The organism is Tunturiibacter gelidiferens (genome assembly GCF_014201335.1).
Classification (GTDB): domain Bacteria; phylum Acidobacteriota; class Terriglobia; order Terriglobales; family Acidobacteriaceae; genus Edaphobacter; species Edaphobacter lichenicola_E.
The window spans coordinates 1-57671 of record NZ_JACHEB010000016.1 but is presented as its reverse complement, the minus strand read 5'-3'; the positions used below and the strand labels follow the sequence as shown (position 1 = coordinate 57671).

The window sequence follows — 57671 nt, the reverse complement described above, 5'->3', positions numbered from 1 at the left end:
CAAATGGGAGAAGAGACGCGCAAGGGAAACCTGCAGAGGGCTGCGGAGTTGCAGTATGGCGAGATTCCAAAGCGTGAGGCGGAGCTGCGTGAGTTGACGGCGGAGCAGGATGCCGCAGTTCGCGAGGATGAGGCTGAGGCGAAGGCGGGAGTTGCGACGCGGCCTTCGCGGATGCTGAAGGAGGAGGTCGATGAGGAGGACATCGCCGCAGTGGTATCGAAGTGGACGGGGATTCCCGTCTCGAAGATGCTCGAGGGCGAGATGCAAAAGCTGGTGCAGATGGAGGACCGCCTGCGCGAGCGCGTGGTTGGGCAGGACGAGGCGCTGAATGCAGTGGCGAATGCGATCCGGCGTTCGCGTGCGGGCTTGAGCGATCCGAAACGGCCGATTGGCTCGTTTATTTTTCTTGGGCCTACGGGCGTGGGTAAGACGGAGACGGCGAGGGCGCTGGCTGAGTTCCTGTTCGATGACGAGGCTGCGATGGTGCGGATCGACATGAGCGAGTACATGGAGAAGCATGCGGTGGCGCGGCTGATTGGAGCGCCTCCGGGATATGTCGGGTATGACGAAGGCGGTCAGTTGACGGAAGCGGTGCGACGCAGGCCGTACGCGGTGATTCTGTTCGACGAGATCGAGAAGGCGCATCCGGATGTGTTTAATGTGTTGCTGCAGGTACTCGACGATGGGCGGCTGACGGACTCGAAGGGAAGGACGGTTGATTTCAAGAATACTGTTCTGATCATGACGTCGAACGTTGGTGCGTCGCAGTTGTCGACGGCCTGGGCGCAGGGCGAGGCTGGATTCGAAGACGCGAAGGGACGCGTGATGGACGAGTTGCGCAACCACTTCAAGCCGGAGTTTCTGAACCGCGTAGACGATATTGTGATCTTCCATCCGTTGGGCGATGAGCAACTGACCCACATCGTCGATCTGCGGCTGAAGGATCTGCAGAAGCTGCTGGCTGACCGGAAGATTACGCTGGAGCTGACTGAGGACGCGCGGAAGGCGATCTTCAAGGCCGGATACGACCGGGCTTATGGAGCGCGGCCTTTGAAGAGAGCGATACAACGGCTGGTGCAGGACAAGCTGGCAGTGAAGATTCTCGATGGCAGCGTGCTCCATGGCGATCACGTGCTCGTGACGGCTGGGAAGAGCGGACTCGAGTTCGTGGTGCAGGGGCGCGAGGCTTTGGTGTCCTAACGGCGTTGTAAAGAGAATGACGGGCCCACTTTAGTCTAGTGGGCCCGTTCTTTTATTTAAGGCCGATCAAACCTGTTTGATAGAGTGAGAGCGTGAGGTCCCCGACAGTTAATAACTTCAGCGCCGCTACCCACGGCAAGCGGCTTCTCCTTTTTGTTGTGTGTAGTCTGCTGCTGGCCAATGTTGTTCAGTGGGGTCTGTGTCGAGCGCTTCATCTGGGAAATCCTGGGGGCCTCAAGATGGAGGTCGCCGACTTTCTGCACATGCGGCAGTGGACTGATTCGTGGCTCCCGATGATGAAGTCGCTGGACTACTTTGACGCGAATCCCACGAAACCTATCTACGCTGCTCCTCTGTATGACACGCTGATCTACTCGTTGGCGAGTGAGCTTCCTCTGCTTGCGCTTCGCAGGCTTGGAGTCGGTGATGCGGCGATGCTTCGCCTGCTGGCGTTATTTTCCTGGCTGTCGGTTGTGGGTATTCCGGCGGTGTCGCTTGCGATGGGGCGCAGGCTGTTGCGAAGGCGGGGTGCGGAGTTGACGTGGTCGGCGATTATTGCGGTGATACTGGCTTGCCTGGCGTGTTATCCGCTGCTGAAGGGATATTCGCTGGGGAACGCGCAGACGATGCTTTCTTTTGGCTTTGCGTTGATGCTTTACCTCTGGACGTCGGGGCGCGAACGCGAGGCTGGAGTGGTGGCGGCGCTGCTGGCGTTTGTGAAGCCTCAATATGTGCTGCTGCTGGTTTGGATGGTGGTGCGGCGGCGATGGGGTGCGATGTGGGCGTTTTTGGTTTGCTCGACTGTTTTGCTGGCGATGTCGGTTGCGGTCTTTGGTTGGCATAACAATCTGGACTATGTCGGTGTGCTGGCGAGTCTGAGCCATAAGGCGCAGTCGCACTATGCGAATCAGTCGATGTTCGGGACGTTGAATCGAATGATCTTCAACGGCGAAAATCTGGGATACACGCCGCATCTTTACACACCCTATGTTGGGTGGGTTTATCGGACTACGGTCATCACGTCGCTGGTACTGATTGGGGGTGTACTGCTGTTTCCGTGGGGACGGCTTCGTGGATCTACGGGAGATCTCGCTGCGATGGGGCTGGCGTCGGTCGCGGCTTCGCCGATGGCGTGGGAGCATCACTACGGGATAGTGCTGGGGATCTTTGCGTGGTTCTGGTTTGCTTATGGGTGCTGGGAGAGCAAGAGGCCCTGGCTGTGGGGGGTGTCTTTTTTTCTTTGCGTCAATTTTCTGTCGGCGACGAATCTGTTGGCGGATAAGCGCGGATGGAATGTGTTGCAGTCTTATATGTACTTCGGGGCGCTTCTCTTGATTGCACTACTGATGCGGTTGGCTCGGCGTGTCGGATCCGATAGCGTGGTCGTCGCGTAACGGCGTTACGGTTCGGCGCCGAGCTGCGACATTACTCTTACTTAGTTGTGAATTGCACGTTGGCTGCGTCGCCTCCCATGGCTGGGCCTAGCGGAGTGATCTCGGCGTGCGCGGCCGCGAAGGTTTGATCTGTCCAGTTCCAGCCGCTATGCAGGAGGACGAAGATGTGGTCGCCGGGCTCGGTGGCGAGTTGTTCGTAGGGCACGATTGGAAAGCCGGTGAAGTTGCGCATGTGGAGCGCAGTGAGAGACTCGGTGTCTCGTCGACTCCAGAGCAGCTCCTGGTTACTGGAGTAGACGAGGGCCATGCGGGAACGCACGACAGGGTCGGGCTCATAGTAGCTGGCCACTTCGAAGGTGCCCATCTCCTGAAGGTAGAGCAGGCGGGTGGGGCTGGAGAGAATGGCCGCTTTGATCTGCGGAGTTAGTATGAGCGAGGTCATGAAGGCGTTTGTCTTTGCCTGCTCTGCGTGAATGCGGATTGCTCCGGTGGCTATGATGGCGACGGCGAGCGCGGAGAGTGTTAGAGCCGCCATATTTTTGCTGCGGAGCAATGGCAGTGCGGCGAATGAGAGGAGAACGCTGAGCGCGAGGATGGTGCCGAGGACATAGCGAACTTCGATCGAGTGGGTTACGAAACGGGCCAGCAGAAAACCGAAGAAAGGCAGCGCCGCGAGGACGATGAGGAAGGCAAGCTCGGCGTTCGGGAGTTGGAGATCTTTGCCGCGTAGCTGGCGAACGCTGCCGATGATGAGCAGAGCTGCGAAGACGACGAGGCCGATGGCCGCGAAGTGCTGGATGCTGAGACTCGCCTGGGTGTAGTTCATGAAGAGCGAGCGATAGGCCTGGGTGATGGCGTGGTAGCTAACTCTTCCGGCGTTGTAGTAGTTCTTGCGGAACTCCGCGGCGGATCGCTCGAAGGGGAGTGTGAAGGCGATGCAGGCCATGCCGATCAGGATGGCGGCTGCGACGGGAAGATCGAGACGGCGGCGCTCGATGGTACGGAAGAGTTCGGCAGCGCAGAGCGGAAGGAGCAAGAGGACGCCGAAGTAGTGCGTATTAAGCGTGAGCGCTACTGCGATGGCGAGAACGATGAGAGCGCCGGTGCGCTGCGATTGGCGGCGGGTTGCGGTCTGCCAGCTCAGCATGGCGAGGCCGTAGAAGCCGAGGAGCAAACCGTACGGGCGGCCTTCGGCGGAGTAAAAGAGAGTGGCGGTTATTGCTGGAAATGCCAGTGCGAAGAGGGCGGCATGTTCGTTGGCAACTCGGCGCACAAAGAAGAACAGGCAGAGCTGCATGAGGAGATAGCCAAGGAGCGAGGGCAGTCTAAGTGCGAACGCGTTTGCGCCGAAGGCTTTGATAGAGAGGTAGGCCAGGGTGTGGTAGACGAGGGGATCGAGCGAGATGGGATAGTGCCGCTGAATGTTAAGGAGCTGAGCGTAGGTGGGTGCGCTGTCAGTTTGGAGAACGAAGATCTCGTCCTGTGACATGAGTTTGTGGTGCGACCAGAGGAGAGCGATGGCTGCAGTGAGGATCAGAAAGGCGATGGCCGTCCACGGTAGGCTGAAATTGTCTGCGGTGCGTTCAACACTGGAGTCTTGAGACGGATTCATATCTGAGTAATGATACGAAGTTGCTGGCCGGGCCGGAGTCTATAAGTGACTGGCGCTGGCTGAAGGACTGCGGGGGTGGTGGAGGGCAGGGTCGGGGTGAAGAATATTTCGAGACGTGGGATGCGGATGAAGAGAAGGAGGCCCATGACGAGAGCTGTTGAGGCGAAGGAGGCCATCAGCAGAGGCTCGCGGTAGAGCTTTTCGGGGTTCTGTACAGCGCTGTCGTGTTTAAAGGCCAGTTTGAGATAGATGGCCATCGTGAAGGCGACGAGAGGAAAGCCGAGGATGAGCTCGATGCGGTAACGGATGATGAAGGCACCGAGAAAGAGCATCGCGGTGGAGGCGTAGAAGACGACCGATACCAGTAGGGATTCAGGCGTGTAGCGCTTGAAGGAGGCGCGATAGGCGCCGGCAACGGTGCGGTCGCCGATCTCGGAGAGTTCGCTGAAACGCTTGAGGCCCATGAAGTAGCAGCCGAGCATCCAGTAGGCGATCAGCAGCGATATGGGCGGGATGAGGACGCTGGTGACGGCGTACCAGCCGAGTAGCATGCGGAGAGGATTGTTGATGGACTCGGTGAGGACGTCGAGGTAGGGGACGTCTTTGGTGCGGATGGGCGGGAAGTTGTAAACGCAACCCATGATCCAGAGAACGAGCGCGGCAAGGGCGAACATGCGCGAGATGGTGAGGCCGATTGCGATTCCTGCGACCATCATCAGGAGCCATTGCACGTAGGCTGCGGGGATGTTGACGAGGCCGCGTGCGGCGGGGCGATTGCGCTTGGTTGGGTGGAGGCGATCGAAGGGTGCGTCGAGGACTTCGTTGATGACGTAGTTGCTGCAGGCGATGAGCGTGACTGAGAGACACGCCAGCACCAGAGTTACAAAGAGATGGGGAGTGAGGAGCGCTGGGGAGACACTGAGGGGTACGATGACGCCAGGGAGAACGAAAAGATTCTTGATGGAATGATCGAGTCTCGCGATGGCGAGGTGGGCTCGAAGGCGCTCGGACAGGGAGACGTTGCGCAGGGGAGTCTCGGTCATGTTGAGGGTAAGGGCTCCTTCGCAGCTTGCCTGTTGGGTACGGGCACAGTGTAGCAAATGGAGATGAGGGAAGAAGGCGACTTATGAGCTATGGCAGCGAGCAGATTGTTTACGATAAGCTTTAGTTTGGCGCGGGTTGCGCGTCTGGAGCAGGCAGACGCATGACGCGGAGAGCAGTGATTATCGGTGCGGGGCCTGCGGGGCTGACTGCGGGGCTGGAGCTGCTGAGAAGGTCGGATGTGAAGCCCATCATTTTGGAAGCGAGCGAAGAGATCGGGGGGATCTCGCGCACGATAAAATACAAGGGCAACCGGATGGACATTGGGGGTCATCGTTTTTTTTCTAAAAGCGACCGTGTGATGCAGTGGTGGGTCGACCTGATGCCGCCTGAGGTGGAGGGTAGTGAGAGCGGGACTTCGGCTGCTGCACTGCCGGAGATCAGTTATCAGGGAAAGAAGCGCGTGGTTGTGGTGCCGGCGCACCTGAAGGAGGAGCCGGTGTTGCGCGGGGCAGGGCCGATTCTGCATCACGTTGACGATGAGGATGCTGAAGACGAGACGGCGGATGCGGAAGAGGCAGTAGTGGCGGCGGTAGTGACACACGAACCGGTGGATAGCGATCTTGTGATGCTGATTCGTCCGCGCAAGAGCAGGATCTATTATCTGCGGAGGTTTTTTGATTATCCGATTACGCTGACGGCGACGACGCTGAAGAATCTTGGATTGGTGAGGACGTTTCGCGTTGGCATCAGTTACATGAAATCGCAGGTGAGCCAGATTGCGCCGGAGAAGAGTCTTGAAGATTTTTTGATCAACCGGTTTGGGCGGCAGCTTTATCTGACGTTCTTCAAGAGTTACACGGAGAAGGTTTGGGGGACGCCTTGTGATGAGATTTCGGCGGAGTGGGGTGCGCAGCGGATCAAAGGGCTGAGCCTTACGACTGCGGTGAAACACTTTTTGAAGAAGGCGTTCCGCGGTAAGACGAAGGCTGAGGATCTTGCCCAGAAGGGCACCGATACGAGCCTGATCGAACGATTTATGTATCCGAAGTTCGGGCCGGGACAGCTTTGGGAGCATGTTGCGGATCTTATTCGTGAGGGCGGCGGCGAGATTCACATGGGGTGGAAGGTGGATCGGATAATTACGAAGCGTGGCGATCCGAATACCCGCGCAGCGCGACAAATTGTCGCGATTGAAGCCGCAAATATTGCCGGTGAAAGACGGCGATTCGAAGGGGATTATTTCTTTTCAACCATGCCGATGAAAGAGCTTATATCTGCGATGGATCCGGGAGAGGTAGAGGTTCCCGAAAATGTTCGTGAGGTAAGTGCAGGGCTGCAGTATCGCGACTTTATTACGGTGGGGCTGCTCGTGGATCGGCTGAAGGTGAAGGAACCGGATGGCGGGCTGCTGAAAGATACGTGGATCTATGTGCAGGAGCCGGATGTGGTACTGGGTCGGTTACAAATATTTAATAACTGGAGCCCGTATCTAGTGGCTGATCCTACGAAGGTGTGGATCGGCCTGGAGTATTTCTGCTATGACACGGACGAGTTGTGGAGGATGCCGGATGAGGAGCTGAAGAAGTTCGCGATTGCGGAGGTCGCGAAGATCGGGATTCTGAATGCGGAAGATGTTTCGGACGGGCATGTGGTGCGGGTGCCGAAGACCTATCCGGCTTACTTTGGCACGTATGACCGGTTCGACGAGCTGCGGGAGTTTACCGATGGATTTGAGAATCTGTTACTTGTGGGAAGAAACGGTATGCATAAGTACAACAACCAGGACCACAGTATGTTGACCGCGATGACGGCCGTGGATGGTATCGTGGCGGGACATGTAGATAAGGCTGCTCTGTGGGGTATCAACACCGAGCAGGAGTATCACGAGGAGAAATAGATTGGGCAAGATTCTGGTTGGGGGAACGTTGCTGCTGGTGATCTTCGTAGGGGTGTTCCGGCAGAGGATCTTTCTGCGGGATCCGCTGGGCAAGATGCAGCGGAACGGCGTAGCGGTGGATGGGGCGCGGCTGTTCATCAATTTTTCGAACGATGTGCTGGTGGAGGAGCCGGGGACGGAGCGGCGATATTTGGTGCAGGGGTGGAGTGGGGTGCCGGGTGTGCCGCAGATTCTTGGCTGCGTGCAGGGGGTGGCATGTTGGACTGATGCAGACCATGCTGCGGTCTTTCCGTTGGATGGACGTGGGGCCGGAAAGCGGGCAGTGATGAGCGCAAAGGAAGTCACGTTTGTTGATGAAACTGGAGCGGATGTGCGGGTGGAGTTGAGGTAGGCCTGACGGAACCGGGGGATAGCGCGTAACCTTTATCGGAATAGAGACTCTAACGATGCGGAAGGATCTGCGTTGCAACGCTGCGCGCGTGGGTGCGGGATTGGAGCTCGAATGCCTGAGAAACCAGTAGACAAAGGGGATTCTGTCGAGGATATCAAGCCGGCAGCTGGGAGCGGGCCGGAGATCGTCGAGGTGATTCCGGAGGTTTTGCCGGCACCAGTCGCCGCGGTGACCAGGACTGCGGCGGATGAGCCTGTTGCAGCTGCTGTTTCTGCGACGAGTCCGGAGGCGGCTGCTTTGCCTGTTTCGGAGAGCCCGATTGCTGCAGCTCCTGTTGAGATCGACGAGCCTGTGGTGGCGACGATCCGGTTGGAGAAGAAGCATCCGCTGGCGATTCGATGGATGCACTGGGTGAATTTTCCGGTGTTGTTAACGATGATCTGGAGTGGGTTACTGATTTATTGGAATGATTCGGATAATGCGTATCAGCACCCGCATGCGGTGTATCGGGTTGGGGTGGGATCGCTGACTGTGGTACGGCTGTTTCCGCCGTGGTTCTGGAAACTGATCAACGCGCCGTATCGCGTGACCGAGGGGCTGGGGTATCACTTCTTCTTCATGTGGATCTTTGCGATCAATGGGGTTTTGTATGTGTCGTATCTGCTGATCTCGGGGGAGTGGCGGGTGCTGGTGCCGGAGCGTAGATCGTTTTTGGATGCGATTCAAGTGACGCTGGTGGACTTGCATCTTCGCAAGGGGCTGCCGCCGCAGAAGAAGTACAACGGGGCGCAGAAGATCGCTTATACGTCGGTGGTGTTGATGGGGCTGGGGTCGTTGGTAACGGGGCTTTCGATCTATAAACCAACGCAGGTGCACTGGATTACGTCGCTGCTGGGCGGCTATGAGATGGCGCGGTGGGAGCACTTCTGGTTAACGATGGGGTTCTGCGCGTTCTTTCTGGTGCATGTCGGGCAGGTGATTCTGGCGGGGTGGAATAACTTTCGCTCGATGGTGAGTGGATATGAGATTGTTCCGGCGGCCAAGGCTTCGCTGGAAGAAGAAAGGAGGGCGGGATGAGCGACGGACGCGAGGAACGGGAGGAGCAGGAGCAACGGCGGAAGTGGGAGAAAGAGAAAAAAGACCGGGACGATGATCTCGATCGCGACTGGGAGCGCAATGGAGAACGGGAGCGAAGAGATTCACGCGCAGTCGAGGTAGAGGCGTTGAATCCTGCGGTGCGGGCTCAGTCTGGGCAGAGGACGCGACGGAGTTTTCTGGTTGCGGCGACGGCGGTCGCGGGAGGGTATGGGTTTTATCGATGGCTTGATCGTAGTCCGATGGATATGCGGCTTCAGGAGCCGTTGCGACATATGCTGCGGGTCAATGCGAAGGTTTCGCGAGCGATCTTCGATGAGCGGGGTCTGGCGCCGACCTATTCGGTTGCGAAGTCGATGGAGCTTCGGACGAATGGGAACTACGGGTTGAAGATGGACTTGGTGCCGGAGAGCTATCGGTTGCAGATGGTAGGGGTGGAAAATGCTCGGGGGCTTCCGCAATATGTCGACGATGTGACGGCGTGGGACTACGAGTATGTGGCCAAGAAGGAGACTGGACCGGTGGAGCACGATACGAAGGTTCGTCCGAAGAGCGAGACTAACGCGGTGGACGGCGCAGGAAAGGTCGACGCGAATGGGGACGGAGGTGCAGGACTGGGGCCGATGATGAAGGGAGGACCAGCGAGCACGATGGTGGGTAGTCGCGCTAAGGGCGAGGATCAGAAGGCTCCTTCGGAGCTTTTGGCTGCGATGGAAAAGATGAAGAGGCGGCCGCGAGGGCAGGAGGAGGCGGGGATGTCCCGCAATACTCTGATACCGGGGACTCCGGGGCTTCTGCTGAAGATGGACGAGGTGACGAGTCTGCCGCATCACGAGCTAGTGACGGAGTTCAAATGCATTGAGGGATGGAGCCAGGTGGTGCATTGGGGTGGGTATCGGCTGGCGGATTTGATCGCGAAGTTTCCGCCGGCGAGGAAGGCTGACGGGTCGCTGCCGAAGTATGTGTACATGGAGACGCCGGATGGGGACTACTACTGCGGGTTCAGCTTGCAGGCTTGTATGCATCCGCAGAGTTTATTGGCGACTGAGATGGGAGGGCGTCCGCTTGCGCAGTGGCATGGCGCCCCGATGCGGCTCCATATGCCGATCAAGTACGGTTACAAACAGATCAAGCGCATTGGGCTGATTGCGTATGCGGATAGGCTGCCTGATGACTACTGGACCAAGCTGGGGTACGACTGGTACGCAGGGCTTTAGGCCTATGTCCTGCCGGACGGGCCCACTACGCTTGGTCACCCCGCAAACTAAGACCTGTTTGCGGGGACCCCGATTCGGGCGGTCACTTCGTGACTTGTATACCTTATTTTGTTTGATCGACCGTAGAACCTTATCCGCCCTCCGCGCAGGAGACTGGTCCATCAGGACACCATCAACTGGCGATGGTGCCCTGATGAAAGAGGAGTTGCCAGCGGTTGTCGCGGAAGGTCCACAGGGAGGAGCGGTGGGAGACAGCGACTGAGGTGGTGGCGCGATAGGTGGCGAGGACGACGTTCTCTGCGGGTTGCGCGATGTAGAAGTGGTGGATGGTGGCGTGGCGGGGACCGCTGGATAGCAGAACGTCGATGGTTTGCTGGCGGTTGAAGACGCGGCCTGAGGTGCAGAACTCTCTGTACTCGTCGGCGAAGAGGGGGATAAGGGCGGTACGGTCAGCTTCACGGTCCGGGTGGAGAAGACGCTCTTCGAGCGCGTAGAGATGGTCTTGAAGTTCGGTCTTTTTCATGGAACTCGGGCTCCAACTGTTTATACGAACGGCAGAGTAGAGGTGTTTCATTGTTACAGATTTTTGTGGTTCGGGTTGAATTAGTTGGGTTTGCGCGCCAAGACGACGCGTGGGATCTGTTGGAGGTCGTTGACGAAGGAAACATCTTTCCAGCCGGCAAGCAGGTTGGTTAGGGGGTGGCGTTGGCCGTGGCCCATCTCGAGGGCAAGAAGGCCGTTTGGTTTGAGGGCTCGAAGTGCCTGGGGGATGAGACGGCGGTAGATGTCGAGGCCGGTTTCGCCCGCGAACAGTGCGGTAGAAGGTTCGTGCTCGCGAACCTGTGGGTGAAGAGTGGAGCGATCGGATTCGGGAATGTACGGTGGGTTGCTGACGATGGCGTCGAAGGTCTCTGTCGGGTGGTCGATGGCGGCGAGCAGGTCGGATTCGAGGAAGTCGATGCGATTGGCTACGTTGTGTTGGCGGGCGTTGCTTGTGGCGACGGCGAGGGCTTTGATGGAGAGGTCGAGGGCGGTGATGTGGGCGAGAGGAAGATGGACAGCAAGTGCGATGGCGATGGCTCCAGAGCCGGTGCCGATGTCGGCTAGCTTTAGAGGTTGGTTGGCGGGGAGAAGGGAGAGGAGGGCTTCGACGAGATGCTCGGTTTCGGGGCGGGGGATGAGGACGGCGGGTGAGACGTGCAGGCGAAGGCCGTAGAACTCCTGCTCGCCGGTGATGTATTGGATGGGTTCGAGCTTGAGGCGGCGGCTGACTGCGATTTGATAGAGAGCCTGTTGATCGGGGGAGATACCGCGGTCGGGATATGCGATGAGCGTGACGCGGGGAATCTGCAAGGTGTGGAGAAGGAGGAGTTCGGCGTCGCGGTGGGCGTGTTCGCTGAGGTGTGGGTTGGCGGCCAGCTCGGCAGCGGCATTGGTGATGGCTTGGCGGAGGGTCACGGCGGCGGCTACCTGGGCTGCGGCTGGGTGGAGTCTGAGGTTGTGGGGAGAATGGTCGAGCTGGCGGTGAAGCGATGATAGTTGCTGTACTTCGCGGTGAAGCGGAAGGCGCTTGTCTTTGGGGTTTCTGTGGTGAAGGCGGCGACCGTGGAAGGCAGCCAGAAGGATTTGCCGTTGAGGTTGACGGGGGCGAAGTCGACCGCGGCTGTGCCGAGGACCGATTGATCTCGACCGATGGGATTCGGGACGGTGCGCTCGATAGGGGAGACCTGCATCGTGGCAGAGTCGACGACGAATCTTCCGGTTGTGCCGGGCTGGATGGTGGAGCAGGCAGGTTGTTTTGCAGCGGCTTCGCGCGCGGTGAAGGTGAAGGCCTCGGTGCCTGGAGACACAGGTGCAGACGTATCGGGACGATAGTCGAAGCACTCGCGGCGTTCAGCAGAGAGGAACTTGGCCAGTGCGCCGCTGAAGCCGCCGCTGAACGAGATGGGCATGTTCAACTTCTTAGTGCTGGATGGCTCGCCGTTGATCGCTTTGACCTCGCGGGACTCTTCGAGGGTTTCGCCGGATCGTGTGACACGAAAGAGGGCGTCGATGGTGGTTTCGTGCTTGAGCTTTCCGTCGCGGAGTTCTTGTGAGGTGATGTGCTCGTCGCAGAGGAAGCTTGGGACTGTGGCTTTGTATTGTTCGGTATTGTCTTCGACGCGAGAGAGAAGCTGGTCGAGCGCGGGTGTGGGCTGCTGGCCCAGCGCCACTGCGAAGCAGCCGATGAGGCAAGCGGGAGATGTGCGTGCGAAGGCTGAAGAGAGGCGCATGCGTGACTTTACGGTAGCAGAGGAGAGATGGTTCGCTAGCGGGTTTCGAGGAGGAGGACGTTGCCGTCGGGATCGATGATGGTGAGGGTTGCGCCATTTTTGACTGCGAAGATGCCCTCCTTGTGGAGGTGGCGCGCGGCCTTGCCAAGGCTGCTCGATTCAAGGGTGATACGTGCGTGGGTGCCGGCAGTGGCGGGTAGAATCTCTATCTCCTGGCCGCTCTCGCCGGGCATGTGCATGGACATGGGATCGTTGGCGATGGGCTTAAAGTTGAGCTGGTTGATGTAGAAGTCGCGGGCGGAGGTGGGGTCGGCCATGGGGAGGGAGACGGCGACGAGTTTTTCGGCGATGCGGTCCGGACCGAGGTGTTTGCCCTCGTCTTCGCGATGGAGCGAGCCGGGCAGGTACTGGGTGTACTCGATGAGCTGAGGGCCGGAGGGCTGGACGGGGCCACCCATGATGAAGCGGAGGTTGCCGGCGTTGGTTTTGAGAATGTCGGTGGGGGTGAGGCCGTGAGTAAGGTAGTCGTTGTGAATGGCTTCGAGGTCGACACCTTCGAAGCAGAGGCTCAGAAAGCCGGGACCGGTGTCCGCCGGGCCGGAGGCGTGGAGCTCGATGAACTGGCTGTCGTTGATCTTGATGAAGGATTCGTAAGGGATGTTGTCTTTGCGGAGATCGAAGGCTTGTTCGAAGCCGAGCTTCTCGTAGAAGTCGACGGAGGCGGCGAGATCTTTGACGCGAAAGGCCACATGGGCGATGCCGTTGAAGGGTGAGGTTTTGGTGTCAGGCTGCGCGTGAAGGAGGGGTGCGGGGAGGATTGAAGCGAGAGCAAGAATGACGAGGCATATCGCGGGGCGGGCAGAGCGAGAGCCGCTCCGGTGTTGCCTGATCATAGGTCGTTCCTTTTGGAGAGGCTGGCCTGTTCTTCGCTTTGAAATGTGAGGGACCAGGTCAGCCATCTCGTCGTTCGTTGCTGGCGTAAGGCAGGTCAGGCGGCTTCGGCTTCGGCTTTGAGTTTTTCTGCGGTGTAGTGCGCGATGAGTGCGTCGATCGTCGGCTGGATCTGACCCTCCATCACCATGGCGAGCTGGTGGTTGGTTAGGCCGATGCGGTGGTCGGTGAGGCGGTTCTGCGGGAAGTTGTAGGTGCGGATCTTCTCGCTGCGGTCGCCGGAGCCGATCTGCTGTTTGCGATCCTTGGCCTGGAGCTGGTGGATGCGCTCGGCTTCAACCTCGTAGAGGCGGGCGCGAAGGACGCGCATTCCCTTCTCGCGGTTTTTGATCTGCGACTTTTCGTCCTGGCAGCTAACGACGGTGTTGGTCGGGATATGCGTGATACGGACGGCCGAATAGGTAGTGTTGACGGATTGGCCGCCGGGTCCGGAGGAGCAGAAGGTGTCGATGCGCAGGTCCTTGGCTTCGATCTTGATGTCGACTTCTTCGGCCTCGGGCAGGACAGCGACTGTGATGGCCGAGGTATGAACGCGGCCCTGGGTTTCGGTCGCGGGAACGCGCTGCACCCGATGGACACCGGATTCGTATTTGAGCTGCGAGTAGACATTCTCGCCTTCGATGATGGCGGTGATGTCCTTGAGGCCGTGGCCGATGCCGGATTCGGTCTGGGAGAGGATCTCGACCTTCCACTTGTGCTGTTCGGCAAAGCGCATGTACATGCGGAAGACTTCGGCGACGAAGAGCGCAGCCTCGTCTCCGCCGGTGCCAGCGCGAAGTTCGAGGATGACGTTCTTTTCGTCGTTAGGATCCTTCGGGAGGAGGAGAACCTTGAGCTGCTCTTCTACAGGCTCGAGGCGGGGCTCGAGGGTGTCGAGCTCAGCTTGGGCCATTTCTTTTACATCGGGATCGGGATCCGTGAGCATGGCTTTGGCTTCGGCGATGCCGTCCCGGATCTTGCGGTACTCGCGGAACTTCTCGACAGTGGGCTCCATGTCGCGGTGCTGCTTCGCGATGGCCTGGAACTTCTTCTGATCATTGACCAGGGTGGGGTCGGACATCTGCCTGCCGAGGTCTTCGTAACGGGCTTCGAGTTGGTCGAGGCGGTCGAACATAGTTACTCCATTGAGTGAAAGGTGATTGGGGGATTAGTCGAGTGAAAGCCAGAGGAAGGCGCAGCTAGGCAAAGTCGTGACGGTCGGGGGACTCGGTCACGCGGGGGGTAAACACCGGATTTGCGGCTGTGTTCATGTCTATTTAGATGTTACTCCTTGTGCGGAGGGTGCAGCTAGCCTCTTTTTGGCATCTTTAGAGGACAGGGAATCAGTTGATACCAAACGGGAACCGGGCCACGTGGGCGGAGGAAGGTGATGAGGAAGATTCGGACTGAGTTACTGGAGATTGCCTTTGAGGATGACGGTCCAAAAGACGGGCCGGCGGTGGTGATTTTGCATGGGTGGCCCGACGCACCTTGCGGGTGGGATTCCATCGCATCGAGGCTCCAGGCGGAGGGTTGGCGCACGGTGATTCCCTATCTGCGAGGCTCGGGACCGACGAGATTTTTGTCCGAGGAGACGCCGCGGGTTGGTTCCGGCGTTGCGCTTGCACAGGATGCGATCGATCTGGCCGATGCGCTGGGACTTGGCCGGTTTGCCGTCGTCGGCCATGACTGGGGCGCGAGAGCGGCGTACACGTTAGCGGCACTTTTTCCGGATCGGATTTCGTCGGTTTCTGCTTTGGCGCTTGGATATCAGCCGGAAGGTAGATTCAAAGTGCCCTCCTTCGAGCAGTCCAGGAAATTCTGGTACCAGTGGTTTATGTGTGTGGACGGCGGAGCGGAAAAGGTGCGAGAAGATCCGGTCGGTTTTGCGCGGATCCAGTGGGAGACGTGGAGCCCGGAGGGTTGGTTTGATGAAGCCGAGTTCGCGAGGACCGCTGAGAGCTTTTCGAATCCGGACTGGGTTGCGATTACGTTGAATGCTTATCGCGCGCGCTGGCGGGACGGGGAGGCGCGGGACTCTCGCTATGAAGACGAACAACGAAGACTGGAAAAAGTGGAGCTTATATCAACGCCCACTTTGATGATCCAGGGGGTGGATGATCGTTGTGATCCTCCTAGCGAATCGGAGGGGCAGGAACGATACTTCGCTGGTGGCTATCATCGCTTGTTGCTGGAGGGTGTTGGCCATTTTCCTCATCGAGAGGCGCCGGGTATTGTGGCGGATGTGATTGTGAATCATCTGCGGGATAAAGGATCGCGGTGAAGGCGGCCGTGTGAGGAGTTGAAGCTATGGCGCTGTTTGCAACGCTCGCAGAGCTGGCGGAAGGGTTGGCGAAGGAGGCCGGCAAACTGAAGAAGCGTGCGGCGATCTCTGAAGCTATTTCTGCAGTTCATGTAGCTGCGCCGCAGAGCGAAGATGCTGGGCTTTTTGCGCTCTATGTCGCTGGTACTCCGTTCGCAGAGGCGGATTCGCGGAAGCTGAATGCAGGTGGAGCATTGTTGTCGAAGGCTTTGTTGGCGGTGAGTGGGGCCAGCAACGAGGCTCTGACGGCGGCATACAGGCGGCATGGAGATATGGGTGCGGCGGCCTTCGATCTGCTGATTGCGGCTGGTAGTGAAAAGACGCCGAACCTGACGTTGGCCGAGGTGTCGGAGGCGTTTGCGGGGATGGCGGTGGCGAAGACAACGGCGATTCGAGCTGGTTTGGTCGAGGGCCTGTTGCGGCGCGCGACCGCGCTTGAAGCTAAGTATCTGCTGAAGTTGATGCTTGGGGATATGAGGATTGGGGTGAAGCAGAGCCTGGTGGAGGAGGTGATCGCTGCGGCGGCTGGCGCTACGGTAGAGGCTGTGCGACGCGCGGTGATGTTGGAAGCGGATCTAAGTGGCGCAACGCAACGGGCTTTCGCCGGAACGTTGAGTGAGGCGAGGATGCGGCTGTTTCATCCACTCGGCTTCATGCTGGCTTCGCCGGTAGAGACGCCGGAAGAAGCGGTGAAACGGTTTACGGAAAAGCCGGCTAAGGTGTCAGCGGCGAAGATCAAGAAGTCGGGCAAGAGTAAGAAGGCCGAGGAGGCGCTGCGTCGAGCGATGAAGCTCGTTCCTGACCGTGAGGTTGAAGTTGCGGTTGCTGTGGAGGCTGACGGTGAGGTGGGGGAAGAGGTTGTCGCGCCGCAAAGTCTCGACATCGACGCCGAAGAGTTTGCCGATGCTGCGCCTGCAGATGTGATTGCGAGAGATCCCGCTGGGGAGCCTGACGAGTCGAGATCAAATGCCTTGGATGTGAAAGGGGTCGAGGCATTTCTAGAGGATAAGTACGACGGTATGCGAGCGCAGGTACATTGCGGAGATTCTGGGCAGCCGGGGCGGGTGGCGATCTACTCGCGCAATAAAGAGGACGTGACTGAGAGCTTTCCTGAGTTGGAGGAGGCGTTTGCGCAGATTCGACCGAAGTCAGATGAATTCGTAAGTTCGTTTATCTTTGATGGCGAAATTCTGGGTTGGGACTTTGAACAAGGGCGCGCACTGCCGTTTGCGGTGTTGGGACAGAGGATCGGGCGGAAGCGCGTTTCGAACGAATGGCGTCAGCAGGTGCCGGTTGTGTTTATGGCGTTCGACCTGATGTGCGCTGGAGGCGAATTGCTGTTGGAGCTGCCGCTGCGGGAGCGACGCAATCGGCTGGAGGCGGTGGTGGAGAGCCTGGTCGAGCGAGTGGTATCGCCGCTGGTGGTGGACGAGCGAGCACAGGATTCGCAGGCGGTGTTATTTGCTGGCGAGGTGAGCGCAGGCGTGGAGAGGCTGATGATCTCGCCTTCGCGGCTGGTGGAGTCGGCCGAGGATATCGATCGGGCCTATGCCGATGCGCGGGCGCGGGCGAACGAGGGTGTGATGTTGAAGGCGGCGGGGTCGGTCTATCAACCCGGGCGGCGTGGTCTTGCTTGGGTGAAGTTGAAGCGCGAGTTGGCGACGCTTGATGTGGTTGTGACGGGAGCGGAGTTCGGACATGGCCGACGCGCGGGTATTTTGAGCGACTATACGTTTGCGGTGCGTGATGCCAATGGTGAGTTGCTCAATGTGGGTAAGGCCTACTCGGGTTTGACCGATATTGAGATCGGTGAGATGAGCACATGGATGATGGAGCACACGCTCGAAGACCAGGGGTTCTTTCGCACGGTCGAACCGCTCATGGTGTTGGAGGTGGCGTTCAACAACATCATGCGCAGCGGGCGTCATGCGAGCGGCTTTGCATTGCGCTTTCCACGGATTTTGAAGATCAGGACGGACAAACCAGTAAGCGAAATCGATACTGTCGAACGGGTGGAAGAGGTGTATCAGTCGCAGGTGGATAAGCCGGAGGGGTAACTCGAAAGTTGCAGATGAATAGACGCGAGCTATATTTTTCAGTCCTCGCGATCGCAACGCTGCAAACCCTCGTATTTACTGGTTGATCTTGCATGATGCACCCTGCTAGAGTGCGTTCGATCTTTTCTTGTTGAGGGAAAGATGATCGAACTGGGCCACGCACCGCGCAAGAGCACCGGATTTGTGCTCATACTAGCCGGCTTCATCGCGCTTGATCTTCTGTCGTGGCCGATCTTCTTTTCCTACTATCTCTTTGTCTTTGCTGATAGAAGCAACTTTCTCAATCTCGACTACCTGTTGGATCAACACCTTCGCCTGGGAGTTGACACGTTTTATCAGTACGGGCTGATTCCGGTCTTTCTCCAGCATGTTCTGTTTGCCATATTCGGAGGTGGCTACTGGCCGCTGATTGGCTGCACTATCGCTGTGTTGATCCTGATGTCAGTGTTCTGGGCTCGTCTTGTCCGATGCATCTCCAATCGATGGCTCTCTATTCTGGCCGTCATCGCGATCAGTCCTTTTCTTTTAATAGTCAACCCGAACCTTCCGTATTCGCTCGTCCAGCTCTCGATGTTGTTTGCATTGCTCTTTCTCGTGGAGGGACGCGCAGACATTGCGCTGGCTGTAGCGGCGATTGGCACCTTCTGTGTTCCATCGCTGCCGTTGCTTCTGACTGGCCTCTTGGCGATCTACGTAGTGGCAGAGTGGTGGCTCAACAATGAGCGGTCGGTCTCGCTGCTGGCCCGGAGGCTTGCTCCTGGCGTACTGACCTATGTTTTGCTCGGGGTCGGCTTGAGTCTGTACTTCGGGGCGAGATCAGTTCTCGCGACCGCACTACCGCTCCTCGGTACGAAGTTCTACTATGGCGGGGGGAAGTTTGACTACGATGATCTGATCACCTTCTTGCATCCCCGAGGTCACAACTCGCTGTACTACCTGGGGTACTACGTTGTAACGCCGGCGACGTGGTGGATGCTCAGTACAGTCGGCCTGGTGATTCTGGCGTTTTTTGCGTTGATGGCGATGATTCGCCGCGGGAGAGTGGACCCCAAATACGGAGCCGTGATCATCTGTGCGGTTGTACAGGTCGTTTTTGCTGTCTTCGCTTACAGGGGGGATGGACAACATACGATTTACGATCCCATTACTGCAGCCGGCATGCTTCTGGGGTTGTGGGTCGTCCCCGCCCCCCGATGGCGGAGTTCTCTTCTGATTCTCTTTACCCTGATCGGATTGGGTGCTCAGGCCGCTCAGGCTCGGCAGACGTTATGGGCGTGGAGGAATACCCACCGCTCTGCGCTCACCGCGAATCTTTACGCCGAACCGGAGTACGCCTCGCAGCTGGCGCATATTTTGAAGATTGCAGAGACACAGAAGGTTCTCATGATGTCGAACGCGACGGGTGTGCACCACTATTACCCTAGCCTTCGTTCCGCCGACACCTGGTTTCTAGGTGAAACGCAGATGTTTCCTGCAGATCATGCACGGGTGTTGGCTAACATACGAGACGCTGATGTGGTGGTTGAGGACACAGCCCACGTCCCATACTTCACTGACCGAGATCCCGAGATTCAGAGCCAACTCCGCTCCATGTGCCTGACAGAGGTGACGAGGGACTTTCAAATATGGTGGCGGCATGCGCCGAGTTCGGTGGAGTGCAAGATCAACCAGCGTAAGACTGCAAGCATTCTCTCGGCTACCTCGAAAAAATAGGTCTGTCAGCGTTCTAATGCGATTGCGTGCTGACAGACCTATCCCCATAGGCGGAGAATGCAGATGTGAGCACTGGGATAGACAGACGAGAACTGTTGCAGGGTGTCGCCGCTGTGGTCGCAGGTGGGGCTTTGCAGCGGGTAGGTTTCGCTGCGGTTGTGGGGCGACCTCTTGAAGAGGTCGGTTATGGACAGGTGACGCTTAAGAGCCCGCTGCATCTCGCTCAAATGGAGAACGTACGCGCGGTGCTGATGGGGCTCAGCGACGATAGTTTGTTGATGCCTTTTCGGAAGATGGTGGGGCAGGATGCTCCCGGCGAAGATCTTGGCGGATGGTACCAATATCGGGCGGACTACAACTACAAAAGGGACGACGCGGGGCTGGCTCCAAGCGCAACATTTGGACAGTGGGTTTCAGCCCTGTCGCGGATGTATGCAATCGGTGGCGAGCAGGAGCTGCGGGAACGCGCCGTGCGGTTGAACAGTCTGTACGCGCAGACGATTGCAACGGAATACTACGCAAACAACCGCTTTCCAGCCTACTGCTTCGACAAACTCGTGTGCGGCCTCATGGATGCGCACAGGCTTGCGGGGGACAGCGATGCGCTGGTGATTCTCGAGCGTACCCGAAAGTCCGCGCTGCCAGAGTTGCCGGGGCATGCCGTGGATCGCGAGGTGGTCTGGCGGGAGGGGAAGGATGCATCCTGGACCTGGGACGAGAGCTATACGATGCCCGAAAATTTGTATCTTGTATCGGCACAAATGGGAGTGGAGGGAGCTGCCTATCGCGAGATGGCAGAACGTTATATGGATGACACGACCTATTTCGATCCGCTCGCCCGCGGGGAGAATGTATTGAGCGGAAAGCAAGCGTACAGCTATGTGAATGCGTTGTGTTCGGCGATGCAGGCATACATGGTTGGGGGAAGCGAAAAGCATCTGCAGGCAGCGAAGAACGGCTTCGATATGCTGCTTGCTCAGAGTTTTGTGACGGGAGGATGGGGGCCGGACGAGCTGCTGCAGGCGCCGGGATCGGGCAAGGTCTACGCGAGCCTTGCGCGAAGCCACAACAGCTTCGAAACACCGTGTGGCAGTTACGCTCATATGAAGTTGACACGGTACTTGCTGCGCTGCACGCGCGACGGGCGATATGGCGACAGCATGGAACGGGTGATGTACAACGCTGTCCTCGGAGCTATGCCGCTACAGCCGGATGGACATGCTTTCTACTATTCCGACTACCACTCAAGTCCTCCAACAGATGCTGCGTCAGACACGGTAAAGGGAGCGTTGGGAGTGGCAGGAAAACGAGTTTATTCGACTCATCGGTGGCCGTGTTGTTCGGGGACTCTGCCGCAGGTTGTCGCGGACTACTGGATCAACGGGTATTTTCACGAGCCGGGGGCCGTGTGGGTGAATCTTTACCTGCCTTCTGCTCTGCGGTGGAGCGAGGGCAACGCAAAGGTTGAGATGGATTTGGAGGGCACGTATCCGGAGACGCCGGAGGTACGGCTGCGGATGAAGACGTCGCACCCGGTTACGTTCGCGCTGAAACTGCGGATTCCTGCGTGGGCGGAGGGGGCTTCGCTCGAGGTGAATGGAAAGCCTGTTAAGTTGGCCGTGATGGCCGGATTTGCCACCGTGCGAAGAAAGTGGCGGGCCGGCGATATGGTGAAGCTACAACTGCCGATGAAGCCGCGGTTCGAGGCGTTGGACGAGGCGCATCCTGAGACGGTAGGGGTGTTGTTGGGGCCGAGAGTTTTGTTTGCGCTCGCTTCGGCGCCGGTGGCTGCAAGCAAAGCGCATGTGCTGGAGATACAACAGGCAGGCAGCGGCGAGTGGACGTTACAAAGTGCGAATGGGCCGGTAAAGATGGTGCCATTTACCTCGGTCGCGGACCAGCCTTATCTGACCTATATTCAATTGGCTGGCTGAATGATCAAAGACTTATCGATCACGACACGGAATGAGAGATGGCTAAAAATTTACAGCGGAGCTATCGTTCGCTGCATCTGAATTTTCATGGAATACAGACAGCTTGGTAAATCGGGTTTGAAGGTGCCGGAGCTTTGCTTCGGTGCAGGGACGTTCGGAGCAGCCAATGAGTTTTTTAAAGCCTGGTCGGAGACGACGCAGGAAGAAGCCGACCGGATCGTCGACATCTGCATGGACGCAGGGATGAACTTGTTCGATACTGCCGACATTTATTCGGACGGAGAGAGCGAGAAGGCGCTTGGAAAGGCGCTTGCGAAACACAAAAGGCGCGACGTGATGATCTCGACGAAGGCGACCTTTCGGTTCGGCAAAGGACCGAACGATGTCGGTTCGTCTCGTTATCATTTGATTCAATCTGCAGAACGCTCGTTGAAGCGACTCGGCACAGACCATATCGATATCTACCACTTGCATGCGTTTGATGCGACCTCGCCGGTAGAAGAGACACTGCGCGCTCTCGATGACCTGGTGCGTGAGGGGAAGATTCGTTACATTGCGTGTTCGAATTTTTCGGGCTGGCACCTGATGAAGTCGTTGAGCGTGAGTGAGCGATATGGTTGGTCCCGCTATATTGGCCATCAGGTGTATTACTCGCTGGTGGGCCGCGACTATGAGTGGGAGCTGATGCCACTGGCAGTCGATCAGGGTGTGGGCGCACTTGTGTGGTCGCCGCTGGGTTGGGGACGGTTGACGGGCAAGATTCGCCGCGAAACAGGCATTCCCAAGGACAGTCGATTGAACTCGAAGATAGTAACGGATGCGGGGCCGCAGGTTCCGGAGGAGTACCTGTATACCGTTATCGATGCCATCGATGAGATCGCAAAGGAAACGGGCAAGACGGTCCCACAGATAGCGCTGAACTGGCTGCTGCGTAGGCCTACGGTTTCGACTCTGATTGTTGGCGCGAGAAACGAGGAACAGTTGAAACAAAACCTCGGGGCCATCGGCTGGGAGCTTACGAAGGAGCAGGTTGCCCGGCTGGATCAAGCGAGTGAACTGCCGAAGGCTTACCCCTACTGGCACCAAGTGCAGTTCAGCGAGCGAAATCCGTTCCCGGTATAAGGGCGTAAAATTGGCGATGGTTTTGAGGCTCGCGGAGTGCTGCGAGCCTCAGCCCATTTTGCAGGTGTGAGGTTTGAGTGCGATCTCCAGTTCTCGTTTTGTTATTGGCCGTTCTTCTGCTTGGCCCCAGTGGATTTGCACAGGCTCCCAAGTCGCATCGATTCAGGGTTGAAGGCGACCACTTTGCGCTCGATGGCAAACCGTTTCAAGTCATCTCGGGAGAGATGCACTATCCGCGAATTCCGCGAGCGTATTGGCGCCAGCGATTTCGAATGGCCAAAGCAATGGGGTTGAACACAATCACCACGTACGTCTTCTGGAACGTGCATGAGCCAAAGCCGGGTGTGTACGATTTTTCCGGGAACAATGATGTCGCAGAGTTTGTGCGTGAGGCCCAGCAGGAAGGTCTCTATGTGATTCTTCGGCCGGGTCCCTATGTGTGCGCGGAGTGGGAGTTTGGCGGATATCCGTCGTGGCTGTTGAAGGATCACGCGACTTTGGTTCGCACCAGCGATCCGAAGTTCATGGTGCCTGCCGCGCGATGGATTGAGCGATTGGGCAAGGAACTGGCCCCACTACAGGTCGGCAATGGAGGACCTATCATTTTGACGCAGGTAGAGAACGAATACGGTTCGTTCGGTAATGACCATGCGTACATGGAACAGATTCACAAGGCTCTGGTTGATGCGGGATTCACTCAGTCGCAGCTGTACACCGCGGACGGACCGGATAAAGTGAGGGACGGCTCGCTGCCGGAGCTTCCTGCTGGAATTAATTTTGGTGGTGAGGAAGATGGTGCGGCGGAGCGGGCGTTTGCGAAGCTGAAGGAAGTCCGTCCCGATGGCCCGTTCATAAACAGTGAATATTGGGCTGGCTGGTTTGATCACTGGGGTGCGGATCACGCAAAGACGCATGCCGACAAGCAGGCGGATAATCTGCGATGGATGCTGGCTCATGGTTATTCTGTGAGCTTTTACATGTTCCACGGTGGCACGAGCTTCGGAGGTATGAATGGAGCCAACGGAGATGTTGCTGGTACCTATGAACCAGATGTCACGAGCTACGACTACGACGCCGCTCTTGACGAGGCCGGACGGCCAACACCGAAGTACTTCGTCTTTCGCGACATCATCGCAAAATCCACAGGCGTAACTCCGCCGACGGTGCCTGAGGTCGCGTCGGCAGTTCGAACCCCGGCAGCGAAAGTGATTGAGGCTGCTTCGTTGTGGAAGAATCTGCCTGCGCCAGTTCGATCGGAACATCCTTTGAGCATGGAGGATGTTGACCAGGCCTATGGCTACATCCTGTATCGCACCACGTTGAAGAGGGCGTCGCAGGGGGAGCTCGTTGTGGACGAACTTCACAGCTACGCGCAGGTTTATCTGGATGGAAAATTGATTGGAACGCTGGACCGGCGATTGAAGCAGGATCGTCTTACGCTACCTGCGATAGGCAGCAATGCGCGTCTGGATATTCTGGTGGAGAACACAGGCCGCATCAACTTCGGCAAAGCTATCGGCGGTGAGCGTGCCGGTATCACGAAGCAGGTGACGCTGAACGGTAAGGAGCTTACTGACTGGGAGATTTATCCGTTGCCCATGAACGACATGACCGGCTTGAAGTTCTCACGAGAGCCATGCGACGGCGCTTGTTTTTATCGCGCCAGCTTTGATCTCAATACTGTTGGCGATACTTTCCTCGACACGAGCGAGTTTGCGAAGGGCGAGCTTTGGTTGAACGGCCACGCCCTTGGCCGCATCTGGAATGTTGGTCCACAGAAGACACTTTACGCTCCGGCTCCGTGGGTGGTGAAAGGACGCAATGACGTGATTGTGTTCGATCTGCAGGGAAAGATGGGCGCGACTGTACGAGGTTTGGACAAGCCTGTTCTCGGATCACCAACCAAAGAGTCGCCCGTCGCGCAATAAGTCGCTAACAAACAAGAAAGCCTCCGGCATGTTACCGGAGGCTTCGTAAACCTTACTGCGGTGGGAACGCCGGTTAGAACTTCATGAGGAATGCCAGCGTCATGCGGTTCTCGCTGTTGCGAAGATCCGGGCTCCAGCCTGGAACGAGAGAACCTGGTGTTCCGGTGTTCCCGCCTGGAGGCGTAACGCCACCGGGTCCGGCAAAGTAGGGGACGTTTGCTGCACGATGGTTGTACTCCAGCCGATAGGTGAAGTATTGGTTCGGCATGTAGTCGGCTGTGACGGAAGTGTCCCATGCTTTGAACGGATCACCCGGGTTCTCGGTGAAGTAGGGTGTTCCAGAGGCTGCGGTTGCTCCGTTGATCGGGGGAAGAAGGACCAGGTAACGGCCTGGGTTGTTGATGCGTCCTCCGCCGAGTGTCAGGCCAAAACGATCACGATCAAACCAGAAACGGTTGTAGGCCATGAAGCCGAGAAAGCTCTGCTTCGGTCCAGTCTTCCCGTTGCCAAAGCAGCTTACGCCGCCGCCGCTCTCGCAGCCAGCGTCGCCGGTCAGAGTTGCAGCGGCCTTACTGAGGAAGGAGTCGTGCCGCTCGTAGTACTTGTACTGAACACTATCGTCGGTGTGGTAGCGAGTACGTGAGCCTATGCCCAGCGCATCCTCTCCAAAGCCGTACTGATTGCCGACGATCGACCAATTTCCATTTGGACGATAAAGGATCGATCCGCCCAGCCCGGGCCGATTGTTGAACCGCCCGTAGGATTGCCAGCCGTTGATGAACCAGGGTTCGATCTTCAGCTTGGCGGTGGGAAACCATTGCACGCGCACACCATTGAAGAACCAAGGCGTGTTTGACGACACATAGGACGGCTGATAGGCCCAGTTATCGAACTGATAAAACGAGAAGAGGCCAATGTAGGAGAGGAAGATGCCAGCATCCACGTTGAGGCCGTGTTGCACGTTGAAGTGGTAGCCAGCGTTGGCCTCACTTACATAACGATAGGCGTCGGCAAGGTCCCATTGTCCGCGCGCGGGGCTGGCATCATTGCGCGGCGTTGCCGTGGCGTAAAGACCGATCTGGCTCAAAACGCGGGCGCGCACATTGTTGTAATGGAAGTCGCCACCAATTCCAAGGTCCGTCAGGGTAACCTCGCTGGACCGAAAGACCTCGCTCGATCCGACAATGGTGTCGTCCTGCGGATGCCGGAAGTCGTAGGTGTAGCTAACATCCGAGCGAATCTCAGGGGTGAAGAACTTGGTTGCATACGGCGTGTCCTTGGTGCGTGCGTTGCCGGTGAGCCAGGTGAAGTCGGCAAAGGCGAACGGCTCTGAGTGTGGGTTGTTGGGATCTGTGACCTCCGGCTCTGCTTCTGTCATGACGGAAGAAGAGGCAGAAGCCTTGGCTGTCGTGACGTGATGAGTCTCGGGCTCAATGGCGTTTGCCTGCTTGAGCTCCATGAGCTGCTTCTGGATCTCCTCCAACTGGTCCTGTAGTTGTTGTATCTTCCGGTCTTGAGCTGTTTGATGGTCTGGAGTGACCTGGGTGTTCTCGACGGCTGTCTGTAGATTCGGTCCTGGTGCCTGAGCTTGAAGGTTTCCTCCAAAAAGCGTCAGCCCTGCCGCAAGGCCGAACGATGTCAGACAAAATCGCTGACCACGTGATATTTTTCTGTTTTTCACTGCTGCTTCTCCATTCCTTACAGCCGCAGCGGCCAATTAAGGAACCTACCGGGCCACTGGACGCTGATATTCAGAGCGTAACGAGCCGACCGTAATGAATTCGTTATTAAGTCGTAACGAATCCATAAAGGCCTGCTGAGACGGGGGAACACGAGAGTGTGCATCGGCATGGATGCGTTCCTCCCGTGAGCTGGGCGGAATCGAGGGGATGGCGCCCAGGCATTCGTAGGCAGGGGACGGATTGAGGGTAAGAGCTGGTCTATATGGCCCGGGAATCACTGCCGGGACGAGCCGGGGTTCCGGCGTGCTTCCATGGTGCAAGTGCACCGATTCCAATAACGCAAAGAGATTGCGCCCCGGGGAAGTTGAATGTCAAACGGGTGTCAAAGCAGGATGAAAACGCATCGTTGAGGCACCGCCTACATGGTTGTATTCGGAGCTGGGCCTTCGATGCCTTTACTGCAAGGCAGACGGCGGCTGATCTTCTCAATCGCTAGTGGCCGGCCGACGGGCTTGCATGTTTTGGCGGGCGCGGGATGAAGAAGAGAAACGGTAGCATGCAGGCGCAGAAGACGGCCATGTATTGGATGATGTCGAGATAGGCAAGCATGCCGGCCTGACGATGGAGCTCGTTGTAGAGATAAGCTTGCGCGGTGTGGGAGCCGGTTCCAGTCATGGGGTTGCCGCTGGTGTGGCCGCCGAACATGCCTTTGAGCTTCGCCACCTGATTCATAAAGGCCTGGTTGCCTGAGGTCAGGTTGCGGACCATGTGGGTCTCATGATTCGCCGTCCGGCGAGTGAGCATGGTTGCAACGAACGCGGTTCCGACAGATCCACCAATGTTACGCGCCAGATTCGTCAGGCCGGAGACGTCGTTATTCTCCGACTGCTTCACGCCAATGTACGCGATGGTGTTGATCGGAATGAAAAGGAAGGCGAGACCAGATGCCTGGAAGCAACGAACGAAGACCAGGTAGCCGTAGCTCACGCCGAGGTTCAGCGTATGCATCGTGAATAAGGAGAGCGTCAGCATGACGAAGCCGTAGGCAATTAGCTTACGCGGATCGACCTTGCCGACCAGAATGCCGACGACGGGCATCATGCACATCATCATCAGGCCCGCGGGCGAAAGCACTAGCCCGGCAAGTTCGGCTGTGTAGCCGAGCAGCGTCTGCACGAATTGAGGGATCAGAATGGTTGTGCCGTAGAGCGAAAAACCGAGCACGAACATCAGCAGAAAGCTGATGGAAAAGTTTCGGCGCTTGAAGAGAGTTAGATTCAGAATGGGGCGGTGGCCGTCGCGAAGCTGCTTGAGCTCCCACCAGATCATCGATACGAATGCAACGACCATTGCCACGGTAAAGAACGTGATGAGGCCTGACGAAAACCAGTCGTCCTCCTGGCCCTTGTCGAGGATGAACTCGAGCGAGCCGAAGGTGAGGCCAAGAAGGCCGAAGCCGAGAAAATCGAGTTTGATGCCGCCCTTCTGCGATTGCTCGACTTGTTTCTTCACCCAGGGCGGATCTTCGACGATGCGCGAGGTGAGGAACAGCGATATCAGACAGATGGGCACGTTGAGGAAGAAGATCCATCGCCAATCGAAATTGTCCGTGATGTAGCCCCCGAGTGTGGGACCTATCGCGGGCGCGCAGACCACGGCGAGGCCATACATGGCAAAGGCCTGGCCACGTTTCTCAGGCGGAAAGGTGTCGGCGAGAATCGCTTGTTCTGAAGGTGCGAGACCGCCGCCCCCTACTCCCTGCAGGATGCGGCAGAAGATCAGAATCGGCAGCGAGGGAGCAAAGCCGCAGAGCGCGGAGCTGATGCCGAACAGAGCGACGCAGATCATGTAGAACTTCTTGCGCCCGATGAAGGTCGTCATGTAGGCGCCGGCAGGAAGAATGATGGCGTTGGCGACCAGGTACGCTGTCAGCACCCAGGTGGCCTCATCCTGCGTGGCACCCAGGCCGCCAGCAATGTGGGGGAGAGCGACGTTGGCGATGGAGGAGTCGAGTACCTCCATAAAAGTCGCCAGGGTCACCGTCATGGCAACGATCCACGGATTGATTCGCGGCCGCCATGGTCGGTCGACCGCCGGGTGGTGCTCGGGTTTACGCGCTTCAGAGAGCTGCGCCTCGGGTAGTTCAACTACTGTGGCTGCCATGTGTGGTTTATTCGATTGTATTGATATAGGCCGGGATTCAGAGAGTTGCAGACGAAAGTTGCAGGATTCAGTGGAAACTTAATATCTCGCCGGTGGTGATAGGTTCTAGCCAGAGCTATTTTTGAGGAGCGGTTATGTACATTCCCAGGGCAAATCAGGAGACCCGCGTTCCTGTCATCCATAACCTGATGGAAGAGCAGCCGTTTGCCTCTCTCATCAGTATGGGGGCGAATGGCCTCTTCGCGTCGCACATTCCAATGGTGCTCGAACGGGATGGCACGGAGTTCGGACGCCTCAAGTGCCATCTCTCGCGAGCGAATCGGCAGTGGCGCGACTTCACACCGGACGTTGAGGCGCTTGCGATCTTCTCCGGTCCACAGCACTACATCACGCCCTCCTGGTATCCGGAAAAACAAGAAAATGGAAAGGTGGTGCCGACCTGGAACTACGCGGTTGTTCACGCGTATGGGCATCTCAGGGTGATCGAAGACAGCGATTGGCTGATGGCTCATCTCGAAAGTCTTGTGACGATTCACGAAGCCGAGTTACCGGCTCCTTGGAAGATCGAAGATGCTCCAGCGGACTATGTCGCGTCGCAGATAAAGGGCATCGTTGGCTTAGAGATGGTCATCGAGCGACTCGAAGGAAAATGGAAGGTGAGCCAGAACCGCTCGGAGCAGGACCGCGTAGGAGTTGCAAAGGGCTTGGCGGAGTTGGACACGACGGAGAGCCTGGCGATGAAAGCTCTTGTGGATCAGAGAAATTGAGCCCTACGCAATTCCAAGGGAATCGCGATAGGCTTAAATCAATGTCTCCGCACGCGCGTCGCAATCGGTCTCTCAGCATTCTGTTTTTGTTCAGCTTTACCTCGTTGGTGTTCGCCCAGACGGAGAAACCCGCGACCAACGCGGCTCCACCTGCGATTAAAGAGCCCACCGCCGCTGATCTCTTACGCGGATCTTACGGTCCGTATCGCGCGAATAACGATCTTCTTTTCTATCACCTCGATCTCCGCGTCGACCCCGAGAAGAAGTTCATTAGAGGGAGCAATGAGATTCGCTTCAAGATGCTGGTGGATGGCACCCGCATTCAACTCGAGCTCTTCCCTACCCTCCAGATCGACAAGATCGAGATGGGCAAGACGCCCCTGAAGTATGAGCGCGACGGAGGCACCTTCTTCGTCGACTTTCCGAAGACATTGCGCATCGGACACACCTACTCCATCGACGTCCATTACTCGGGCAGCCCAGTGGAGACTGGCCGATTCGGTTGTTTCACCTTCAAGCAGGACACTGCAGGACACCCGTGGATCAACACCGCCTGCGAAGAGACCGGCGCCAGCGTCTGGTGGCCGAACAAAGACCAATGGCGCGACGAGCCGCAGGAGGGCATGGAGATCAGCGTTGCCGTTCCGAACGGCCTGATGGATGTTTCGAATGGAAAGTTCATGGGCAAGAAGGATCTCGGCGATGGGTACACGCGCTGGGACTGGAAGGTCCACTATCCCATCAACAACTACGACGTCGCGTTGAACATCGGCAACTACGTTCACTTTGGCGACAAGTTCGGCGACCTCCCGCTCGACTACTATGTTCTGCCTGAGAGTCTCGACGGAGCCAAGCGCCAGTTTGCGCAAGTGCCTGGGATGATGAAGGCCTATTACCACTACTTCGGCGAGTACCCCTTCAAAAAAGATGGCTACAAACTCATCGAAGTTCCCTACGCCGGCATGGAGCACCAGAGCGCAGTCGCCTACGGCAATCACTTCCACAATGGTTATCTCGATCGCGACTGGACCGGCGTCGGCATTAGTCCCCGCTTCGATTTCATCATCATTCACGAGAGTGGCCACGAGTGGTTCGGTAATGCGATTACAGCCGCCGACAAGTCCGACATGTGGATTCACGAGGGTTGGACGACCTATCTCGAATGCCTCTACGTCGAGTACAACTACGGCCACGAAGACGAGGTAAAGTACGTCAACGCGCTGAAGAAAAAAGTAAAAAACGACCGGCCCATCATCACAGTACGTGGCACCAACGCTGAGCCGCCGCAGGATCAGTACTTCAAGGGCGCACTCTTCATCAATACCTTGCGCAGTATCGTCAACGACGACACCCGGTGGTTTGCGCTGATCCACGACTTCTATCAACACTTCAAATATCAGAACATCATGACGGAAGACGTTGTTCAGTACTTCAACCAGCAGACGGGGATGAACCTGACCCCTGTCTTCGATCAATACCTTCGCCATACGGCGATCCCGACGCTCGAACTGAAGTTCGACGAGTCTGCGGGCAGCGTTCAGTATCGCTGGCAGGCCGATGAAAAAGACTTTGCCATGCCGGTTCGCGTAGGCTTGAAGGACCATTGGGAGACGATCCGGCCCACCACCGAATGGCAAACCATGAAGACGGGGCTCACGAAAGACCAGTTCGACGTGGCGACCGATTTGTACTACATCAACGTCGACAAGCAATGAGGCGCATACTTAACAAGAAGAGGCAGCAGTGCTAGACTTCGAATCTTCCGCTGTTGGCAAGTCGCCTCAGTGATCGAATCGAGTGGAAAGGAGACGCGGAATGCATCCAGATCTTGAGAAGCTAATCGTATTGCAGGCACACGACGTCGAGGCCAAGCGTCTACGCGATGAGATGGTTGCGCTGCCGAAGCAGGTGGCTGCGCTCGAAACCAAAGCGAAGTCGACGCAAGGACAGCGTGCCGTCGTCGTCGATCTCATCGCAAAAGAAGAGGCTTTGCGGCGGCGGCAGGAGTCTGACGTCAAGGACCAGAAGGCCAAGATCGAACGAACGCGCAAACATATGGATCTGGCCACGACGACCGTGCAGGTAACGGCGTTCGAACACGAGATTGCCTTCGCTCAGGCAGAGATCACTAAGCTCGAAGACGCTGAGATCGAGAGTATGGAGCGCGGCGAGGGACTGGACGCGCAGAAAAAACTCGCGGATGAGGCTGTTGCTGATGCGACGGCAACTCTGGAGCGCGAGCGTGTTCGAGCGGCAGAGACGGTCGCGCTCGATAAGACACTGCTCGCAGCGGTGGAAGAGAAGCGCACGGTTGTGCGCGCGGAGATCGGCGAGGCCGCACTCTCGACTTATGATCGCATCGCAAAGGCGAAGGGGACGGCAGTGGCTGAGGCGCTCAACCAGAAGTGTATGGCCTGCCAGATGATGGTGCGGCCGCAACGCTGGAACGACCTTCGCGACCGCAGCAACGACGACACCATGATGACCTGCGAGAGTTGCGGCAGGTTGCTGTACTACGATCCGGCGCGAGACGCTCCTCAGCGGAAAACAGTTCCGGTGGAAAGCATCGCAGCATCTATTATTCGGTCCCTTTAGCACGTAGAAGAAGGAGTATTCGAGGTTCGGTGAAAAGAATCTGCATAGACATGGACGAGGTGATGGCGGATGCGCTGGGCGAGCATCTGCTGCGTTATAACAAGCACTTCGGCGAAAATGTCACGCTCAAGGACCTTCAGGGCAAGTGGCTGTGGGATGTAGTTTCCACCGATCGTCACGATGTGCTCGATGCGTATCTGCGCTCGGAAGATTTCTTCGAAGTGCTGGCTGTGATGCCTGAGTCTCAGCGCGTTCTGCAACGACTACATATGAACTACGAGGTGTTTATCGCGACCGCGGCGATGGAGGTTCCGACCTCGTTTCAAGCCAAGTATCGCTGGCTGGCGAAGCATTTTCCGTTCATACCGGCGTCGCATATTGTCTATTGCGGCGACAAAAGCATTCTCCACGCTGACTATTTGATCGACGACAACCCGCGGCAGCTGCGGCGCTTTCAGGGCGAAGGCATCCTCTACAGCTCGCCCCACAATGCCGGGGTGACGGGCTACAAACGCGTCAACGACTGGCTCGATGTGGAGAAGCTGTTTCTGGGCTGAGGGTCGAGAATGCTCCTTTTATGCGTAGAGATTCGATTCAAAACGCTGGAACGCGGCATCAGACCACGCGTGGCTCGACTTGCGCCAAGTATCGCCTTCCTCCGGCATGAAGTTGGGAAAATCCATGCGGCAGTAGCCGCAGCGGGCTTCAAAATCGTAGAGCGCCTGCGCGGTTCCGTCGAGATAGAGCGCCGCCTGCAGCCCGTCGCGTGACCACTCCACCGAGGCGATGCGCTGTGGCTCAGGACGCTTCAACTCGGCGTCGCTCTTGGCTAGGGCGGCCACGTTGTAGATCAGCATCGCGTCCATAATGCTGTGCTCGTGCAACTCCTGCGAGCGGTCGCACGCATAGAAATATCCAGCGACGCCTTCATCTTCAAAGACCACGGTCCACGGAACGATGGGCGAGTTAACGGAGAGAAAGGCAAGGCCAGGGGTGAAAGAAAGCGACTGCATATCTCTCACGATACACTCGAAGAGGCGGCCGCTGAATGCCTTCGGCCGTGTAAGTTGAGCGACAAAGTGGACGCCAGTTGCAGCCGGAAAGCCGGATGCGAGATCAGACTAAGAGAAAGATAAAGGCCGGCCTACCTCACGATGGGAATGAAGCTCCCCCGCATTAAGTTCGGACGACCGCAGCAGATGGCTGGGCTGCTCCTGCTGGTTTTTCTCGCCGAGTGCCTCTGGGTCGTGAGCCGGCAGCAGCTGTCGCAGCAGGACTATCGCTATGCAGAGTGTGGGCGCGAGATGTGGGAGCGGCCTTCACCGCTGGCCGGTTACTTCACCACTTGCGGCAATCTCAACGGCGATGGAACCTTTGCCTACCGCGTCGCTGGGCTGCCTCTGACTTTACAGCGCCTGGTGATGCTCGGTGCGGACAAGCTTCGCAAGCCGGAGAACCGACTCTATGCGCAGGGTTCGCTCAATGGTTCGACGTGGGAGGCGCGGCACGAACTCTTCAGCGTCAAGTACCTTCTGCATGTCCCATTTATCTTCTTCGCCATCTGGCTCGGGGGCGGTCTGTGGTGGGTCTGTCGACGGCTCTTCGGAAACGAAGGTGGATTCTTCGCCTTGGGGCTCTACTGCTTTTGCCCCGCCATTGTTCGGTCCGCCGTCATGCCCAACAATGAGGTCCTGGCGATGTGGGGGCTCTACGGGTTGGTGTACACCGCCATGGGCGTCGCTCACGCAATGCAGGGACCACGTCGCAAGTGGCGACCGCGAATCGCTCTGCTCACTCTTTCGCTGGGGCTTACTGCGGCGGCGCATCTGCTCGCGGCAATTATCGGTTTTGTGATGGCGGTAGTGTGGATGATGTACCTGGCGCAGCGCCGGCGCAGCTACGTCATGCAGATCCTAGTCTTCTCCGCCGTCGGCGCGCTGGCAATCCTGTTTGTGTCTTATGCCTTCCGCCTTGCGCCCTTCAGTTATGTCTTCACCGGCGGCGGAGCACGGTTCTGGTTCGCGCTCGACGGGGTCCGGCGATTCTTCCTGAACGTGACAAATGCTCCAATCGTCGTCGCGACGCTCGTGGCGCTTTTGCTCTACGTTTCGACACGGCGCTGCCGCTACTTTGGCAACACTGCGCCGCTAGTCATGTTTTTGCTGCTCTTTCCGCTGGTAACGACGCAGACGGTATCGCAGCCGTGGCTTTGGGCACTCCCGTTCCTGTTCACGTTTGTGGGCGGGGTCTTCGCAGACGTGCTGGAGATGCGTCAACGTAAGATGTTCCTCGCTCTGTCAGGCGCGATCCTTCTCATGCAAGCGGTTCTATGCCTGTCGTTGCTACCGGAGATTGCTCGATAGATGTTTCCGCTTAAAAAGCGGAACTGTATCCGGATTGCTACTGCCTGTCCGTGCGGAATTTTCAAGAAATACTGCATAATAGGTCGGCACACTCACAAAATTGTCGCGTCCTGAAGGATGGTCTCGCCCGTAATGATGAAAGTCTCTGCTCGCTCCGCCTGTACTGCATCGGCCCTTATCGTTCTCCTACTTCTGAGCGGATGCCACCGCCATCGCAAGTCGAAGTCTCAACCCAACACGACGGCCTACGCGGATAAGCTGCACGAGATGGTTGAGAAAAAAGCGCTGCCGCCCGAGAAGGTTGACACGACCAAGGTCCCTAATCTGCGCTGGCCTAACTTCTCCGATTACGAAACTATCGTGGCTACTTTCTACGACGATCGCAACTATGAGGTGGCGTGGACTCGCGATGGCGCACCGACTGCTTCGGCGAAGGGCTTCATTCAGGCCTTTCAGGATGCCGCATCGAAGGGCCTGATTCCCGAGGACTACGACGCCCCACGCTGGGCTGACCGCGTGCAGGCTCTCAATACCAAGTCCGACGACGCGATCTCGCTCTTCGACGTAGCCATGACCGTCAACGTCATGCGATACATCTCAGATCTGCGCATTGGCCGTGTCAATCCGTCGCGCTTCAACTTTGAGATTCCTGTCCAGGACAAGAAGTACGATCTGGCCGAGTTCGTCTCTGACAACGCGGTCGACGCTACCGATGTGCCGAAACTCATAGTCGGCGTCGAGCCAGACTCTGACGAATACCGCCAGACCGAAGCCGCGCTGGCACACTACATGGATCTCGCGAAGCAGCAGGGCCAAGCGCATGCAGATCCACTGCCAACAGTTCCGAAGGCGATTTCGGTGGGGGGGAGTTACCCGTCGCTGCCAGCTCTTCTCGCGAGACTCCAGCTCGAAGGCGACGAGGAGGCCACCGCGATACTATCCTCCCCGAACACGACGACCTTCGACTCTTCGTTGTCCGATGCCGTCAGACACTATCAGCATCGCCACGGCTTTACCGAAGATGGCAAGCTCACTCCGCAGACGATCCAGTCGCTTAACGTCCCAATGGACTTTCGCGTGGCGCAACTGCAGGATTCGCTCGAACGCTGGCGCTGGCTCCCCGAGCCATACCTGCATGCGCGTCTGATGGTGAATCTGCCCGAGTTCGTGCTGCGCGGCTTTAACCCCGATCACAAGCTCGACTTCACTATGCGCGTCGTCGTAGGCAAGGTGATGGGCCAGCACGAAACACCTGTATTCACCCACATGATGAAGTACCTCGTCTTCCGGCCTTACTGGAGCGTTCCGGTCGACATTGCGCGCAAGGAGTTAGTGCCGCACATGGAGTCCAACCACGGCTATCTTGCGAGCAAGAACTTCGAAGTGACCAACAACAAGGGTATTCTCCAAACGGACTACACCGCCAAGCAGGTCGCGCAGGGCGCTGTGATGGTGCGGGAGAAGCCCGGCCCGAAGAACTCGCTTGGCTTAGTCAAATTCATCTTCCCCAATCAGTACGACATCTATCTGCATTCAACGCCTGCTGTCTCTCTCTTCGATCAGACTCGACGCGACTTCAGCCATGGTTGCATCCGTGTGCAGAAGCCCGCCGATCTCGCCGCGTGGGTGTTGCAAGGGCAGGGCGATTGGGATCTCGACAAGGTGCAGGAAGCAATGAACAGCGGCCCGGACAACAAGACCGTCAGCCTCAAAACACCACTGCCGATCGTGATCTTTTACCTGACGGCAATCGTTGAGGACGGCGGGGAAGTCCACTTCTTCGACGACATCTACGGCTACGACTCCGAGATGCAGAAGGTTTTCTCCAAGGGCCCACCCTACCCGATCAAGCCCCAACCGATCGTGCCAAAAACCAAGGAGGGCGATACGGTTTAGAAGCATGTACACTGCTGTCCTGAAAACAGGAGTTCAAGCGGATGCCAGATGCAAACTTCAATCCCAAAGTTGACGCGTATCTCGCGAGAGTGCGTCCCTTCGCGCTGCCGATCATGGAGTATCTGCGCGAGCTTGTCCACAAAGGCTGTCCGGGAGTCGAAGAGACCATCAAGTGGAGCCGCCCCTTCTTCGAGTACCGCGGCGCGATTCTCTGCAACATATCAGCGTTCAACGAACACTGCAGCTTCGGCTTCTGGGGGGAAGAGATCGGTGCGGCGCTGCGCGAGGCTGGCGTAGTTCAGGAGGGCGGCATGGGTTCGCTCGGCCGCATCACTAACATCAAGGATTTGCCCTCCAACAAGCAGATGCTCAGCCTGATCCGCCAGGCCGCAGCTTTCATCGAGCGTGGCGAGTACACCAGCCCTATCGCAGCCAGGCGTAAGGTGGTAAAGGCTCCGAAGGCTGCCGTCGAACCACCGTCGGAGCTCCTGGCTGCTCTCAAGAAAGACAAAAAAGCTGCGAAAGTCTTTGCGGCGTTCAGCCCGAGCGCCAAACGCGAGTACGTCGATTGGATCGCAGATGCAAAGCGCCAGGAGACCCGCGAAAAGCGTATTGCGACTGCGGTGGAATGGATCGCCGAGGGAAAGCAGCGTAACTGGAAGTATCAGAACTGTTAAGGCGAACGTCAGCCCCGTCCTTTATCGCCGGAATTCACGCTTGTACTCCTGCCCTGGCAGCGACCTATCGACCGTACCGTCCACTTTGTAATTTTTCGCTGTCTACCGATTCGCGAGGCTATAGACTTGCTGCGATGTCTTCCCTACCCAGGCTAGTAACACCCAACGAAGATCGAAAGCAGCGCTCTGCTCCGAGAAGTGCAACACTCGACGCTCCCCTCTTCCGGCGAAGATTAATCAATTGGTACCGCAGCCACGCGCGGGAGCTCCCCTGGCGGAACGTCAGTGATCCCTATCGCACGTGGCTCTCTGAGGTCATGCTGCAGCAGACCCGCGTCGCCGCTGTCGTCGAGCACTACAACGGCTTCCTGCGTCGCTTCCCCACGATCCTTGCTCTGGCCCTCGCGCCTGAGGCAGAAGTTCTCGCAATGTGGTCGGGCCTTGGCTACTATCGGCGGGCGCGTATGCTCCACAAGGCCGCGCAGTTCCTCACGCAGGAGCGCGGCGGCGTTCTGCCCAGCACAGCCGCCGAGTTGCGCACCCTGCCCGGCATCGGCGAGTACACCAGCGCGGCCATTGCCAGCATCGCTTTCGGGGAGAGCATCGCCGTAGTCGACGGCAACGTGGAGCGGGTGTTGTTGCGTATCACGGGGCGTCCCGAACAAAAAGATGCAGTCGGGCGGGCCTTTGTCCAGAAGCAGGCGTCCGCACTTGTGCCCAATCGGCGCAAGGGCGAACAGACCAACGCCGCCGGCGACCATAATCAGGCCATGATGGAGCTCGGCGCGACGATCTGTCTCCCCCGTGCTCCGCTCTGTCTGCAATGCCCTGTGTATGGAATGTGCAAGACGCGCGGCGAGCACCTCACGCTGCCGCGTGCAGCCCAGCTCAGTCGCCCTGCGGCCTACCTGCTCAGCCTGCGCAAGCGCGGGACCCTCACTGAGGTTCTGATGCAACTCCGCGCCGACGACGCCAGTCTCATGCCGAGCATGTACGAGCTGCCCCCACTGCCACAGGATGCCGTTCAGGGACGCGAGCCACTGCTGCGCCTTCGCCACGCCATTACGAATACGAACTACTACGTGCAGGTCTACGCCGCAAGCGGACCACAGGACCGTGGACTGCGCCGCTCCGTTCCCGCTTCAAAGAGCGATCTGCATTGGGTATTAACCCACCGGCTCGGTTCCTTGCCACTCACTGGATTGGCACGCAAGGCGCTTCAGCGCCTTGATGTCATGAAGGTAGACATGCCGAAGCTGCCTGCTGCACAAACCGTAGCTCGAGAAGTTTCGCGCTGAGTCGACGCAGGGTCCGGCGACAGAATCATTGCATCTGCGAAGACAGCTTCTTTGCAGATGCTGCCTGTGGCAGAATCGCAGCCGAAACGCTGCGAACCTTTCCATTAACCCCATTCGCTTGCTTGGCTCCGCTCCCGAGCTGCATTAGCAGTGGATGCTGCAGTGTCACAATCACCGCCGTGGCGGGCGTCTTGCCGGTGCACAGGTAGCTATGGATCGTGTTCGCGTCGAAGTAAATCGCATCCCCAGCCTCTACGTGATGCGTCATGTCGCCGTGCCGAACGTCGAGCGTGCCCGAGAGCAGATAGAGAAATTCGCAGCCAACATGCTGGTGAGCTCGCGGCGACCGGCCCTCTTTTTCGGGTAGGAACTCCGCAAAGTACGGGTCGAGCTGACGGTCCGGAACCAGATATCCCAGGCTCTCGAAGAAATAGGCGGGGTCATCTGCACCAGTCTGCGGCAGGCGTACACGCTCGTCGCGGCGATGCACCCGAAACAGAGTCTGCGGCTCCGGGTCGAAGAAATAACTGAGGTCTTTGGAGAAGACCATCGCGATCCGCGCGAGATTACGCAGCGTTGGCACCACGCGACCGGTCTCCAACTGCGACAGAAAGCTGGCCGAGAGACCGGTATGGCGACCCAGCTCCACCAGCCCCATCGACTTCTTCAGTCGCAGGTATTTGATGCGTTCGCCGATTCTCTTTTCAGCGATGAAGGACTCAGCCGCCTCTCCATCTACCTGAAGATGTCGAACGTCGATTGCGGAGTTCGCTCTCTCACCGGGCATAAAGGTATCGGGTGGAGCGGAGGTCCCAGCAGTTGCCAAAATCGAGGAGGAAGAAGTTTTGCTCATAAGTTTATTCGCTAGGCCAACAGACGTTGAAACCCGATCAAAAGATGTACGGATGACCCTACTTTCTGGATTGGATGCCGATTTTTTTCCCAGCGGTGGTCTGATCTCTTCCCGAACCGATCTCTGCCCTATGATGGTCACAGACCAATGAAGTTTTTGCCCATCCTCTGCCATCCGCGAACCCGTCGATGGCTGACCCTAGGTGCCGGAGCGCTACCAATTGCCTTTGTTGCAGGCTGTGCCAGCCCCGGGCCGCCGCATGCTCCCTCCCTCAATCTCCCTGAGGTCGTACGCGATCTCACCGCGGACCGCACCGGGGACCGGGTCACGCTTCATTGGACGACCCCGGAGAAGACCACCGATCACCTCGCGATCAAGGGCGCAATGACTGCAGAGATCTGCCGCGTCACTGTTCCAATCCCCCAACCGGCGGTTCCCTCAACCCCTGCCTGCACTGTAGTTACGCGCCTTCCGGTCTCGAGCGGACCCAGCCAGGCGGAAGAGGCCCTTCCTTCATCCTTAACCGCGGAGCCTGCCTCCCTTTTGGCCTACCGGGTGCAGCTCTTCAACGCGCACGGCCGGTCCGCGGGCCTTTCCGTAGAAACCTTCGCCGCCGCAGGCGCGGCCCCTCCCTCCGTCGAGCAGCTCCGTGCAACCTCAATCCGCGAAGGTGTTCAGCTCGAGTGGCAGCAGAAAGACACCACCTCGCCGGTGCAGCTCGACCGCTTTTTGGCTACGTCTACCAGTACTGCTGTACATCCCGGTCCGGCCAATCCCCCTTCTTCCACCGCATCGAAGCCCGCGTCTCGAAGCAAGTTTAAAAAACCCTCGCCTCCTTCGACGTCTACCTCCGCAAAGTCCACTTCCGCAAAATCACAAGCGGTGCCAATGACGTCGTCGAAGACTCCCGACGAGGTGAAACTGGAGACGCCGAAAGAGACTGTCGATGCAGGTGGTACCGTCGACCGGACCGCACAGAAGGGGGAAAGCTACCGCTACACCGCCCGGCGGCTTCGCGAGATCTCCCTTCAGGGTCACGCGCTCGAACTCCGTAGTGACCTTTCCTCGCCGGTCACGGTCACTATGCTCGACACCTTCCCGCCCGGAGTTCCTACCGGGCTCGAAGCCGTACCAGGAGGCGCCACGCCGTCTGATCGCTCCATCGATCTTTCATGGATCCCTGATATAGATCCGGACCTCGCAGGATATAGTGTGTATCGTCAGGAAGTTACTTCAGCGGGCCAAGTTGCGGGATCAGCGACACGCCTGAACTCAACCCCGATCGTCGGTCCTGCCTACCGCGATCTAACAGCCGTTCCCGGTCATCGCTACGCCTATCGCGTCACCGCGGTCGATGCCTCAGGGAACGAGAGCGCTCCAAGCGCCGACGTGCAGGAAACATTAAGGGAGCAATAAAAAAACACATGCGTTACTGCAAGTATCTGTCGTCTGAAAACGGCACCTTTCTCCCTCGTTATGCCTTGGTGGAGAAGCGCAGCGGAGCCCTCTGGGCCACGCTTCCAATGCAGGCCCCGCAAGAAGACCTGAACTCCCGCATCCTTGGCGGCGTCCCCATTCCTACCCTTGCGGTCGAGTTCGAGCCAACCCCACTCGATGACCTGCATCTCCTCCCACCGGTCACGCCGTCGAAGATTCTCTGCGTCGGCCGCAACTACCGCGATCACGCCGCCGAACTGGGCAACGAGGTCCCCTCCGAACCCCTTCTCTTCCTCAAGCCGCCCTCATCCTTACTCGGTCCCAAAGGCACCATCCGCATGCCTGCCATCTCCAACCGTGTTGATTACGAAGGGGAACTAGGCATCGTCATCGGCCGCCGCTGTTACAAGATCGGCCCCGACGAAGACGTCCGCCCCTATATTCGCGGCTACGTCTGCGTCAACGACGTTACTGCCCGTGACATCCAAAAGTCCGACGGCCAATGGACTCGCGGCAAAGGTTTTGACACCTTTTGCCCCGTCGGCCCCATCGTCTCGGACGAGATTGACCCCTGCGGATTCGGAGATACAGCCGGCTCTCCTGTCACCGTCACCACGCGGCTCAACGGCGTCGTCAAGCAGCAGGGTTCCACTCGTGACCTCATCTTCCCCATTGCCGAACTCCTCCGCTACATCACCGCCACCATGACACTCGAGCCTGGCGATCTCATTCCCACAGGAACTCCCGCAGCAGTAGGAGCCGTTCTGCCGGGTGATCGCATCCAAGTTGAAATAGACGGTCTCGGCGTCCTAGAAAATCAGTTTGCTGCCGGCTGACGGCCGCAGCGCAATCCCTCAGAGCTTGATAAAATCTACATAACAGCCAAGGAGAAAGATTATGGCATCGTTACTCGAACAGCTTCGCGGTTTCACCACCGTCGTCTCCGATAGCGGAGACTTTAACGCCATCCAGCAGTTCCGCCCACAGGATGCGACCACGAATCCATCGCTGATCGCCGCCGCCGCCGAAAAGCCTGAATACCAGCCCGTCGTCGATGACGTCCTCAAAAAGGTACGCAAAGAAGCAGGCGCCAACGTCTCAGACAAGGAAGTCGCTGCAACCGCCTTCCGCCCTCTCGAAGTCGCCTTCGGCCTCAAGATTCTCGACATCGTCCCCGGCCGCGTCTCCACTGAGGTTGACGCCCGCCTCTCCTACGACACCCAGAAGTCCATCGATGAGGCTCACGCCATCATCGCTCTCTATGACAAGGCCGGCATCTCACGCGACCGCGTCCTGATCAAGCTTGCCTCCACCTGGGAGGGCATCCGTGCGGCTGAGATCCTCGAGAAGGAAGGCATCCACTGCAACATGACGCTGCTCTTCGGTCTTCACCAGGCCGTTGCTGCCGCCGAAGCCCAGGCCACCCTTATCTCGCCCTTCGTCGGACGCATTCTCGACTGGTACAAGAAAGATACCGGCAAGGACTATAAAGGTGCCGAAGACCCCGGCGTTGAGTCCGTCACCACCATCTACAACTACTACAAGAAATTTGGCTACAAGACTGTCGTCATGGGCGCCAGCTTCCGCAACATCGGTGAGATCACTGAGCTCGCCGGTTGCGACCTTCTCACCATCGCACCGAAGCTGCTTGACGAGCTTGAAAAAACCCAGGGCTCGCTGCCACGCAAGCTCGATCCTGCTAAAGCACAAAGCCTGGACATCAAGAAGATTCCAATGGACAAAGCCACCTTCGACAAGATGCATGCCGAAGACCGCATGGCCACCGACAAGCTGAAGGAAGGTATCGACGGTTTCTCCAAGGCCATCGTCGACCTCGAAGTGATTCTCGAAAAACGTCTCAGCGAGATCGCCGAACCTGCCACAGCAGCTCGCTAATCTCCAGCAAAAACCAGTGCTTTTCCTCTCGGCGGCCTTCCCCAAAAAAGGCCGCCGAGTTGCCTTCCAGCAAGACTTTTTTTCGGCCAACCCTCTCTCTTATTCGGATTTCTCTAAGCAGAGAGAGGTGAACCATGCACGCTTTCAAACTTCTTGCCGCAACTACTGTGACTACTCTCAGGATTGCGATTGCCGCACCTAAACCCAGGCTGCTCAGATCAGCGTTGATATCGGGCCTGCTCCCGTATGCCCTTATGGCTACTACGAAGCGCCGCCCTACAACTGCGCTCCCTACGGCTACTATGGTTCGGAGTGGTTCAGCACCGGCGTCTTCATCGGGGCCGGTCCGTGGTTTCATAGTCGTGATCACTTCTACGGTCACGTAGATAACCACTATCACCCTGAGCATGGCTATCACGGCCCGTACCCGGCCCGTGGCCAAGCTCCCTGCGGACTTTCATCCCGGAACACATGGAAAAACTTCCATGGCAACGAGATGCGTGACGGGCACGGCCACTTAGGCGGCGAACACCACTAATCGAATCGCCACAAAATCAGTTACACAAAAAAGGCAGGGACCGTTGTTCTGGTCCCTGCCTTTTTTCACCTCGCCACAACCTGCACTTTATCGCTGCCCGCTCGCGACGGCAGCCATCTGTGAGTCCGCTACCGTGGCCGTCAGCCCAGCTACACTCTTCACCGGCTGAGCCCCCGGCCTCTGCTTCAGCGAATACATTCTCTGGTCCGCCACCCGCACCAAACGGATAGAATCCTGCGCGTCGTCCGGGTACATCGCCATGCCCATGCTCGCGGTCACCACCATCGGCCTGCCCTCTACCAGTATTGAGCGGTTCAGCGCTCGCTGCACGGCCTCCATAAAGTGATCGAGAGACTGCTCTCGTTCTACATCCGCCGCCACGATCACAAACTCATCCCCACCCAGCCGCGCCAACGTATCGGACGACCGCACTCCCTTGCGCAGATGCATCGAAACCTCACGAAGCACCTGATCGCCCGCCTGGTGTCCCATCGTGTCGTTGATCTTCTTGAAGCCGTTCAGATCCAGGATAATCAACGCCAGCCGCGTGCCAGTTCGGTTGGCGCGTTCGATCGCTGTCGTAAGCCGGTCTGCAAACAGACGCCGGTTCGGTAATCCGGTCAACTCGTCATGGAGCGCCAGCCATTCGTTGCTCGACACCTGTTCCTCCAGCATCACCAGAATCATGCCGATTGAGATCAGCGACTTCTGCATATTCCAAATGTGTGACGTGATATCGGCATATTCGCGATATCGCACGATCCAGGGATGCAAAAGCAGGCACAACGACCAGATCGTAAAGCCCGTCACAATTGCCAACTTCCCCGTGCTTCCGGCCGGCAGCCTTCTCTGGAAGTTCACCGCAGCAGTCGCATACACACAGCACAGGCTCCAGTACACCGCCGCCCTGTAGTCGGAGATATGGATCAGGTACCCCATCGCCATCCACCCGCACACATGCAGCACGGCCACCGTCCAGCTACGGCGCAGATAGAGCGATGTCGAAACACCAATCACCATTCCCGCGGCCATGCACGGGAAGTACGCGATCCCCTTGTTCAGATGCATTCCGTAGACCGTGCAGAGCGCCAGCAGTGGGAGGCCATTCAGCGAAAGATACAGCAGCCGCGAAGCCTTCGAGACAGGGTGAACTCCCGCAGCCCACACGAAGATCATTCCGGTCAGCAGGTAGCAGTCCATGACGATTACGTGCAGAATCTTTTGCGGCGGTCCGTTATGCGCGTAAAACGTATGCGCAGCCGCTTCCACGAGAGTGAAAAACAGGCCCAGCAGCCACAGGTCCGCACGCTCCTGGGGATGCCGCCGGCGCAGCAAGACCAGAATAATAATCAGAATCATCAGCGCCAGAAGATCGGGAAGAAACGAAAAGTTCATCGGGACCCGGGCATCGTCGCAGTTGGATTAGGCCTCAACCCGAGGCCTAGCGGGATGCGTTTGCTACATCTCAGTGACAGAACGAGTGCCATCACTTTAGAGTCCTGAAACCTGAGTCAGAACCATAGTCCACCAAGCACCATCAGCGCGATGGCAAAATCAATTTTTTACAAAACTGAGAAAATTGAGACGAACAACAGCCCAGAATAAGAACTCTGCAGCGCTCTGCTGCAATGGGCAACTGCGGCCTCGAAGTTTCTGAAGACGGCAGAAAAATCTACAGACTCACATGCATTTAACCCGCCCGCCCGGGTCTTTCAAACTAGCTGAATTCATTGTGCGGGGCCCCTGTTAGCTTGTCGGTCCAACAGACATTCAGACGTCGTTTGTTGCACAATTATGCGGTATTACAGAGGAAATCAAACATAAAAATACACTACACAGCGGCCTCAAACCAACTCCGACCCGCACTTCACTTCATTCAAACGCTTCAATCAAACACACAATTTTCATTCACACTCCTCCAGAACGGCGAAATCTGGCGAAGCGTCGTAATGCTCAATGGTTAGTGAACACCGCGAATAGACCGTTACACGACAAATTCGTTTGCCCATATCGACGCCTCAAACCGCGAAATGTTGCGTTTTCTCTTGCGGCTCTTTTTTCGCGCGCACTTCAATTGCTGTTGTTGCGTACAGAAAAGGCTGGAGATCTTTCGACCACCAGCCTTTCCTCGTCACTCTCTAGCGTGTGTTACCGATGACCTCCGCCTCCGCCCCCCCCGCCGTGGAAGCCGCCACCACCGCCATGGAATCCGCCGCCGCCGTCATGGAACCCACCACCCGCGACCGACGCTCCACGGTACCCGCCTCCTACGCTACGGAATCCATAGCCGCCGCGATAGCCATAACCACGCCCATAGAAGCCTCGGCCGTAGACGAATCCGCCGCCATACAGGTAATACGGAGAGTAGAAACCAAAGCCGAAAGGACTGAAGAACGGTCCGCCAACAGGCAGCCAGTCATATCCGTAAAGATCGGGGTCCCATGCCCAACCCGGCGCGAATCCGCCGTAGCCGTAGGCAGGCCCGTATCCGGCATATTCCGCTGCCAGATCGACATTCGCCTCGCCAAGGTACTGAGAGCGCAGTTGACTCCAGCGATAGAGGTCGTCCTGTGAGCGGTCTTTGTCGAAGCCAACAGGCTTTACGCGCTCGCCCGTCAGTGCAAGCTGGTGCCCGCCCTTCACTTCGATCGGCTTCACATTGCTTTCGAGATTATTGCCGGGATAAACCGCAGCCTTGCCGTCGAAGCTCCGCACCGTATTCGCATCTGCATTGAATTCATACAGACCATTCTTCAGAATCTGCGTCTGACCGCCCTTCTGATCGATCAGGATTCTGTTCTGCGGGTAGAGCTGGTCGGCCTCTACCTCAGCACGTCCGCGCTCAACCGAAACCTCCGTGTGCGTCAGGTCTGGCCGTATCATCTTCACTGTGCTGTTCTTATCCAGCCGCAGGAAGATGCCTGGCGTCAACAGCATCTCCGCTTTGCCGTCCGCGGTCGCCAGATACTGCCCAGTTTCTACATTGGCCTGACCCACAGAGCGCGCCGTGACCTGTTGGCCATTGATTGAAGCCTGACCTTCGACATAATTGAGAGTTCCCGGGCGGGCTGGGTTCGTACCGGGCTGTTGTCCAAAAGCCGGCACAAACAGAGTCGCCAGGGCAAGGGAGAGAAGTGAAGTTAGCCTTGGCATTTCATAAAACCTCTGTCCATTTAGATGTGACAGAGAGGTAAACGTCACAACAGACTCAACCTATGCCTGACCATTGAACCCCATGTAGCTCAATAAGTTGCTGTCGAGACCGGCGTATGACCAGGCTGAGACACAACGCTGTCAAAACAACGGAAAATCCGCTCCCGTCCTCGAAAACTCATCAAAAGCGGATCCAAGAATCATTTGTAAAAGTTTTGTTATCTCGATTCGCTTACGACAAGTGAAGATTCAATTGAAAAAGCTGGCGCATTCACGCCAGCCTCTTCGTTCACTCGCCTGGAGAAGAGACCTACAAAATATACCGCGAGAGATCCTGATCCTTCACAATCGAAGCGACCTGCTGCCGCACATACTCAGGGTCCACCACGACGACCTTCTCCACGCCCGTCGCGGTCTGCCGTTCAATCACGGGCAGTGGAGGCGATGGCACCTGCGCTTCCGACGTCAGCGAAGCCGAGACAGGTACTTCGCCCACCACACCTTCTTCCGTAATCTCCGCCCTTGGACTCTTGAACAGATCAGGGGCCTGGAAACTGATCTCGTCCAGAACGCGCTCAAGAATCGTATGCAGCCTGCGAGCCCCAATGTTCTCAGTGGTTTCGTTCACTTTGAAGGCGAACTGCGCCATCTCTGCAATCGCCTCCTTCGTAAACTCCAGCTTCAGCCCTTCAGTCTCCAGCAGCGCCACAGACTGCTTCACCAGCGACGACTTCGGCTCCGTCAGGATGCGAATAAAGTCATTCACCGTCAACGAATTCAGCTCAACGCGAATTGGAAATCGCCCCTGCAGCTCCGGAATCAGATCGCTCGGCTTCGAGACATGAAAGGCCCCAGCCGCAATAAACAAAATGTGGTCGGTCGAAACCATCCCGTATTTGGTGTTAACCGTAGTCCCTTCAACGATCGGCAAAATATCCCGCTGCACACCCTCACGCGAAACATCCGGCCCATGGCCACCTTCACGCCCAGCAATCTTGTCGATCTCATCCAGAAACACAATCCCCGAATCTTCCACCCGCTCCACCGCAAGCCGAGTCACCTGATCCATATCGATCAGCCGATTCTCCTCCTCCTGCACCAGGTAGTCGAAAGCCTCAACCACCTTCATCTTGCGCTTCTTCGTGCGCTGTCCAAACAGGCCCGGCAGCATGTCCTTCAGGTTGATATCCATCTCCTCCGAACCCTGGTTGGAGATGACCTCAAAACTAGGCTGGTTGCGGTCGCGCACATCCAACTCCACCGTCCGCTCATCCAGCTTTCCCTCGCGAAACTGCTGCCGCAGCTTCTCCCTCGTCCTGTGCTCGCGGTCCCCCGGCTTCTCTTCGTTGTCATCCACCGGAGCCGCAGCAGGAAGCTGGATTACATTGCTCCCGGGCTCGTGCGTGGCCGCAGCCGCCGTCGTAGCGGCCGCAGGTGCCGCAGACGGCGTCGGAGGCAGCAACAGATCGATCAGCCGATCCTCAGCCGCAAGCTCCGCCTTATCCTCAACCTCTTCCATCTTCTCTTCGCGAACCATGTCGATGGCGATCTCCACGAGATCTCTCACAATCGACTCCACATCGCGCCCCACATAACCCACCTCGGTAAACTTCGAGGCTTCAACCTTAAGAAACGGCGAGTTCGTCAGCTTCGCCAGCCGCCGAGCAATCTCCGTCTTGCCCACGCCCGTCGGCCCAATCATGATGATGTTCTTCGGCATGATTTCGTCTGCCAGCTCAGGCGAAAGCTTCTGCCTGCGCATGCGGTTGCGCAGCGCAATCGCCACAGCCCGCTTGGCCGCATGTTGTCCAACCACGTATTTATCAAGCTCCGCGACGATCTCTCGCGGTGTCATCTCATCGAGCGCAAGCGCCTGATCTTCTGCTGCTCCGGGTAAAAAAATTGCCATGTTGCCGTACTCCTGGTCGCATATCGCTGCGACGAAACTTTAGGGTTCTACGAATGGCCGGCGCTACTGGTTCGCTGGCGGTTCAGTCTTCAGCTCTTCGACCGTCATCTGGTCGTTGGTGTAAACGCAGATCTGGCCCGCGATCCTTAGACTCTTCACCGCGATCTCACGGGCGCTTAAATCTGTGTTTTCCATCAGAGCTCTCGCACTGGCCAGCGCAAAGCTGCCGCCCGATCCGATCGTCGCAATCCCCTCGTCCGGATCGATCACGTCGCCGGTGCCCGAGATCAGAAACGTGTACTTCGGATCGGCGACAATCAACAGCGCCTCTAACTGCCGCAGCATCTTATCGGTACGCCAATCCTTGGCTAACTCCACCGCTGCGCGTCCCAGGTTGCCGGCATACTGCTCCAGCTTCCCCTCGAACCGCGCAAACAGTGAGAATGCATCCGCGGTCGATCCCGCAAACCCCGCCAGGACCTTATCCTGATAGAGACGGCGTATCTTCTTCGCCGTTCCTTTCATAATTGTGGCTCCCAACGACACCTGTCCGTCAGCCGCCATCACGACAGAGTCGCCGCGGCGCACGCAGATCACGGTGGTCGAACGAATTCGCCGCCCTTCGCCCAGATCCAAAGGATGGGCAAGACCGGACAGAAGAGTGGAGGCTTGTTTTACAACAACAGACGACTTGGTGCGGGAAGAAGAGGCTCGCTTCATGGGCAATCTCCAGTATATCGTGCAAGCGACCTTGTCCCCTTCAAGTCGCTTCTCCGTTCCATACCCGGAAAGTTGTGTACTGATACAGCACCTTCTCGCTGACGATCCCCTTGCCATGGTCTATGCTTTTGGGCAGAGACTGTGTTTTCGCTGATTACAACCCATCTGCCGCTCGCCCTCCGTTCGCCGAGAGTCCTCATCGCCATTGGTGCAACCACTGCGGCAGCTATAGGTGTCACTACCTACGCACTTACTCGCCGCAGGCCAACCGCTGAAGAGCTCGAGCGAGAACGTCGTGAGCTGTTGGCGCGAACTGGGCGCATCACCGACGGAACCATCATGGACACCATGATCGCGGAGGTTCGCAAACCCGCACTCGACCTCGCAGACGATCCAGAGCCAGTCCGCCAGGGTCCTATGACACCGGAGATGATCGTCTACGTCTACCGCATCGCGGGCGTAACGTACGAGTGTGCACAGGACGTCACCATGCTTCCCGAACTGGTTTACGGCGTCCGCACCGACCTTCCGATCCAGGTCCGCTACGCTCCACAAAATCCAGCGAACAGCATCGTCGTGGCCGAAACATGGAGCGGCCTGCGGCTGGGCACCCGCCCCCCCGTGCCTTATCCATCGGAAGAGGATGAGCTCAGCGAACCGATCTAGGCCCTGCGCGGGCGGCGGTCACTTCTTGACGTGTATACCGGCTTCGCCCGTGCCTCCCGATGGTCGGCATAAAATTGTTGATCGCGACCAACGGGAGCGCCAACCGAAGGGGTACACAAGTCACGAAGTGACCGCCCCGCGCGCAGCGGGCATCTCTCTTTAGCGGCGACGTAACCCTTGTCGATTGAACCTAACCCCCGCGCAGACTACACTTAATCTCATGCACATGGTCGCCACTCCGAATAGCAAGATGCAGCGTGTTCTGCAGCTGTCGATGGTGCTCACGCTGGCATACGTCGGAGCGACCTTCTACTTCGGTCTGCGCGCTCACTCCCTGGCCCTTATCTCAGAAGCTGGCCATAACGTCAGCGACCTGCTGGCCATCGTGCTCTCGTTCGTTGCCGTCTACTTTCAAGCTCGCCCGGCCACCGATCAGAAGACCTTCGGCTATCAGCGAGCGGGTGTGCTGGCCGCATTCGTCAACGCCGCCACCCTCATCGTGCTCTCGGTATGGATTGCGATCTCCGCGATCCATCGCTTCAGCGAGCCGGTCGCAGTGCAGCCCAAGCTGATGATGTACGTCGCCGCGGCCGGCGTTCTGATGAACGGCACGGTCGCCGCACTGCTCTGGAAGTCCTCCGGCGACGTCAACATCCGTAGCGTCTTCCTTCACATGCTCGGCGACACGCTCTCCACTGCCGCGGTCATCGCAGGCGGTGCCGTTATCTTCTTCACCGGCATGTCATGGATCGATCCCGTTCTGTCCATCCTCATCGCCGCAATGATCCTCTGGAGCTCGGTTGGCATCATCCGCGAGACGCTGAATATTCTGCTCGAAGGCACGCCGCGCAACCTCGAGCTCGGAGAAATCCGTCAGGCCATGGCCTCGGTCAGCGGCGTTCTCAACGTGCACGATCTCCACGTCTGGAGCCTCGGTTCAAAGTCCCATGCGCTCGCCAGCCACGTCACGATCGCCGAAATGCCAATGTCCGAGTGCGGCAACATTCTGACGGATATCAAGTGCGCGCTGCGTGACAGATTCCAGATCACTCACACCACAATCCAGTTTGAAATCACCGGCTGCGAGACCACCCATGGTTGCGCAGCCCCGCCGGAGCCCGAAACCGTCGGCGCGCACAGCCACGGTGGACACGACCACCACGGCCACACTCACTAGGCCAGAACCACTAGTTGAAGAAGCAGCGTGAACCACCCAGCTTGTCCTTTGGAGGCAATCGGTGCAGGAAACTGTTGTTTCTCAGGTCCCCGTAAGTCGCCAGTTTACCAATCGCAGCTATCGCATCGAATCGATCGACGTTCTGCGTGGTCTCCTGATGGTCGTTATGGCGCTCGACCACGCGCGCGACTACTTCTCAAGCGTATCCATCGATCCAACTGATCCGGTTCGCTCGTGGCCAATCCTCTTCATCACTCGATGGATCACCCATATCTGCGCCCCCGGATTCCTCCTTCTGGCCGGCACCAGCGTGTACCTTCAGCGTCGGCGCAAAAGCGCCGCTACCCTCACTCGCTTTCTGATCACTCGCGGTCTATGGCTCATCTTCCTTGAAGCTACGGTCGTCAGCTTCGGCTGGTCGTTCGGCTTCGGCTGGCCGATCCTGCAGGTTATCTGGGTTATCGGTGTCGCGATGATCGTTCTCGCCGGTCTCCAATGGTTTCCTCTGCCAGTTGTCGGCATCTTCGCCGCCGTCGTTATATTCGGCCACAACTTGCTCGACGTCTTCCACGCCACAGCCGACGGAAACTGGGCCAACACCTGGCGTATTCTCCACGAGCGCGGCCTTCTGACTTTCAACGGTCATGCCATCATCCTGTATGGCTACCCACTCCTGCCGTGGGTCGGCGTCATGGCTCTCGGCTTCTGCTTCGGCCCGGTCGTCGTGCAAACTCCGAAACGCCGCCAGCGCTTCTCTGCCCTCTTCGGCGCAGCCAGCCTTGGCCTATTCGCTGTGTTGCGCCTTACCCACAGCTACGGTGATCCCGGCCCCGGCCTGCAACATCTGGCAACATCCACCAACACCGTGATGTCGTTCTTTTCGGTGCAGAAGTATCCACCCTCGCTCCACTATCTGCTATCCACACTTGGAGTTGTCTTCCTGCTCTTTTCTCTGGCCGACTATGCCGTCCAGCACGCTCGTGCACCCCGCATCCGTGCATTCCTCGATGTCTATGGCAGAGTCCCGTTCTTCTTCTACATCATTCACATCTTCCTCATCCACGCATTAGCTCTCGTGGTGGCTGCCTCCATTCGACCCGACTGGCAATTCTGGATCACGCCCGACGTTGTCTTCATCAGCCACTTCAAAAACTGGGGCTACTCTCTACCCGTCGTCTACGCCATATGGATCAGCGTGGTCCTCGTGCTCTATCCAGCGTGCGCATGGTTTGCCAAACTCAAGGACCGCCGCCGTGACTGGTGGCTCAGCTACCTGTAAGCCGCCGCCGGCTTCACAAGAAAAGGCACGAGACAATCGCCCGTGCCTTTCCCTGGAAACTCACCACGATGTCGCCGATTAGACCAAAGTTGCGTCGAGCGTAATCGTCGCAGCCTTCAGCACCTTCGACACCGGGCAGCCAACCTCGGCATTGTGCGCCAGCTCATCGAACTTCGCCTTATCGATGCCAGGAATCTTCGCCTTGGTGGTCAGGTGGATCTTGGTGATCGTAGGCGCGCCATGAACATCGAGGGTCAGCACCGCGGTCGTCTCAATCGTGTCGGGAGTAAATCCAGCCTCAGTAAGCTGGCCGCTAAGCGCCATCGTGAAGCAGCCCGCATGCGCCGCCGCAATCAGCTCCTCGGGGTTGGTACCCACGCCATCGGCAAAGCGCGTCTTGAAGCTGTATTGCGTATCCTTCAACGTGCCGCTCTGGGTTGAAATCGTGCCAGTGCCGTCCATAATCTTGCCGTGCCATACTGCGCTTCCGGTGCGATCCATCGTAGTTCTCCTTTTGTTTTTCGACTGTTACAAATCAACAGTACCTCCTTCGATGCCCCGCTTGAACCAAAGGACCTTGAAAATATCTCCGTCTGCGGTAGCATCTCGGAATGCAGCCGACATCAGCACCCGAAGACGCAACCAATCAGACCGCGACCTGCCCGATCCCCTCTCTCCCGGCCGAGCATCACTCGCGCTTCTGCCCCACTTGCTCCTCACGGCTCGAAGACAGCCGCTGCAAGCTCGTATGCCGTACCTGCGGCTATTTCCTCAGCTGCGCCGATTTTTACTAAGCCCTACTTCGTACCCTGGCTAGCCTTCCGTGCTGCTTCGAACTCATCATTAGCCTTCCACTGGATAATCGTCGGCGCGCTCAAAGCCTCCCACCCCAGCTCCATCCCAAAGCGGTCGAGCTTCGCGTTCCCGCTGAAGTCCCAATCCTCATGGAAGTTGTCGCTGAAGTTGTGATAGTCATGCTCCGTAAAATCCTCATGCTGCTTGTGTCCCCAAGCCGCATCATGCCCCTCATAAAGATTCCCCGTCTCAATCGAGAACGCCGGAATCCCCACACGCGAAAGGCTGAAGTGGTCCGAGCGGTAGTAGCTCCCCGCCGAAGGCCGCGGGTCCGGCACGATAGCAAGATTAAATCTCTTCGCCGTAGCCTCCACCGTCGGATAAAACGTAGTCCTCTGCGCCCCGTTTACATTCGTCTCGAGCGGCACGCCAATCGGCAGAATCATGTCGTAATTAATATCCAGCGCAATCTGCCCCGCAGGAATCGGCGGATGCTGCCCGAGATACTCCGACCCCAGCAACCCCTGCTCCTCCGCCGTCACCGAAGCGAAGATCAGCGAGTGCGGCAGCTTCACGCCGGATTGCGCCCACGCTCGCGCCATCTCCAGCAGCATCCCGCAGCCCGTGCCATTGTCCGCAGCGCCGTTATAGATATTGTCCCCAGCCATCCCCGGCACAAATCCCAGATGATCGTAGTGAGCCGTATACATCACAGCCTGATCTTTGCCTCCAGCATTCGCACCCGGCAAAATCCCCACCACGTTCGGCGACTGGAACGACCGCACCGTGCTCTCAATATGCGCCTTCAACCGCACCGGCAACTCCACCGCCTTGAACCCGCGCTTCCCCGCCGCGATAATCTCCGCATCCGCATCCATCCCACTCGACGCAAAGATCTTCTTCGCCACATCCAACTGAATCCAGCTCGCCGCCTCGAGTTGCGGATTCTTATCATCCCGCAGATAAGTCTTCTCACTCGTATTCGAGTTCTTCACCACATCCCAGCCATAGCTCGCCAGGTCCGTGCGATGAATAATCAGCGCGCCCACCGCACCCTTCCGCGCCGCCTCTTCAAACTTGTACGTCCAGCGCCCGTAGTAAGTCAGCGCGTCACCACCAAAAAAGTTCGGATCGGTCGAAGGCGGATCTCCCACAATGCAAAGAATCACCTTTCCCTTCACATCCACGCCCGCATAGTCGTTCCATTGAAACTCCGGTGCATCCACGCCATACCCAACAAACACAATCGGAGCATCAACATCCACACTCGGAGTCAGCACGCGATTGCTCACCGTATAGTCGTCCGCATACTTCAGGTCGATCGAATAAAGATCAATCGAATTCCCCGCAGGTTTATTCGGAATCAGCGACATCGTCGTCTTTTCGGGAATCACCTTTGTGCCAACAAAGTTGATCTGCTGCAGATACGTCCCGTTGTCCCCGCCCGGCTTCAGCCCATACAGCGCAAACTGCGTCGCAATGTACTTCGCCGCAATCTCGCTCCCCCGCAGCCCCGGCCCGCGTCCCTCCAGCAGATCATCAGCAAGAAATCTCACCTGTGCACGAATCTTCTCACCGTCAATCGACGCCTCTGCCGCCTTCACCGCGGGCGGAATGGACTGCGCCATCAGCGCTCCAGAAAGGCAGCTCACCGAGGCAACCACAGCGACAGCAAAACGAATTTTCATCAAACTCATGCTCCTCGAGTACGACATTCTTCGACACGATCAGTCTAATCGCATCTTCCCGGCGTCCCGCTGCCATCCAATACAACAGCGCACCTCTCCCCGCCTGCGTCGCAGCCGTCGGAAGTACTTTTATTTTGATATGTTTATTCGCATGGTGATGAAGCGCTTCGGTGTAGTTCTGGCGTTGCTGTTGACGGTCTCCCCGATGGTCTCCCCGGTCGGTGCACAGGACAAGGCACTCGCTCCAACTCCGCCGATGGGATGGAACAGCTGGGACGCCTACGGCGCCACCATCAACGAAGCTCAGTTCCGCGCCAACACAGTCGTTCTTGCAGCGCAGCTCAAAGAGTTCGGCTGGCAGTACGTAGTCATCGATGAAGGCTGGTATCTGCAGAATCCGGAAAACGTCTCCATGCCGGAGGCCCTTCGCTATACCCTCAACCGGCGCGGACAGTATGAGCCCGCTCCCAACCGGTTCCCCTCTTCCGTCAGCGGCAGCGGCTTTAAACCCCTCAGCGACGTCGTACACGACGACGGACTCCGATTCGGAATCCACATCATTCGCGGCATCCCTAAGAAGACTGTGCTGGCCAACACGCGCATCGGGAACACCTCCTATCGGGCCAGCGCAGCCGCCGACACGACCGATACGTGTTCCTGGAACCCGGACAACTTCGGCGTCAAAGCCAACGCCGCCGGCCAAGCCTGGTACGACGCCCTCATGAAGCAGTACGCCGCCTGGGGCGTCGACTTCCTCAAAGTGGACTGCATCAGCCATCCCTACAAGAGCGCTGAGATTCGCATGATCCACAAAGCGATCGAACGATCAGGCCGCCCCATGGTTCTCAGTCTCTCTCCCGGGCCAACGCCGCTCGATCACGCCACCGAGGTCCAAAAGGATGCACAGATGTGGCGCATCTCGGACGACGTCTGGGACCACTGGGATAAGGACCCCGAGGCGCCATGGTCTCAGAGCATCAAAGGTCAGTTCCCCATCCTCGCCCAGTGGGCCGAACACGTAAGGCCGGGCAGCTGGCCGGACGCGGACATGCTGCCCATCGGACAGCTTCGCCCCAACCCAGGCGAAGGCAAACCGCGCGCCTCGCGACTCACCGAAGAGGAGCAGCGCACCATGATCACACTCTGGGCCATCTCACGATCGCCGCTATTTATCGGCGCAAATCTCACACAGATGGATGACGCGCTGACGTCGCTCCTCACCAATCAAGGCGTCATCGATATGGCTCGCTACTCCACCAACTCGACCATGAGCACAAACGACGGAGACCTTGTCACCTGGACCTCGCAATCCATCAAGGCCGACAAACGTTATCTCGCCATCTTCAACCTGGGCGACACACCCATGCACATCGACAAAACCTTCGCCGAGTACGGCTACGTCGACCGCGCCCAGTACAAAGTCCGCGACCTCTGGCAAAGAAAAGAACTCGGCACGCTGAACTCTTTCCAGATCGATCTCCCCCCACACGGCTCAGTCGTCTACTCTCTCCACGACTAACCTTTCCTAAGTCACGTTGTAAAAAAAACACTTCGCGGCCTTTATGGCCGTCATCCTGAACGGAGTGAAGGATCCCTGTATTCGTCTTTGCCGTTGCCTGTCCCTTTTTTGTCATTGATGTAAGCCGTGACGTATGAGACCGTCCAGAGAAAGATCTTGTCCGGGAAGATTTTTGCCTTCATGAGGTCGAGCCGATCGCTTCCGAGAAGCGCGTTTATCAGGACCGATTCTGTCCTGAGTTAGATATCGAAGTTGCCGATAACCCGACTTTCCGGGAGTCGAACCTCTTACAATGATCCGAATATGACCCTTGGTATGGAGTTTCACGACGCACGCTTGCTCGACTTGATCTGCCGGTCCGATGGAAGCGGTCACGCATTGTTCCATGCGTGTATCTACAGGTCTGAAGGCGTCGTTTTCATAGACCCACAAGAGTCCGGATGGCAAAACTGTCGCTTGACCTTCCAAGGTATGCGAGTCGAGGGCACCAGCGTGGAGCCGGGCGAGTACTCCTCTGGGGGTTCCCTATGGGTTGATGGGAAGATTCACGATGATGTCGTCCTTCTGCCGTTAGACCACGATGGCGCAATACAGGTTCATCTGGTGATGTCGCCGCTCTTTGAAACCCTGAAGATTCACGCTGAAAAAGTCTCATCCACCCTTGAAGGTCCGTGGGAGTTAGAGCGCGTCTGGAGCTTGGAAGAGATGACATAGCGAGCGGCTAGGCCAGTACAGAGCCATTGGCAACATGTACGGCTGTTGCAACTCACGCAAAACGAGGTTATGACCAACTTCGTCCCGTTTCGAGCGTCTGGGAGCACGAACTTGCCGACAATGCGACTTTCGAGGAACGATGACAGCGGCGAACCGGACGTAGAATTTGAAGCATGCGTCTTTCACTTTCTATCAACGATCGCCATGTTGCGCGTGCTTCGCATGAAGGCAGCGGCTGGCTCGGAGCTCACGTCAGTCTCAGCAACGATATAAAGTCTGACGAACCAGCTAACCGCGTGTGGCTTGTTGCGGCGGATATTTCAGAGGAGCCCAATACCGTCCACTCGACTTGGGAACCAGTGGAGGTATCAATTGGAGACAAAATTCACATTGATGTTCTGCCTGACGGTGAAGCCGATCCCCCAAGCACAGTAACCAAGACATCCGCTTCTGCCGACAATCTTTTCTCAGACGTTTCGCAAGCTCGCTTATTGCTGGAAACCGTCCGGACCTGCGATAAGGCTCTATTGGAAGCGATGGAGCGCTCTGTTGGCGTTGAGCCAGAAGATGAACTTCATAAAATCCGCTATGCGATTGCGGCTGTGCTTGCTGAAATTGATCAGCAGCTAATCAGGCCCACTCTCCAGCGTCACCCTGAGCTTCTTCCGATGGCCAAAGAGATGAAAGTGCGGTAGTTCAACTAGAAAGTCCCGGAAAACGGAGTTACCGCAAAGAACAGCTTTGCAGCAAAGGCGAGGTCTGCGCCTGACCGTTACTCGCAGACGGTGCCCAAGTCCCTGGGCGCGGTCAGTATTACCCTCTGGCCCCTTTCGGAGCGGTCCTTCCCCTCTGCTGCTTCGACAGAATAGCCCAGAGTCAGGGCGACATCTCGTTTGTGCATGGAAAGTGGGGTTACTGAGATGGTCCGCCGCTTGATCACCTGGTTTGGACTGGGTGATCTTGTAGGCAGGTATAAGGAGGATCATCGATATGCAGATTGGCTCGGTAGGGATAGATCTTGGCAAGACGAGCTTTCACGTGGTGGCGCTTGGCGATAACGGCAAGGTGCTGCTTAAGAAGAAGTTCTCTCAGAAGCAGCTGATCACGTTTACCGCTAACCTGCAGACGTCGCTGATTGGGATGGAGGCATGTTCTGGAGCACACTTTCTGGGCCGTGCGTTGCGAGCACAGGGCCACGATGTGAAGCTGATCCCCGCTCAGTTCGTGAAGCCCTTTGTGAAGTCGAACAAGAACGACTTCCTCGATGCCGAGGCGATTGCCGAAGCGGTCGATCGGGACAACATGCGGTTCGTTCCGATCAAGACCGATGACCAGCTCGACCTGCAGGCGCTGCACCGGGTGCGGGACCGGCTGATGGTACGAAGAACTTCTGTGATCAACCAGATTCGTGCGTTCTTGTTGGAGCGCGGCATGGTCTTTGCCAAGAGTCCCATCCGCCTGCGGGAGGCCATCCCCGAGGTGCTAGAGAACGCGAACGAAAACCTCACCCCGAGGATGCGGAACCTGGTCGCGATGCTATGGAGTGAGTGGAAGGACCTGGAGCTTCAGATTGTCGAGATGAACGACGAAGTGGAGCGAATCGCTTCAAGTGATGCTGCATGCATCAGGCTGCGCCAGATCCCGGGGATCGGACCGCTGGTTGCACCGGGTGCGTCGCTTCGATCGGCAACGGGGCAGCCTTCCAGAAGGGACGAGAGTTTGCAGCCTGGATGGGACTGGTACCGAAGCAACATTC

47 protein-coding genes and 1 pseudogene (1 of these 48 running past the window's edge) are annotated in these 57671 nt (G+C 57.6%); 30 read left to right on the top strand and 18 right to left on the bottom strand.

The genetic code is table 11. The features are described from left to right. Together clpB and HDF14_RS24665 are read left to right on the top strand one after the other, a co-directional pair. Positions 1–1200: the final stretch of an ATP-dependent chaperone ClpB gene (gene clpB, locus HDF14_RS24670; protein ID WP_183981416.1), read on the top strand. The gene continues 1458 nt to the left of window position 1, outside the view; only the last 1200 of its 2658 coding nucleotides appear in the window; the start codon falls outside the window, past its left edge; its stop codon occupies positions 1198–1200. A gap of 92 nt (positions 1201–1292) precedes the next feature. Further along, positions 1293–2594, top strand: coding sequence for a glycosyltransferase family 87 protein (locus HDF14_RS24665; protein ID WP_183981415.1), 1302 nt, complete (start codon positions 1293–1295; stop codon positions 2592–2594). A 37-nt stretch (positions 2595–2631) separates the two neighbouring features. On the opposite strand, the gene HDF14_RS24660 is transcribed toward HDF14_RS24665, so the two are convergent. Beyond that, positions 2632–4206 (bottom strand): glycosyltransferase family 39 protein, encoded by a 1575-nt coding sequence (locus HDF14_RS24660; protein ID WP_183981414.1) that lies wholly within the window; start codon positions 4204–4206, stop codon positions 2632–2634. Continuing rightward, a complete protein-coding gene (locus HDF14_RS24655; protein ID WP_183981413.1) occupies positions 4203–5249 on the bottom strand; it encodes a UbiA prenyltransferase family protein in 1047 nt (348 codons plus the stop codon). The genes HDF14_RS24660 and HDF14_RS24655 overlap by 4 nt, the downstream gene beginning before the upstream one ends. Positions 5250–5410: 161 nt before the next feature. Here HDF14_RS24655 and HDF14_RS24650 point away from each other — a divergent pair, with 161 nt between their 5' ends. The 4 genes from HDF14_RS24650 (at position 5411) to HDF14_RS24635 (ending at position 9850) form a co-directional block, all read left to right on the top strand. Beyond that, positions 5411–7147: an NAD(P)/FAD-dependent oxidoreductase gene (locus HDF14_RS24650; protein WP_183981412.1), complete on the top strand. Its 1737-nt coding sequence runs from the start codon at positions 5411–5413 to the stop codon at positions 7145–7147. Position 7148: 1 nt separating this feature from the next. Then, positions 7149–7538, top strand: a complete 390-nt coding sequence (locus HDF14_RS24645) for a hypothetical protein (protein ID WP_183981411.1) — start codon at positions 7149–7151, stop codon at positions 7536–7538. A 111-nt stretch (positions 7539–7649) separates the two neighbouring features. Beyond that, complete coding sequence (locus tag HDF14_RS24640) at positions 7650–8615, top strand: cytochrome b/b6 domain-containing protein (RefSeq protein WP_183981410.1); 966 nt, start codon at positions 7650–7652, stop codon at positions 8613–8615. Beyond that, on the top strand, positions 8612–9850 hold the full coding sequence (locus HDF14_RS24635; protein ID WP_260698567.1) for a molybdopterin-dependent oxidoreductase: 1239 nt from the start codon (positions 8612–8614) through the stop codon (positions 9848–9850). The genes HDF14_RS24640 and HDF14_RS24635 overlap by 4 nt, the downstream gene beginning before the upstream one ends. 172 nt (positions 9851–10022) lie before the next feature. Here the strand turns inward: HDF14_RS24635 and HDF14_RS24630 are convergent, their stop codons facing one another. The 5 genes from HDF14_RS24630 to prfA form a co-directional block, all read right to left on the bottom strand. After that, entirely contained in the window at positions 10023–10373 is a 351-nt protein-coding gene (locus HDF14_RS24630; RefSeq protein WP_183981409.1) for a DUF4440 domain-containing protein, read from the bottom strand. Positions 10374–10453: 80 nt separating this feature from the next. Then, positions 10454–11308, bottom strand: a complete 855-nt coding sequence (gene prmC / locus HDF14_RS24625) for a peptide chain release factor N(5)-glutamine methyltransferase (RefSeq protein ID WP_183981408.1) — start codon at positions 11306–11308, stop codon at positions 10454–10456. An 8-nt stretch (positions 11309–11316) separates the two neighbouring features. Then, entirely contained in the window at positions 11317–12123 is an 807-nt protein-coding gene (locus HDF14_RS26990; RefSeq protein ID WP_183981407.1) for a hypothetical protein, read from the bottom strand. 35 nt (positions 12124–12158) lie between these two features. After that, positions 12159–13016, bottom strand: a complete 858-nt coding sequence (locus tag HDF14_RS24615; protein WP_183981406.1) for a VOC family protein — start codon at positions 13014–13016, stop codon at positions 12159–12161. 95 nt (positions 13017–13111) lie between these two features. Then, a complete protein-coding gene (gene prfA, locus HDF14_RS24610; protein WP_183981405.1) occupies positions 13112–14188 on the bottom strand; it encodes a peptide chain release factor 1 in 1077 nt (358 codons plus the stop codon). A 255-nt stretch (positions 14189–14443) separates the two neighbouring features. On the opposite strand from prfA, the gene HDF14_RS24605 reads away from it, so the two are divergent. The 6 genes from HDF14_RS24605 to HDF14_RS24580 all read left to right on the top strand — a co-directional run bounded on the left by HDF14_RS24605 (position 14444) and on the right by HDF14_RS24580 (position 24130). Next, positions 14444–15337 (top strand): alpha/beta fold hydrolase, encoded by an 894-nt coding sequence (locus HDF14_RS24605; protein WP_183981404.1) that lies wholly within the window; start codon positions 14444–14446, stop codon positions 15335–15337. Between the two features lie 26 nt (positions 15338–15363). After that, entirely contained in the window at positions 15364–17433 is a 2070-nt protein-coding gene (locus tag HDF14_RS24600) for an ATP-dependent DNA ligase (protein WP_183981403.1), read from the top strand. A 141-nt stretch (positions 17434–17574) separates the two neighbouring features. Next, positions 17575–19146: a hypothetical protein gene (locus tag HDF14_RS24595; RefSeq protein WP_183981402.1), complete on the top strand. Its 1572-nt coding sequence runs from the start codon at positions 17575–17577 to the stop codon at positions 19144–19146. Positions 19147–19211: 65 nt separating this feature from the next. Next, positions 19212–21080 carry a beta-L-arabinofuranosidase domain-containing protein gene (locus tag HDF14_RS24590; protein WP_183981401.1) on the top strand — a complete coding sequence of 623 codons (1869 nt, stop codon included), beginning with the start codon at positions 19212–19214 and terminating at the stop codon, positions 21078–21080. Between the two features lie 87 nt (positions 21081–21167). Further along, positions 21168–22202, top strand: a complete 1035-nt coding sequence (locus tag HDF14_RS24585; protein ID WP_183981400.1) for an aldo/keto reductase — start codon at positions 21168–21170, stop codon at positions 22200–22202. Positions 22203–22279: 77 nt separating this feature from the next. Then, positions 22280–24130, top strand: coding sequence for a glycoside hydrolase family 35 protein (locus tag HDF14_RS24580; protein ID WP_313899687.1), 1851 nt, complete (start codon positions 22280–22282; stop codon positions 24128–24130). Between the two features lie 73 nt (positions 24131–24203). On the opposite strand, the gene HDF14_RS24575 is transcribed toward HDF14_RS24580, so the two are convergent. Both HDF14_RS24575 and HDF14_RS24570 read right to left on the bottom strand, forming a co-directional pair. Then, positions 24204–25811 (bottom strand): outer membrane beta-barrel protein, encoded by a 1608-nt coding sequence (locus HDF14_RS24575; RefSeq protein ID WP_313899686.1) that lies wholly within the window; start codon positions 25809–25811, stop codon positions 24204–24206. 493 nt (positions 25812–26304) lie between these two features. Then, a complete protein-coding gene (locus tag HDF14_RS24570; RefSeq protein ID WP_183981399.1) occupies positions 26305–27975 on the bottom strand; it encodes a DHA2 family efflux MFS transporter permease subunit in 1671 nt (556 codons plus the stop codon). A 134-nt stretch (positions 27976–28109) separates the two neighbouring features. Between HDF14_RS24570 and HDF14_RS24565 the strand changes: the two genes are divergently transcribed. The 4 genes from HDF14_RS24565 to HDF14_RS24550 all read left to right on the top strand — a co-directional run bounded on the left by HDF14_RS24565 (position 28110) and on the right by HDF14_RS24550 (position 31894). Next, complete coding sequence (locus tag HDF14_RS24565; RefSeq protein WP_183981398.1) at positions 28110–28742, top strand: FMN-binding negative transcriptional regulator; 633 nt, start codon at positions 28110–28112, stop codon at positions 28740–28742. 41 nt (positions 28743–28783) lie between these two features. Continuing rightward, on the top strand, positions 28784–30457 hold the full coding sequence (locus HDF14_RS24560) for a M1 family metallopeptidase (RefSeq protein ID WP_183981397.1): 1674 nt from the start codon (positions 28784–28786) through the stop codon (positions 30455–30457). A 100-nt stretch (positions 30458–30557) separates the two neighbouring features. After that, the gene (locus HDF14_RS24555; RefSeq protein ID WP_183981396.1) at positions 30558–31337 is read left to right on the top strand and encodes a zinc ribbon domain-containing protein; all 780 of its coding nucleotides are present in this window, start codon (positions 30558–30560) and stop codon (positions 31335–31337) included. 50 nt (positions 31338–31387) lie between these two features. After that, on the top strand, positions 31388–31894 hold the full coding sequence (locus tag HDF14_RS24550) for a 5' nucleotidase, NT5C type (RefSeq protein ID WP_183981395.1): 507 nt from the start codon (positions 31388–31390) through the stop codon (positions 31892–31894). 18 nt (positions 31895–31912) lie between these two features. Here the strand turns inward: HDF14_RS24550 and HDF14_RS24545 are convergent, their stop codons facing one another. After that, on the bottom strand, positions 31913–32350 hold the full coding sequence (locus HDF14_RS24545) for a DUF2251 domain-containing protein (RefSeq protein WP_183981394.1): 438 nt from the start codon (positions 32348–32350) through the stop codon (positions 31913–31915). A gap of 147 nt (positions 32351–32497) precedes the next feature. Between HDF14_RS24545 and HDF14_RS24540 the strand changes: the two genes are divergently transcribed. The 4 genes from HDF14_RS24540 (at position 32498) to HDF14_RS24525 (ending at position 37571) form a co-directional block, all read left to right on the top strand. Continuing rightward, positions 32498–33700, top strand: coding sequence for a hypothetical protein (locus HDF14_RS24540; protein WP_183981393.1), 1203 nt, complete (start codon positions 32498–32500; stop codon positions 33698–33700). 132 nt (positions 33701–33832) lie between these two features. Further along, on the top strand, positions 33833–35596 hold the full coding sequence (locus HDF14_RS24535) for a L,D-transpeptidase family protein (RefSeq protein ID WP_183981392.1): 1764 nt from the start codon (positions 33833–33835) through the stop codon (positions 35594–35596). 41 nt (positions 35597–35637) lie between these two features. Next, positions 35638–36273 carry a YdeI/OmpD-associated family protein gene (locus HDF14_RS24530; RefSeq protein ID WP_183981391.1) on the top strand — a complete coding sequence of 212 codons (636 nt, stop codon included), beginning with the start codon at positions 35638–35640 and terminating at the stop codon, positions 36271–36273. A gap of 134 nt (positions 36274–36407) precedes the next feature. Beyond that, positions 36408–37571 carry an A/G-specific adenine glycosylase gene (locus HDF14_RS24525; RefSeq protein ID WP_183981390.1) on the top strand — a complete coding sequence of 388 codons (1164 nt, stop codon included), beginning with the start codon at positions 36408–36410 and terminating at the stop codon, positions 37569–37571. A gap of 25 nt (positions 37572–37596) precedes the next feature. Here the strand turns inward: HDF14_RS24525 and HDF14_RS24520 are convergent, their stop codons facing one another. Then, a complete protein-coding gene (locus HDF14_RS24520) occupies positions 37597–38424 on the bottom strand; it encodes a helix-turn-helix domain-containing protein (protein ID WP_406707269.1) in 828 nt (275 codons plus the stop codon). 147 nt (positions 38425–38571) lie between these two features. Here HDF14_RS24520 and HDF14_RS24515 point away from each other — a divergent pair, with 147 nt between their 5' ends. The 3 genes from HDF14_RS24515 to HDF14_RS24505 all read left to right on the top strand — a co-directional run bounded on the left by HDF14_RS24515 (position 38572) and on the right by HDF14_RS24505 (position 41757). Next, entirely contained in the window at positions 38572–39840 is a 1269-nt protein-coding gene (locus HDF14_RS24515; protein WP_183981389.1) for a fibronectin type III domain-containing protein, read from the top strand. A gap of 8 nt (positions 39841–39848) precedes the next feature. Then, positions 39849–40697 (top strand): fumarylacetoacetate hydrolase family protein, encoded by an 849-nt coding sequence (locus tag HDF14_RS24510; protein WP_260698566.1) that lies wholly within the window; start codon positions 39849–39851, stop codon positions 40695–40697. A gap of 61 nt (positions 40698–40758) precedes the next feature. Then, positions 40759–41757 carry a transaldolase gene (locus HDF14_RS24505; protein WP_183981388.1) on the top strand — a complete coding sequence of 333 codons (999 nt, stop codon included), beginning with the start codon at positions 40759–40761 and terminating at the stop codon, positions 41755–41757. Here the strand turns inward: HDF14_RS24505 and HDF14_RS27295 are convergent. From HDF14_RS27295 to hslV, 5 genes are all read right to left on the bottom strand, one after another. Beyond that, positions 41720–42175, bottom strand: a complete 456-nt coding sequence (locus HDF14_RS27295; RefSeq protein WP_183981387.1) for a hypothetical protein — start codon at positions 42173–42175, stop codon at positions 41720–41722. The two genes, HDF14_RS24505 and HDF14_RS27295, sit on opposite strands and share 38 nt — an antisense overlap. Before the next feature lie 207 nt (positions 42176–42382). Beyond that, positions 42383–43690, bottom strand: a complete 1308-nt coding sequence (locus tag HDF14_RS24495) for a GGDEF domain-containing protein (RefSeq protein ID WP_183981386.1) — start codon at positions 43688–43690, stop codon at positions 42383–42385. A gap of 753 nt (positions 43691–44443) precedes the next feature. Next, entirely contained in the window at positions 44444–45448 is a 1005-nt protein-coding gene (locus HDF14_RS24490) for a hypothetical protein (RefSeq protein ID WP_183981385.1), read from the bottom strand. A gap of 310 nt (positions 45449–45758) precedes the next feature. Next, complete coding sequence (gene hslU / locus HDF14_RS24485) at positions 45759–47357, bottom strand: ATP-dependent protease ATPase subunit HslU (protein ID WP_183981384.1); 1599 nt, start codon at positions 47355–47357, stop codon at positions 45759–45761. A gap of 63 nt (positions 47358–47420) precedes the next feature. Beyond that, a complete protein-coding gene (hslV, locus tag HDF14_RS24480; RefSeq protein WP_406707268.1) occupies positions 47421–48077 on the bottom strand; it encodes an ATP-dependent protease subunit HslV in 657 nt (218 codons plus the stop codon). Positions 48078–48218: 141 nt separating this feature from the next. Here hslV and HDF14_RS24475 point away from each other — a divergent pair, with 141 nt between their 5' ends. The 3 genes from HDF14_RS24475 (at position 48219) to HDF14_RS24465 (ending at position 51199) form a co-directional block, all read left to right on the top strand. Then, positions 48219–48743, top strand: coding sequence for a hypothetical protein (locus tag HDF14_RS24475; RefSeq protein WP_183981383.1), 525 nt, complete (start codon positions 48219–48221; stop codon positions 48741–48743). A gap of 220 nt (positions 48744–48963) precedes the next feature. Further along, positions 48964–49920 carry a cation diffusion facilitator family transporter gene (locus HDF14_RS24470; RefSeq protein ID WP_183981458.1) on the top strand — a complete coding sequence of 319 codons (957 nt, stop codon included), beginning with the start codon at positions 48964–48966 and terminating at the stop codon, positions 49918–49920. Positions 49921–49981: 61 nt separating this feature from the next. After that, positions 49982–51199, top strand: coding sequence for a DUF1624 domain-containing protein (locus tag HDF14_RS24465; RefSeq protein WP_183981382.1), 1218 nt, complete (start codon positions 49982–49984; stop codon positions 51197–51199). Between the two features lie 78 nt (positions 51200–51277). On the opposite strand, the gene HDF14_RS24460 is transcribed toward HDF14_RS24465, so the two are convergent. Together HDF14_RS24460 and HDF14_RS24455 are read right to left on the bottom strand one after the other, a co-directional pair. Next, positions 51278–51700 (bottom strand): OsmC family protein, encoded by a 423-nt coding sequence (locus tag HDF14_RS24460; RefSeq protein ID WP_183790513.1) that lies wholly within the window; start codon positions 51698–51700, stop codon positions 51278–51280. A gap of 296 nt (positions 51701–51996) precedes the next feature. Beyond that, entirely contained in the window at positions 51997–53682 is a 1686-nt protein-coding gene (locus tag HDF14_RS24455; protein WP_183981381.1) for a M28 family peptidase, read from the bottom strand. 7 nt (positions 53683–53689) lie between these two features. Between HDF14_RS24455 and HDF14_RS24450 the strand changes: the two genes are divergently transcribed. From HDF14_RS24450 to HDF14_RS24435, 4 genes and pseudogenes are all read left to right on the top strand, one after another. Next, positions 53690–55201, top strand: coding sequence for a glycoside hydrolase family 27 protein (locus tag HDF14_RS24450; protein ID WP_260698565.1), 1512 nt, complete (start codon positions 53690–53692; stop codon positions 55199–55201). Between the two features lie 456 nt (positions 55202–55657). Further along, positions 55658–55915: a hypothetical protein gene (locus HDF14_RS24445; protein WP_183981380.1), complete on the top strand. Its 258-nt coding sequence runs from the start codon at positions 55658–55660 to the stop codon at positions 55913–55915. 173 nt (positions 55916–56088) lie between these two features. Further along, positions 56089–56610, top strand: a complete 522-nt coding sequence (locus HDF14_RS24440; protein WP_183981379.1) for a hypothetical protein — start codon at positions 56089–56091, stop codon at positions 56608–56610. A 295-nt stretch (positions 56611–56905) separates the two neighbouring features. Then, positions 56906–57671: pseudogene (locus HDF14_RS24435) on the top strand (IS110 family transposase); the annotation flags it as partial.

Excerpts from the sequence above, each read along its gene's own strand:
- HDF14_RS24660 (WP_183981414.1), bottom strand. The coding sequence starts at position 4,206 with ATGAATCCGTCTCAAGACTCCAGTGTTGAACGCACCGCAGACAATTTC.
- HDF14_RS24655 (WP_183981413.1), bottom strand. The coding sequence starts at position 5,249 with ATGACCGAGACTCCCCTGCGCAACGTCTCCCTGTCCGAGCGCCTTCGA.
- HDF14_RS24650 (WP_183981412.1), top strand. The coding sequence starts at position 5,411 with ATGACGCGGAGAGCAGTGATTATCGGTGCGGGGCCTGCGGGGCTGACT.
- HDF14_RS24640 (WP_183981410.1), top strand. The coding sequence starts at position 7,650 with ATGCCTGAGAAACCAGTAGACAAAGGGGATTCTGTCGAGGATATCAAG.
- HDF14_RS24635 (WP_260698567.1), top strand. The coding sequence starts at position 8,612 with ATGAGCGACGGACGCGAGGAACGGGAGGAGCAGGAGCAACGGCGGAAG.
- HDF14_RS24630 (WP_183981409.1), bottom strand. The coding sequence starts at position 10,373 with ATGAAAAAGACCGAACTTCAAGACCATCTCTACGCGCTCGAAGAGCGT.
- HDF14_RS26990 (WP_183981407.1), bottom strand. The coding sequence starts at position 12,123 with ATGCGCCTCTCTTCAGCCTTCGCACGCACATCTCCCGCTTGCCTCATC.
- HDF14_RS24615 (WP_183981406.1), bottom strand. The coding sequence starts at position 13,016 with ATGATCAGGCAACACCGGAGCGGCTCTCGCTCTGCCCGCCCCGCGATA.
- prfA (WP_183981405.1), bottom strand. The coding sequence starts at position 14,188 with ATGTTCGACCGCCTCGACCAACTCGAAGCCCGTTACGAAGACCTCGGC.
- HDF14_RS24605 (WP_183981404.1), top strand. The coding sequence starts at position 14,444 with ATGAGGAAGATTCGGACTGAGTTACTGGAGATTGCCTTTGAGGATGAC.
- HDF14_RS24600 (WP_183981403.1), top strand. The coding sequence starts at position 15,364 with ATGGCGCTGTTTGCAACGCTCGCAGAGCTGGCGGAAGGGTTGGCGAAG.
- HDF14_RS24595 (WP_183981402.1), top strand. The coding sequence starts at position 17,575 with ATGATCGAACTGGGCCACGCACCGCGCAAGAGCACCGGATTTGTGCTC.
- HDF14_RS24585 (WP_183981400.1), top strand. The coding sequence starts at position 21,168 with ATGGAATACAGACAGCTTGGTAAATCGGGTTTGAAGGTGCCGGAGCTT.
- HDF14_RS24570 (WP_183981399.1), bottom strand. The coding sequence starts at position 27,975 with ATGGCAGCCACAGTAGTTGAACTACCCGAGGCGCAGCTCTCTGAAGCG.
- HDF14_RS24565 (WP_183981398.1), top strand. The coding sequence starts at position 28,110 with ATGTACATTCCCAGGGCAAATCAGGAGACCCGCGTTCCTGTCATCCAT.
- HDF14_RS24560 (WP_183981397.1), top strand. The coding sequence starts at position 28,784 with ATGTCTCCGCACGCGCGTCGCAATCGGTCTCTCAGCATTCTGTTTTTG.
- HDF14_RS24555 (WP_183981396.1), top strand. The coding sequence starts at position 30,558 with ATGCATCCAGATCTTGAGAAGCTAATCGTATTGCAGGCACACGACGTC.
- HDF14_RS24550 (WP_183981395.1), top strand. The coding sequence starts at position 31,388 with ATGGACGAGGTGATGGCGGATGCGCTGGGCGAGCATCTGCTGCGTTAT.
- HDF14_RS24545 (WP_183981394.1), bottom strand. The coding sequence starts at position 32,350 with ATGCAGTCGCTTTCTTTCACCCCTGGCCTTGCCTTTCTCTCCGTTAAC.
- HDF14_RS24540 (WP_183981393.1), top strand. The coding sequence starts at position 32,498 with ATGAAGCTCCCCCGCATTAAGTTCGGACGACCGCAGCAGATGGCTGGG.
- HDF14_RS24535 (WP_183981392.1), top strand. The coding sequence starts at position 33,833 with ATGATGAAAGTCTCTGCTCGCTCCGCCTGTACTGCATCGGCCCTTATC.
- HDF14_RS24530 (WP_183981391.1), top strand. The coding sequence starts at position 35,638 with ATGCCAGATGCAAACTTCAATCCCAAAGTTGACGCGTATCTCGCGAGA.
- HDF14_RS24525 (WP_183981390.1), top strand. The coding sequence starts at position 36,408 with ATGTCTTCCCTACCCAGGCTAGTAACACCCAACGAAGATCGAAAGCAG.
- HDF14_RS24520 (WP_406707269.1), bottom strand. The coding sequence starts at position 38,424 with ATGAGCAAAACTTCTTCCTCCTCGATTTTGGCAACTGCTGGGACCTCC.
- HDF14_RS24515 (WP_183981389.1), top strand. The coding sequence starts at position 38,572 with ATGAAGTTTTTGCCCATCCTCTGCCATCCGCGAACCCGTCGATGGCTG.
- HDF14_RS24510 (WP_260698566.1), top strand. The coding sequence starts at position 39,849 with ATGCGTTACTGCAAGTATCTGTCGTCTGAAAACGGCACCTTTCTCCCT.
- HDF14_RS24505 (WP_183981388.1), top strand. The coding sequence starts at position 40,759 with ATGGCATCGTTACTCGAACAGCTTCGCGGTTTCACCACCGTCGTCTCC.
- HDF14_RS24495 (WP_183981386.1), bottom strand. The coding sequence starts at position 43,690 with ATGAACTTTTCGTTTCTTCCCGATCTTCTGGCGCTGATGATTCTGATT.
- HDF14_RS24490 (WP_183981385.1), bottom strand. The coding sequence starts at position 45,448 with ATGCCAAGGCTAACTTCACTTCTCTCCCTTGCCCTGGCGACTCTGTTT.
- hslU (WP_183981384.1), bottom strand. The coding sequence starts at position 47,357 with ATGGCAATTTTTTTACCCGGAGCAGCAGAAGATCAGGCGCTTGCGCTC.
- hslV (WP_406707268.1), bottom strand. The coding sequence starts at position 48,077 with ATGAAGCGAGCCTCTTCTTCCCGCACCAAGTCGTCTGTTGTTGTAAAA.
- HDF14_RS24470 (WP_183981458.1), top strand. The coding sequence starts at position 48,964 with ATGCACATGGTCGCCACTCCGAATAGCAAGATGCAGCGTGTTCTGCAG.
- HDF14_RS24460 (WP_183790513.1), bottom strand. The coding sequence starts at position 51,700 with ATGGATCGCACCGGAAGCGCAGTATGGCACGGCAAGATTATGGACGGC.
- HDF14_RS24455 (WP_183981381.1), bottom strand. The coding sequence starts at position 53,682 with ATGAAAATTCGTTTTGCTGTCGCTGTGGTTGCCTCGGTGAGCTGCCTT.
- HDF14_RS24450 (WP_260698565.1), top strand. The coding sequence starts at position 53,690 with ATGCTCCTCGAGTACGACATTCTTCGACACGATCAGTCTAATCGCATC.
- HDF14_RS24440 (WP_183981379.1), top strand. The coding sequence starts at position 56,089 with ATGCGTCTTTCACTTTCTATCAACGATCGCCATGTTGCGCGTGCTTCG.